Origin of the sequence: Pseudoalteromonas neustonica, from assembly GCF_001653135.1 — a bacterium.
Classification (GTDB): Bacteria; Pseudomonadota; Gammaproteobacteria; order Enterobacterales; family Alteromonadaceae; genus Pseudoalteromonas; species Pseudoalteromonas neustonica.
This window is the reverse complement of record NZ_BDDS01000009.1, coordinates 115,343-173,013: the sequence shown is the minus strand read 5'-3', so window position 1 is coordinate 173,013 and position 57,671 is coordinate 115,343. Positions and strand designations below refer to the sequence as shown.

At 40.3% G+C, this 57,671-nt stretch carries 51 protein-coding genes (2 of these 51 running past the window's edge); 24 read left to right on the top strand and 27 right to left on the bottom strand.

Going from position 1 to position 57,671, the window contains the following annotated elements:
* From A7967_RS22435 to A7967_RS23565, 3 genes are all read left to right on the top strand, one after another.
* Positions 1–133, top strand: partial view of an ATP-binding cassette domain-containing protein gene (locus tag A7967_RS22435; RefSeq protein ID WP_082379027.1) — the 3' portion only. 38 nt of this gene lie to the left of the window's left edge; the window shows 133 of its 171 coding nt (coding positions 39–171); the start codon falls outside the window, past its left edge; the stop codon is at positions 131–133.
* Positions 134–559: 426 nt separating this feature from the next.
* The gene (locus A7967_RS23385) at positions 560–832 is read left to right on the top strand and encodes a hypothetical protein (RefSeq protein ID WP_231659014.1); all 273 of its coding nucleotides are present in this window, start codon (positions 560–562) and stop codon (positions 830–832) included.
* 495 nt (positions 833–1,327) lie between these two features.
* Positions 1,328–1,456 carry a hypothetical protein gene (locus tag A7967_RS23565; RefSeq protein ID WP_268794919.1) on the top strand — a complete coding sequence of 43 codons (129 nt, stop codon included), beginning with the start codon at positions 1,328–1,330 and terminating at the stop codon, positions 1,454–1,456.
* 501 nt (positions 1,457–1,957) lie between these two features.
* Here A7967_RS23565 and A7967_RS14350 read toward each other — a convergent pair.
* The 7 genes from A7967_RS14350 to A7967_RS14320 form a co-directional block, all read right to left on the bottom strand.
* Positions 1,958–2,155: a hypothetical protein gene (locus tag A7967_RS14350; RefSeq protein ID WP_054204933.1), complete on the bottom strand. Its 198-nt coding sequence runs from the start codon at positions 2,153–2,155 to the stop codon at positions 1,958–1,960.
* A 63-nt stretch (positions 2,156–2,218) separates the two neighbouring features.
* On the bottom strand, positions 2,219–3,097 hold the full coding sequence (locus tag A7967_RS14345) for a TraB/GumN family protein (protein WP_054204932.1): 879 nt from the start codon (positions 3,095–3,097) through the stop codon (positions 2,219–2,221).
* 46 nt (positions 3,098–3,143) lie between these two features.
* Entirely contained in the window at positions 3,144–4,577 is a 1,434-nt protein-coding gene (locus tag A7967_RS14340) for a sensor histidine kinase (RefSeq protein ID WP_054204931.1), read from the bottom strand.
* Positions 4,558–5,232 carry a response regulator transcription factor gene (locus A7967_RS14335; RefSeq protein ID WP_054204930.1) on the bottom strand — a complete coding sequence of 225 codons (675 nt, stop codon included), beginning with the start codon at positions 5,230–5,232 and terminating at the stop codon, positions 4,558–4,560. The genes A7967_RS14340 and A7967_RS14335 overlap by 20 nt, the downstream gene beginning before the upstream one ends.
* Before the next feature lie 57 nt (positions 5,233–5,289).
* Positions 5,290–7,239: an LTA synthase family protein gene (locus tag A7967_RS14330; RefSeq protein ID WP_054204929.1), complete on the bottom strand. Its 1,950-nt coding sequence runs from the start codon at positions 7,237–7,239 to the stop codon at positions 5,290–5,292.
* Positions 7,230–7,601: a diacylglycerol kinase gene (locus A7967_RS14325; RefSeq protein ID WP_054204928.1), complete on the bottom strand. Its 372-nt coding sequence runs from the start codon at positions 7,599–7,601 to the stop codon at positions 7,230–7,232. Before A7967_RS14325 ends, A7967_RS14330 begins: the two co-directional genes overlap by 10 nt.
* Entirely contained in the window at positions 7,598–9,298 is a 1,701-nt protein-coding gene (locus tag A7967_RS14320) for a phosphoethanolamine transferase (protein WP_054204927.1), read from the bottom strand. Before A7967_RS14320 ends, A7967_RS14325 begins: the two co-directional genes overlap by 4 nt.
* A gap of 607 nt (positions 9,299–9,905) precedes the next feature.
* Between A7967_RS14320 and ilvG the strand changes: the two genes are divergently transcribed.
* The 7 genes from ilvG (at position 9,906) to can (ending at position 18,642) form a co-directional block, all read left to right on the top strand.
* Positions 9,906–11,555 carry an acetolactate synthase 2 catalytic subunit gene (gene ilvG, locus A7967_RS14315; protein ID WP_054204926.1) on the top strand — a complete coding sequence of 550 codons (1,650 nt, stop codon included), beginning with the start codon at positions 9,906–9,908 and terminating at the stop codon, positions 11,553–11,555.
* Positions 11,552–11,794: an acetolactate synthase 2 small subunit gene (ilvM, locus tag A7967_RS14310; RefSeq protein ID WP_054204925.1), complete on the top strand. Its 243-nt coding sequence runs from the start codon at positions 11,552–11,554 to the stop codon at positions 11,792–11,794. Before ilvG ends, ilvM begins: the two co-directional genes overlap by 4 nt.
* Before the next feature lie 112 nt (positions 11,795–11,906).
* Positions 11,907–13,763 carry a dihydroxy-acid dehydratase gene (gene ilvD, locus A7967_RS14305; RefSeq protein WP_054204924.1) on the top strand — a complete coding sequence of 619 codons (1,857 nt, stop codon included), beginning with the start codon at positions 11,907–11,909 and terminating at the stop codon, positions 13,761–13,763.
* A gap of 2 nt (positions 13,764–13,765) precedes the next feature.
* Complete coding sequence (ilvA, locus tag A7967_RS14300) at positions 13,766–15,316, top strand: threonine ammonia-lyase, biosynthetic (protein ID WP_054204923.1); 1,551 nt, start codon at positions 13,766–13,768, stop codon at positions 15,314–15,316.
* A gap of 393 nt (positions 15,317–15,709) precedes the next feature.
* On the top strand, positions 15,710–16,759 hold the full coding sequence (locus A7967_RS14295; protein ID WP_082355724.1) for an ABC transporter substrate-binding protein: 1,050 nt from the start codon (positions 15,710–15,712) through the stop codon (positions 16,757–16,759).
* Between the two features lie 33 nt (positions 16,760–16,792).
* Positions 16,793–17,977: a methyltransferase gene (locus A7967_RS14290; RefSeq protein WP_054204922.1), complete on the top strand. Its 1,185-nt coding sequence runs from the start codon at positions 16,793–16,795 to the stop codon at positions 17,975–17,977.
* 11 nt (positions 17,978–17,988) lie between these two features.
* Positions 17,989–18,642, top strand: coding sequence for a carbonate dehydratase (gene can, locus A7967_RS14285; RefSeq protein WP_054204921.1), 654 nt, complete (start codon positions 17,989–17,991; stop codon positions 18,640–18,642).
* Positions 18,643–18,699: 57 nt separating this feature from the next.
* Here the strand turns inward: can and A7967_RS14280 are convergent, their stop codons facing one another.
* From A7967_RS14280 to ubiK, 5 genes are all read right to left on the bottom strand, one after another.
* Positions 18,700–19,155 (bottom strand): carboxymuconolactone decarboxylase family protein, encoded by a 456-nt coding sequence (locus A7967_RS14280; protein ID WP_054204920.1) that lies wholly within the window; start codon positions 19,153–19,155, stop codon positions 18,700–18,702.
* Positions 19,156–19,245: 90 nt separating this feature from the next.
* Positions 19,246–20,049 (bottom strand): helix-turn-helix domain-containing protein, encoded by an 804-nt coding sequence (locus A7967_RS14275; protein ID WP_054204919.1) that lies wholly within the window; start codon positions 20,047–20,049, stop codon positions 19,246–19,248.
* A gap of 8 nt (positions 20,050–20,057) precedes the next feature.
* On the bottom strand, positions 20,058–20,846 hold the full coding sequence (map, locus tag A7967_RS14270; protein ID WP_054204918.1) for a type I methionyl aminopeptidase: 789 nt from the start codon (positions 20,844–20,846) through the stop codon (positions 20,058–20,060).
* Entirely contained in the window at positions 20,839–21,045 is a 207-nt protein-coding gene (locus A7967_RS14265; protein WP_054204917.1) for a ParD-like family protein, read from the bottom strand. The genes map and A7967_RS14265 overlap by 8 nt, the downstream gene beginning before the upstream one ends.
* 113 nt (positions 21,046–21,158) lie before the next feature.
* Complete coding sequence (ubiK, locus tag A7967_RS14260; RefSeq protein WP_054204916.1) at positions 21,159–21,434, bottom strand: ubiquinone biosynthesis accessory factor UbiK; 276 nt, start codon at positions 21,432–21,434, stop codon at positions 21,159–21,161.
* Positions 21,435–21,547: 113 nt separating this feature from the next.
* Between ubiK and rep the strand changes: the two genes are divergently transcribed.
* A complete protein-coding gene (gene rep / locus A7967_RS14255; protein WP_054204953.1) occupies positions 21,548–23,566 on the top strand; it encodes a DNA helicase Rep in 2,019 nt (672 codons plus the stop codon).
* Between the two features lie 29 nt (positions 23,567–23,595).
* Here the strand turns inward: rep and A7967_RS14250 are convergent, their stop codons facing one another.
* The 3 genes from A7967_RS14250 to elbB all read right to left on the bottom strand — a co-directional run bounded on the left by A7967_RS14250 (position 23,596) and on the right by elbB (position 27,966).
* Entirely contained in the window at positions 23,596–26,175 is a 2,580-nt protein-coding gene (locus A7967_RS14250; RefSeq protein ID WP_054204915.1) for a diguanylate cyclase domain-containing protein, read from the bottom strand.
* A gap of 197 nt (positions 26,176–26,372) precedes the next feature.
* Entirely contained in the window at positions 26,373–26,762 is a 390-nt protein-coding gene (locus tag A7967_RS14245; RefSeq protein WP_054204914.1) for a c-type cytochrome, read from the bottom strand.
* Between the two features lie 553 nt (positions 26,763–27,315).
* Entirely contained in the window at positions 27,316–27,966 is a 651-nt protein-coding gene (gene elbB, locus A7967_RS14240; RefSeq protein ID WP_054204913.1) for an isoprenoid biosynthesis glyoxalase ElbB, read from the bottom strand.
* Positions 27,967–28,772: 806 nt separating this feature from the next.
* On the opposite strand from elbB, the gene polA reads away from it, so the two are divergent.
* Entirely contained in the window at positions 28,773–31,508 is a 2,736-nt protein-coding gene (gene polA / locus A7967_RS14235; protein ID WP_054204912.1) for a DNA polymerase I, read from the top strand.
* Positions 31,509–31,567: 59 nt separating this feature from the next.
* Here polA and A7967_RS14230 read toward each other — a convergent pair whose 3' ends face one another.
* Together A7967_RS14230 and A7967_RS14225 are read right to left on the bottom strand one after the other, a co-directional pair.
* Entirely contained in the window at positions 31,568–32,374 is an 807-nt protein-coding gene (locus A7967_RS14230) for a lipase secretion chaperone (protein WP_082379026.1), read from the bottom strand.
* Between the two features lie 3 nt (positions 32,375–32,377).
* Positions 32,378–33,298: a lipase family alpha/beta hydrolase gene (locus tag A7967_RS14225; protein ID WP_054204910.1), complete on the bottom strand. Its 921-nt coding sequence runs from the start codon at positions 33,296–33,298 to the stop codon at positions 32,378–32,380.
* A gap of 444 nt (positions 33,299–33,742) precedes the next feature.
* Between A7967_RS14225 and A7967_RS14220 the strand changes: the two genes are divergently transcribed.
* Positions 33,743–34,327, top strand: a complete 585-nt coding sequence (locus tag A7967_RS14220; RefSeq protein ID WP_054204909.1) for a YceI family protein — start codon at positions 33,743–33,745, stop codon at positions 34,325–34,327.
* Entirely contained in the window at positions 34,324–34,848 is a 525-nt protein-coding gene (locus tag A7967_RS14215; RefSeq protein ID WP_054204908.1) for a DUF1285 domain-containing protein, read from the top strand. Before A7967_RS14220 ends, A7967_RS14215 begins: the two co-directional genes overlap by 4 nt.
* 19 nt (positions 34,849–34,867) lie before the next feature.
* On the opposite strand, the gene yihA is transcribed toward A7967_RS14215, so the two are convergent.
* Positions 34,868–35,533, bottom strand: a complete 666-nt coding sequence (yihA, locus tag A7967_RS14210) for a ribosome biogenesis GTP-binding protein YihA/YsxC (protein WP_054204907.1) — start codon at positions 35,531–35,533, stop codon at positions 34,868–34,870.
* Between the two features lie 280 nt (positions 35,534–35,813).
* Here yihA and A7967_RS14205 point away from each other — a divergent pair, with 280 nt between their 5' ends.
* The 3 genes from A7967_RS14205 to A7967_RS14195 all read left to right on the top strand — a co-directional run bounded on the left by A7967_RS14205 (position 35,814) and on the right by A7967_RS14195 (position 38,300).
* The gene (locus tag A7967_RS14205) at positions 35,814–36,446 is read left to right on the top strand and encodes a c-type cytochrome (protein ID WP_054204906.1); all 633 of its coding nucleotides are present in this window, start codon (positions 35,814–35,816) and stop codon (positions 36,444–36,446) included.
* A 754-nt stretch (positions 36,447–37,200) separates the two neighbouring features.
* Complete coding sequence (gene yihI, locus A7967_RS14200) at positions 37,201–37,788, top strand: Der GTPase-activating protein YihI (RefSeq protein ID WP_054204905.1); 588 nt, start codon at positions 37,201–37,203, stop codon at positions 37,786–37,788.
* Entirely contained in the window at positions 37,788–38,300 is a 513-nt protein-coding gene (locus A7967_RS14195) for a DUF2489 domain-containing protein (RefSeq protein WP_054204904.1), read from the top strand. The genes yihI and A7967_RS14195 overlap by 1 nt, the downstream gene beginning before the upstream one ends.
* 65 nt (positions 38,301–38,365) lie before the next feature.
* Here A7967_RS14195 and hemN read toward each other — a convergent pair whose 3' ends face one another.
* Together hemN and A7967_RS14185 are read right to left on the bottom strand one after the other, a co-directional pair.
* Entirely contained in the window at positions 38,366–39,739 is a 1,374-nt protein-coding gene (gene hemN / locus A7967_RS14190) for an oxygen-independent coproporphyrinogen III oxidase (RefSeq protein WP_064435815.1), read from the bottom strand.
* A gap of 114 nt (positions 39,740–39,853) precedes the next feature.
* Positions 39,854–41,881, bottom strand: a complete 2,028-nt coding sequence (locus tag A7967_RS14185; protein ID WP_054204902.1) for a methyl-accepting chemotaxis protein — start codon at positions 41,879–41,881, stop codon at positions 39,854–39,856.
* 129 nt (positions 41,882–42,010) lie between these two features.
* Here A7967_RS14185 and A7967_RS14180 point away from each other — a divergent pair, with 129 nt between their 5' ends.
* Positions 42,011–42,781 carry a Rossmann-fold NAD(P)-binding domain-containing protein gene (locus A7967_RS14180; protein ID WP_054204901.1) on the top strand — a complete coding sequence of 257 codons (771 nt, stop codon included), beginning with the start codon at positions 42,011–42,013 and terminating at the stop codon, positions 42,779–42,781.
* On the opposite strand, the gene hutH is transcribed toward A7967_RS14180, so the two are convergent.
* The 3 genes from hutH to hutC form a co-directional block, all read right to left on the bottom strand.
* Positions 42,778–44,310 (bottom strand): histidine ammonia-lyase, encoded by a 1,533-nt coding sequence (gene hutH / locus A7967_RS14175; RefSeq protein ID WP_054204900.1) that lies wholly within the window; start codon positions 44,308–44,310, stop codon positions 42,778–42,780. The two genes, A7967_RS14180 and hutH, sit on opposite strands and share 4 nt — an antisense overlap.
* Positions 44,311–44,312: 2 nt before the next feature.
* Positions 44,313–45,986 (bottom strand): urocanate hydratase, encoded by a 1,674-nt coding sequence (hutU, locus tag A7967_RS14170; protein WP_054204899.1) that lies wholly within the window; start codon positions 45,984–45,986, stop codon positions 44,313–44,315.
* Between the two features lie 81 nt (positions 45,987–46,067).
* Positions 46,068–46,775 (bottom strand): histidine utilization transcriptional repressor HutC, encoded by a 708-nt coding sequence (hutC, locus tag A7967_RS14165; RefSeq protein WP_054204898.1) that lies wholly within the window; start codon positions 46,773–46,775, stop codon positions 46,068–46,070.
* Positions 46,776–46,885: 110 nt separating this feature from the next.
* On the opposite strand from hutC, the gene hutI reads away from it, so the two are divergent.
* Positions 46,886–48,133: an imidazolonepropionase gene (hutI, locus tag A7967_RS14160; protein ID WP_054204897.1), complete on the top strand. Its 1,248-nt coding sequence runs from the start codon at positions 46,886–46,888 to the stop codon at positions 48,131–48,133.
* 130 nt (positions 48,134–48,263) lie between these two features.
* Positions 48,264–49,922 (top strand): GGDEF domain-containing phosphodiesterase, encoded by a 1,659-nt coding sequence (locus A7967_RS14155; protein ID WP_054204952.1) that lies wholly within the window; start codon positions 48,264–48,266, stop codon positions 49,920–49,922.
* Here the strand turns inward: A7967_RS14155 and A7967_RS14150 are convergent.
* Both A7967_RS14150 and rraA read right to left on the bottom strand, forming a co-directional pair.
* Positions 49,919–50,977 carry a formimidoylglutamase gene (locus tag A7967_RS14150; protein WP_054204896.1) on the bottom strand — a complete coding sequence of 353 codons (1,059 nt, stop codon included), beginning with the start codon at positions 50,975–50,977 and terminating at the stop codon, positions 49,919–49,921. The two genes, A7967_RS14155 and A7967_RS14150, sit on opposite strands and share 4 nt — an antisense overlap.
* A gap of 2 nt (positions 50,978–50,979) precedes the next feature.
* On the bottom strand, positions 50,980–51,477 hold the full coding sequence (gene rraA, locus A7967_RS14145; RefSeq protein ID WP_054204895.1) for a ribonuclease E activity regulator RraA: 498 nt from the start codon (positions 51,475–51,477) through the stop codon (positions 50,980–50,982).
* 215 nt (positions 51,478–51,692) lie between these two features.
* Between rraA and A7967_RS14140 the strand changes: the two genes are divergently transcribed.
* From A7967_RS14140 to A7967_RS14125, 4 genes are all read left to right on the top strand, one after another.
* Complete coding sequence (locus A7967_RS14140; protein ID WP_054204894.1) at positions 51,693–52,226, top strand: phosphatase PAP2 family protein; 534 nt, start codon at positions 51,693–51,695, stop codon at positions 52,224–52,226.
* Positions 52,223–53,251 carry an MJ1255/VC2487 family glycosyltransferase gene (locus tag A7967_RS14135; RefSeq protein ID WP_054204893.1) on the top strand — a complete coding sequence of 343 codons (1,029 nt, stop codon included), beginning with the start codon at positions 52,223–52,225 and terminating at the stop codon, positions 53,249–53,251. The genes A7967_RS14140 and A7967_RS14135 overlap by 4 nt, the downstream gene beginning before the upstream one ends.
* Positions 53,252–53,373: 122 nt before the next feature.
* A complete protein-coding gene (locus A7967_RS14130; protein ID WP_054204892.1) occupies positions 53,374–55,254 on the top strand; it encodes a methyl-accepting chemotaxis protein in 1,881 nt (626 codons plus the stop codon).
* Between the two features lie 554 nt (positions 55,255–55,808).
* Complete coding sequence (locus A7967_RS14125) at positions 55,809–56,258, top strand: hypothetical protein (protein ID WP_244507105.1); 450 nt, start codon at positions 55,809–55,811, stop codon at positions 56,256–56,258.
* Positions 56,259–56,549: 291 nt separating this feature from the next.
* On the opposite strand, the gene A7967_RS14120 is transcribed toward A7967_RS14125, so the two are convergent.
* Together A7967_RS14120 and hslU are read right to left on the bottom strand one after the other, a co-directional pair.
* Positions 56,550–56,924, bottom strand: coding sequence for a gamma-butyrobetaine hydroxylase family protein (locus A7967_RS14120; protein WP_054204890.1), 375 nt, complete (start codon positions 56,922–56,924; stop codon positions 56,550–56,552).
* 70 nt (positions 56,925–56,994) lie between these two features.
* Positions 56,995–57,671, bottom strand: partial view of an ATP-dependent protease ATPase subunit HslU gene (hslU, locus tag A7967_RS14115; RefSeq protein ID WP_054204889.1) — the 3' portion only. The gene runs 652 nt beyond the window's last position; the window shows 677 of its 1,329 coding nt (coding positions 653–1,329); its start codon lies off the right edge, out of view; it ends in the stop codon at positions 56,995–56,997.

Here is a 57,671-nt window from a genome sequence, read left to right as displayed (position 1 = left end):
AGGCGCTGAAGAGCGAGATGGTTACCTGCTTAAAGATATAAGCTGGCAAGTAAACAGTGGTGAACATTGGGTATTATTAGGTGGTAATGGCGCCGGAAAATCCGCAATTACAGCAACTCTATTATTTTACTAGCAAAGAAAAGGTTCTAGATGCTAGGCATTAGGAAAAGCCACTTACTTCTCAATCAATAAAAATAAACTGGCTTAAAGTATATGGATAGTAAACAGTTACATAATTTGTTATTAATGAGTAATGTATATAAGGGTACGCGCCTTTTGTCTAAAAGAGGAAGGTACTCTTTGATTGAATTGTTAGATATATCACATTGGGGCTACTATGGATGCAATGACTTGGGGGTTTGCTGGTACGCTTGTAGGGGTTACAGCAAGTATTGCTACTACCGCGATGACAAATTAGATTACATATAAAACTTCAAGAAACACCAAAATTCAAGATCGAGAAGAACGTGCAAGAGTATTCCAAAGAGAAACGTTACTTGAATTATAAATTGAAATTCGAAAATATATTCTCATCTGTTCTCGCTCATATCGATCAAAAATGAACATTCACGACTTAACTTGTGAATGGAAAGAGCATATTCCTGAAAATTTAGATGAACAATTATTTAAGTTGAATTCAAAAACATCAATTTTAATTCAGCGTGTATCAAACGACAAACTACGCAATAAATTAGATGAACTACAAACAGCAGCAACCAAGTGTAATAGGTCTAAAAATGAATGCGAGGCTGAAACACATTATGTTGCTTATTCAGATATTTATGAAAAGTTGCATGAACAATTAGGCTACGAATTGAGAGGTTTATACTAGTCAGAATGCCTAATAGATATAAGCCTTAACCAGTCGATAGGCGCTAGTAGTCTTTTTGGCCGCTTTATACAATGATGGTCAATTCTAAATCAATAAACAAATTCGTTCACTTCCTCTAAAGCGCAGCGCCTATTAATCTTTTTGAAAATAATTGCTTAAATTTTTTTGCATAAAGAGGAAAGAATGCTCATCCGGTAGGTCGTCATTTATGGCGACAGTTTTTAGTTATTGTATTTTACGCGCTAAAGCACGACCTACGCCAATCCCTGAGTTTTAGTTACCTAACATACTAACTTAGGTTTTACCTCTAAAGCGCAGCGCCTATTAATCTTTTTGAAAATAATTCGCTTAATTTTTTTGCGCAAAGAGGAAATAATGAGAAGTAAGTGAGGGTAATTTAGCGCTTATTATTGGTATGTTTAAATGTTTAAATGTTTAAATGTTTAAATGTTTAAATGTTTAAATGTTTAAATGTTTAAATGTTTAAATGTTTAAATGTGTAATCAAATCGGTATTGAAGTTAAAGCAGCCCGCTTGGCTATTAATAACCAAGCGGCTGGATTGTTTATCCGTGGTTGCTTACAGTCGAGTGACGGTAAAACCGTGATCTTTAAATTGCTTTAATAAACCGTGTTGCTCTGGTAAATGCAGTACTAATACTCAGAATACTTATTCAGAAGACATCCACCCTAAAGGTTGTATTTTTCATATTTTTACTGGTTTTTAATTAGTATGAAAAACAAATAGCTTCACAAGAAGTTACTGTGAAAGTCTAAACAGAAAGCAGCGAGCGAATCGCATAGAACTTGAACTACTCATTAAAAAATTAAAGATGCAATCATGCAGTGATTTTCATGCATGTAATTTAGGGTTTTCAATGATATTTACTCATTTAATGAACGATGAGCGAGTAGTGATAAAAAGAGATAATTTTTAGCCCAAATAATACTAAGATGACATCTATCTTAAATATCGTATTTATAATATAAACAAACTATGTTTGGGGCTTGACGAGAGGATCAGCTGTGTTACAGCTCTAAATATAATAATAGGCGCTGACATGGTAATTTATGTAAATCACCATGTAAAAGTTAAAAGGACAAATATTAAGTACCACTTATAGTGTTAGGCTTTTGCTATTAAGGGCTTTTTATATTTTTTATAAAGTTTGATCGTAAAATAAACGCTTACTTCCATAACAAGAATAATAGAGGCGAAAATTAATGTTCCACTTAGGTTGAAGCTGCCTTCTTGGTAATAGTAAACAGCGCTTAAAAGTAAGGCTAATACAAAGTATGAAATTGTGAATTTAAAACGTTTCATCGTTATCCTTAATAACCAGCTGGTTTTAATGGTGGTTTTAATGGTGGTTTTAATGGTGGTTGCTTACAGTCGAGTGACGGTAAAACCGTGATCTTTAAATTGCTTTAATAAACCGTGTTGCTCTGGTAAATGCAGTGCGCCGACTGCAATGAATAGCTTTTCTTTACCAATGCGAGGAGTGAGTTCCTTCACCCAGTTGTTGTTACGCTCAATGAGCATGACCTGTTCACTGATTTCGCCGTAGCTGCTGTCATCAAAGCTTTCATTGTAATACTTGGTTAACGTCGCCATATCGCCGTTTTTCCACGCATTTACTAGGGTAATAAAGTAAGTTTCAACATCAGCGAGTTGCTCAAATGTTTCTTCAATCATTTCATTGCTTAATAAAGACATATGATTAAACATTTCCATCTGATACTCAAGGGTTTCTAGCTCACCAATACTAATGCCATTGTTTTTGGAGTAAGCAAGTACTTGCTTGTCAATGCCATTTTGATCTGAGAATCCAGCATTTTGAAATTCAATTTGCATCATAGTGACCATAACGGCCCACGGTGCTAAGTTGTTAAACATTGCAATATCAATCGACTTTTTGGCGAAGTATTCTTTGAGCTTTTTGTAGTTATGTTCAGAGAGCTCTGACTGTAGTGTTTTACCATTTTTAAGCATCATAAAAGGCATTGAACGGCGCTGCATTTCGATTGGGCTAATAGCGCTGATATCAACTTCTACAATTACTTTTTCGCTGGCATCAATTGCTTTGATAACTTTTTTAGGAAGTCCTTTCATGGAGGTATCACCTACATGCACGGTGCCAAAAAGGTAAGAGTTAATGCCGTTTTTTTCTATTTTCCAAAGGCCAGGCTCACTATGGCTGGCAAAACTGGCACACAGTAAAAGAGATAAAATAAAGTAGCTGCTAATACGCTGTGTAAAATTCATAATTGTCCTTATTGTTTAGGTATGCGTTCATCTTAAACCAATATGTTTAATTGGGTAATATTAAAATTAGGGCTAAGCGGGAGTCTGGTTTATTTTCTGCTTTGATAGTAAATTTATTAAGTGTACAAATGCTTTTAACTATCGCTAATCCTAAGCCATGGCGTTGGTTATTTGTTCTTGAACTATCAAGTTGGTACAAGGGATCAAAAATAGCTTCCAGCTGCTGAGCCGTTAAAGGTGTTACCAAGGTATTACATAAGGTGATTGTTGTATTATCAGGTGATTGCTCAACGTGTAAGTTGATAGGATCAGTGGTTAAGCCATAGAATAAGGCATTATCGAGTAAATTTAATAAAATAGTATGCAAACAAAACCGATCAGCGACAACGCGAGCTGTCGGTACAACTGTAAGATTTAAACGCTGCTTAATGTTTGGGTGTTTAAAATTTAATTCATTACAGGTTTGTTGAATAAAATTAGCCAGAGTGATGATTTCTTTGGTTAGCTCTATCGAACTGCTTCCAGCGCGTTGTAATAACAATAAGTTATTTACAATGGCTTTCATTCGCACCGAAATCGCCAGTATATCACTGGTATAAGTGGCGCTAATTCGTTCATCGTTAGGATAACGCAGTGCGACTTCAGATAAGCTTATTAATTCAGCAATAGGTGTTTTTAACTCGTGGGCTATATCGCTTGTGAGGCGTTTTTCATTTTGATACAGCTGCTGGTTGGTGGTAATAAATTTATTGAGCTCGTTACGTATCGGCTCAATTTCCTCTACAGGAAAATCACTTTTTATTGTTTGTGATGCACCGGTAATATCCAATAACTTAATTTGTTCATTTAAGTTATTTAGCGGATAAAGCCCTCGACTTACAATGCGCGTGACTAAATAGCGCACCCCAAAAACAGCAATAATACAGGTGAGTACAAACACCACATCAATAATAATCAGTACTTTATTTAAAGCGGCGGTAGGCGCTGCAATCGTTAATGTCATTGTCATAAAGTGATTATTATCTTGGGGGAGATCGTCATCTTTTTGAGCAATAAAATGGCTGATCATGGCGCGACCGCTTTCACCATTAGGTAATACGTAATCAATAATTTTAAACTCGTTGATTGGAATGTCTAAATTAGGCAGTTCAACGGATGGGTATAACGCTAATGAATCTGATTTTTCAAAAGTACGTTGCTCATGCCATAGTTGATAAAACTCTGTGGCATTAGCTTGTTCGTATTCAGACATAAACTCACCTGCAAAATCAAACTCTAGTATGCCGTTATCGTCCTCAACCAATGTTTTTAAATAGTTCGATTTATTTGAAAGGGATTGATTAAATTGATCTTCAACCCAGCCATCAACGCTTAAATCCACGGTTAAAAAAATAGTGACTAAAATAACGGATATAACCGCACTGATATTATTTACGAGTTTACGTTTAATTGAATGAATTTTAATTTTCTGAGGCGACATAGCCAAATCCACGTTTATTTTTTATTGGTAGTTCGCCGCCTAATAGACGCACTTTTTTACGAACGGCTGAAATATGCGCCTCTAGCGCGTTTTTTGAGAGCATATCAAATTGCCCAACGACGGCTTCGCTGATCATTTCAAGCCCAAGGACTCTGTCTTTTGCGCTAAATAAACACTCGATAATTTTGTATTCATTACGAGTGATATTGACTGACTGCTGCTGATAATTAAACGTTTTTAAACTCAAGTCTAATACGCAGTCACCAACACGTAATGTATTTTGTTGGCTTTGTAGTTGCCCTCTACGTGACAACGCAAGCACTCGAGCATGCAGCTCTTCAAACGAGAATGGCTTAGTGAGGTAATCATCAGCGCCTTTCATTAAGCCATTTATTTTATCGTGCGCTTCACTGCGTGCTGAGAGAATTAATACCCGTGTTTGGCTGGGCGTACTCCTTAGCGCTTGTAATATGCTCATACCATCAACACTGGGTAGCATTAAATCGAGTATGATTAAGTCATAATCACTTGATAGCGCCATACTCAAACCTTCAGAGCCATCGCCGCTTTCATCCACGGTAAAGCCTAAATTGTTTAGCCCCACGAGAAGGCTGCGCCTTAGCGGCTCTGAATCTTCGATTATTAGTATTTTCATGCTGTTAGCTTTTATAAAACATAATCTTTAGCTTTTAACTGTAGCAAGCTGCTTAAATTAATGATACCAACCTTTTTGGTAGGCAAGGTTGCCTAAATTAGCGTGAGCTAACGCTTGTTTGACCATTATTGGATCATTGCTAGTCGGCACCAGTTTATTTTGTGTGTAAGTGTACGTTGTAGCTGGTTTTTGTGGTTGTAATATGACGACTTTATTGCCTTGCATATAAGCAAAGTTTTTATCGTACTGCATTATCGCGCGATGTTTATCTGAGTGCATTGTTTGCGATAGGTCATGACCTATCATTGGGTGTTCGCCACTGGCACCAATAAGTGATAACAGTGTCACTGGGATATCTAATTGACTTGCTAGCTGGTGGTCGCGTTTAGCGGTAATGCCATTACCAAAAATAACAGCAGGAATACGAAAGTGATCGATAGGCACAAGGCTTGCGCCAGAAACACGTGAGTCATGATCAGCAATAACAATAAAGATGGTATCTTCCCAGTAGCGTGATTTTTTTGCCTTTTCAATAAAAGTGCCTAATGCGTAATCTGCATATTTAGCGGCATTATTGCGAGTTTGCTTTTGGTTATCGTATAAAGTGATTTTACCATCAGGAAATTCATAAGGGCTGTGGTTTGAGCTTGAAAAAATTAAACTAAAAAATGGCTTATTCTGTTGCTGCAATTTATTTAATTCTATATCGGCTTGGTTAAATAGATCTTCATCTGAGGCACCCCACGAGCCATTAAAGTCAATATTAGCAAAGTCATCACTATCAATAATCTGCTTAAAACCATTACCTAAAAAGAAGCTTTGCATATTATCGAAATGACTTTCACCGCCGTAAATAAACTGTGTGTGGTAATCCCGCTTGGCAAGAAAATCAGCGATAGTGAAAAAGTCTCGTTGTGATTTATCTAATTTGACAACGGCACGTGAAGGGGTTGGCACAAAGCCGGTGATCACAGCTTCAATGCCTCTGACGGAACGAGTGCCAGTGGCGTACAAATTATCAAACCCCCAACCTTGTTGATAGAGCGCGTCAATATTTGGTGTCAGTGGTAAGCCACCTAATGTCCCCACGTAACGTGCACCTAAACTTTCTTGTAAAATGATCACCAAATTCTTTGCTTTGCCTTGGTTGCTAGCGCTATGAAAGGTTTTTGTTGGTGCTGTTGTATCGTTAAATAATGCAGATTCGTTTTGCATTGCTGCTCTGACTAAATTGAGTAACTCTGGTTCAGGTATTGTGCCGTAGTAATCTTGGCTGGATTTTTCATTGCCTAATTGTTTAATTGCAAAGGCGACGCTATACAGTGAGTTTAATGTCAGGTCATTTAATAAATGATCAGTGGAAAATGCGACCATCGCAGGGTTAAGTGGGCGGTGCCCTAACGAGTTTCGTGCACCTAATACAGTTAAGCACAATAAGCTTACAATTAGGAGTGTATGCGTTATAGCTGAGAGTTTACTTTGACTACGCCATTGACTTGAAAAAATTTTAGTGGCTAGCTTCACGCCTAAAACCAACACGAGTAAAGTGATAAATACTTCAATTTTATAACCTGAAAAAATCATTTTTGAGACTTCTTTAGGGTAAATGAGGTACTCAATAAATAAGCGGTTTGGACGTAAGTCGTATTCGTTAATAAAGGTTGGTGTGATCACTTCAAAAAAGATTAATAAAGCGGCCATGAATACTAAATAGTATTTAATGATAACGCGAATAACATGTTCTCTGGAGAATAAAGTACTGGCAATAATAAGTAATAATGCAGGCATTAAAATATAACTTAAGGTCGCGATATCAACCCGTAAACCACCTATAAAAATAGACATCCACGCGTGGGAGCTAAAAACTCTTTCGCCTTGCCATATGCTCAGACTAAAGCGAGCGAGTGTGAGGATACAGAGCGATAAAGCAAAAAACACCAGTAATACCCAGTATGGACCAAGACGATTTTTAAATGCTGTAAACGCGGTTTGATTAACTAAGCCCATAATAGTGCCCACCAAATTGCAGCGCAAATAAGCATGGCAATAAATACACTCGCAGAAGCGATGTCTTTGGCGAGTCCTGACAGCTCATGGTGCTCAGTCCCAATGCGATCGACTACCACTTCAACTGCGGTATTAACGAGCTCTGCAAACAACACAAATAAAAGGCTGGCAGCTAATAGTAACTTATCTGATAGCGGGATCGTTTGAAGCCATAAGTACAGTCCTAGCAGGCTAAATAGCATGAGCTCTTGGCGAAATGCGGCCTCGTGTTTACTCATCCATTTTAAGCCATTAAAAGTATGGCGTAAGGTAAATATAAGGCGCATTAGTCCGTGGCGTTTTATCACTGTTTTATTATTCATAAGATTACTTCGCTGTGATGTTTAAGTTGGGTGATTGGCTGGCAATGGGCAAGTACATCTAAATTTTGTTGGTAAGTGAGAGTGTTAATGCCGATTAAATTCACTAAGGTATGAAAAATATTGTCATGAGAAAGGCTTTGCGTTGGGTTTGCTTGCGCTATACATGTATTTGTAATGCCTTGATTTGTATGATCAGCCCAAATATAAAGAGGAACATGAGTTTGGCCGCTAGGGGCAAAGCGATATGGAAAACCATGCAGATACGCACCATTTTCACCTAGAGACTCACCATGATCAGAAATATATAAAAAGCTTTTTTCTATATTGTCAGGGAGCGCATTTAGTTGTGCGATGGCCAAGCTATTTACGTAATCGCTATAGGCAATGGTGTTGTCGTATGTATTCGTTAATTGTGTGCTAGAGCAGTTTTGAATATCACTGCGATCACAAGTGGGGGTAAATTGTTTAAATTGTTCAGGATAGCGCTGAAAATACGTAGGCCCATGTGAGCCCATCATATGCAATACAATAACGGTATTAGCGTGGCTAAGGTTTGCCAATTTGCGTCGTAAAGGTGCAATTAGCGCTTCATCGTAACAATGTGCTTGTTGACAAAAAGCAGCATTATTAGGGGTTTTAATTGCTTCATTGTTGATTGTAGTAACACGGTTGCATACCTCTTTACAGCCGCTGTTATTATCAATCCACAGTACATCTGCTCCCGCACTTTGAGCTAGGTCAAGTATATTTTGTTGGTTGTCAGTGTCGCGACGAGAAAATGCGGCGTGTGGCTGAGCTGAAAACATGCAAGGAACAGACACTGCGGTAGCTGTACCACACGAAGCCACATTATTAAAATAATGCACGCCCAACGGTTGCGTATATTGATTAGTATTACGAGGGTAGCCTTGGTAGCTAAAATTTTCAGCGCGGGCTGTCTCGCCTACCATAATCACGGTAACGCGTGTTTGGCTTGGTTTAACTAATAGTGGATTGGTATCAAGTTGTTTAAATGGCATATCTTTGTATAGCCATTGATCACGGATATATTTATAGCTACTCGTTAAATATTGAAATGGAATGAGCTCTTTTTTCAGAATCCGATTATTACGCCCAGTTGCAGCGTAATCAGCATAAAAATTAACGACCACAAGTGCGATGAGCACTAAGCAGCCGGCAACTAGCTTGCTACGACTGAGTAGCTCTTGATGTGGGCGATTGAAGTTAATTTTCACTTTATTCAAAACAAATAGCGGTATGGCGCAAAACAACATTAAAAAGCCAATGAGCTGGGTATTTAAGTAGCTCATTGCTTCTTTGCCGTCGGTTTCAAAAGTGTTTTGAATCATTGAATAATCAAACACCACGCCGTAATTAACAGAGCCATATAGCGCGGCGCTAGAAATCACTAACAGTATGTAGGCGGCGGGCTTTAGTAGCCAGCGAGTGGAAAGCAGTGAGAAAAACAGCACCAGCAAACACATTAACAAAAGTGGTACAGACAGCAGAAATAACCATGAAAATGAATTTAAAGCAGTAATTGCCGTAAATGCACCTTCTATAAAAGGTATGTTGATCACTAAACAGTAGTAACAAGCTAGCACTATAATAAATACGTTAGCGCTACAGTGAAAATAGACATGTTTATTATTGGTCGTAACTTTAAGCGAGGGTAATCTTTTAATTAAATCTAACATAGCAATACTCTGTAAACATAACCTCGCTATATTAATTAATTAGACTTAAGAAACGCTGAGGAGAAACTACTCTTTACCTGAAGACGTTGCTGCTGGTGTGGTATTTTTTCTGGTTTTTTGAATTAGACTGATTTAGTCGCTTAAAAAGAATAATTTATTGAAACAGTCACAAAAATTAATCAAACCGTTAATTGGTTATAACGGGGTATGAAATATCAATACTTTCGAATATGGGAAAAATAAATCTATTTATTGGTTTATGTTGGATTTTTATACCTTTTAAATGATGTCAATCTCTTCTTTTTGGATTGATTTTAAGGTTGACTTGAGCTGCTCATCGCGGTACTAATATAAAAAGACAGCGGGGGAATTGATACCCTTGCCTAATTCAACAAATTTTTGGTATTTATTACATGCTTACAAACGCACTAAACCTAGTCCTAATTAACGTCGTGGTGATTATTATTACCGCGGGGGCTACTTAGTGCTTTAAGAAAGTGAAGCATTGATAAAGCCCCCCGCCTTAACAGTCGGGGGGCTTTTTAGTTTCAGGGTTTAGAACAGGTTATTGAGCTTTAAAATGTCACTGAGGAATGAGGGTTATTTAATGACAGGCGCAGAGTTAACAATCGATTTATTAGCCAAACATGGCGTAAATGAAGTGTTTGGTTACCCAGGTGGAGCCATCATGCCAATTTACGATGCGTTGTACGGCGCGCCAGTGAAGCATTATTTGACTCGCCATGAGCAAGGGGCTGGTTTTGCTGCTGTCGGGTTTGCTCGCAGCACGGGTAAGTTAGGGGTTTGTTTTGCGACCTCCGGCCCTGGTGCTACTAACTTAATTACCGCCCTGGCTGATGCAATGATGGACTCGGTGCCGCTACTTGCTATCACAGGTCAAGTACCAACAGCCGCAATCGGTTCAGATGCATTCCAAGAGATAGACGTGCTGGGCATGTCACTGTCATGTACTAAACACAGTTATATGGTGGAACGCCCTGAAGATTTAGCTGAAATACTCCAAGAAGCAATGCATTTGGCACAAAGTGGCCGTCCAGGTCCGGTGTTAGTTGATATCCCTAAAGATATTCAAATGGCGCAAGTGCCATTCAAACCTTGGTTAGCAGCTGATGATTACCTTCCAGAACTAGATTTAAATCAAGTTGCTATAGCTAATCAGCTATTAAGCGAAGCAAAACGCCCCGTTGCCTATGTTGGCGGCGGTGTTCAAGCGGCGGGTGCGCAAAATGAGTTAATGCAATTTTTAAATAAAACGCAAATGCCAGCAGTATCAACCTTAAAAGCACTGGGTAGTGTATTGCCTGAGTACGAATATGAACTGGGCATGCTTGGGATGCATGGCGGGCAAGCGGCTAACTTTGCAGTACAAGAATGTGACGTGTTGGTATGCATAGGCGCACGCTTTGATGACCGTGTGACGGGTAATTTAGGTAAATTTGCAGCCAAAGCAAAAGTAATCCATTTAGATATCGATGCCGCTGAAGTGGGTAAGCGTAAACCCGCTAGAGCGTCATTAATTGCAGATTTAAAAACATCATTACCGCAACTTGAGTGTTTTGTGACTGAGCAAGCATGGCGTGATCACACTAAAGCAATGAGCATTGAGCATGCATGGCGTTATGACTACCCAGGCGATAAAGTATTCGCCCCGTATTTACTTAACCAACTTAGTAAGCGTATGCCAAAAACAGGTGTGGTGTGTTGCGATGTGGGTCAGCACCAAATGTGGGTGGCGCAGCATATGAAATTTAGTCATCCAAGTAACCATTTAAGCAGTGGTGGCGCGGGTACAATGGGCTTTGGTTTGCCCGCCGCCATAGGCGCGCAAGTAGCGCGTCCAGATGACTTTGTAATCACGGTATCTGGCGATGGTTCTATCATGATGAACATTCAAGAGCTTGCGACTATCCGCCGTAACAATTTACCTGTAAAAATACTCATACTTGATAACCAACGTTTGGGGATGGTTCGTCAATGGCAAGAGCTGTTTTTTGAAGGGCGCTACAGCGAAACCGATTTATCAGACAATCCGGATTTTGTGCAACTGGCTGCTGTATTTGGTATCCCAGGGCAAACAATTACCCACGCAAATCAAGTTGATGATGCTATTAGCGCGCTAATAAGCAGTAAAGGTCCTTATATTGTTCATGCCTGTATTGATGATAAAGAAAATGTATGGCCATTGGTTCCACCAGGTGCTGCAAATGATGAAATGATGACGGAGAGTGCAAAATGAAACACAGTTTAACCGTATCTTTAAAGAGTCAAAGTATCGCTGTTGAACGCTTTTTACGCGTTGTGCGTCATCGTGGCTTTGATTTAACCCATTTTCAACTCAATATGGATGATGGCCAATACCATGTCGCAATGACAGTCGACAGTGATAAACCTATTTATTTATTAACCACGCAGCTTAATAAGCTGGTGGATGTTAAAAATGTGACATTGGAAAATTTACAACAACAAGCAATGTAACTTGTTATAAAAAATCAACAGCGTTAATAGGCATGTGCTAATTAACAATAAAAATTTAAGAATGAGGAAGTCAGCGTCCTAAATACTGGTCGCTGCAAACACTGAGGTAACTATGGCTAAATTAAGAAGTGCAACAACTACGGAAGGACGAAAGCGCGCAGGTGCTCGTGCATTATGGCGTGCAACAGGAATGACTGACTCTGATTTCGGCAAACCGATTATCGCCGTTGTAAATTCGTTCACACAATTTGTGCCAGGTCATGTTCATCTTAACCAACTCAGTGAATTGATGGCTGAAACCATCACTCAAGCGGGTGGTGTGCCAAAAGAATTTAATACAATTGCAATTGATGATGGTATTGCGATGGGCCACGGCGGCATGCTGTACTCATTGCCTTCACGCGACTTAATTGCTGACTCAGTTGAATACATGGTTAATGGTCATTGTGCTGATGCGATGATCTGTATTTCAAACTGCGACAAAATCACTCCAGGGATGATGTTGGCAGCACTGCGTTTAAACATCCCCGTCATATTTGTCTCTGGCGGGCCAATGGAAGCAGGTAAAACTAAACTTGCGAATATTGATATTAAGCTAGATTTAGTTGATGCCATGGTCAAAGGTGCGGATCCAAGTGTAAGCGATGCAGACTCAGAGCAAGTGGAGCGCTCGGCTTGCCCTACGTGTGGTTCATGTTCAGGCATGTTTACGGCTAATTCAATGAACTGTTTACTCGAAGCAATAGGTTTAGCATTGCCTGGTAATGGTACAACGCTTGCTACTCATAAAGATCGTAAACGATTGTATGTTGAAGCGGGTGCACGCATTGTTGATTTATGCCGTGAGTATTATCAAAAAGATAACCACGATGTATTGCCTCGTGCGATTGCTAACAAAACGGCTTTTATGAATTCAATGGTTGTTGATATTGCCATGGGCGGCTCGTCAAATACCGTATTGCATTTACTTGCAGCGGCGCAAGAGGCTGGGGTTGATTTTGATATGTCGCACATTGATGAATTATCTCGTAAAACGCCATTTTTATGTAAAGTTGCGCCAGCAACTCCTGAGTACCACATTGAAGATGTGCACAGAGCGGGTGGCATGATGGCGATAGTACGTGAGCTTGGCAAAGCGGGCTTAGTAGACTTATCGGTTAATCATGTTGCTGGTATGACGATGGGTGAACTGGTTAAAAAATGGGATGCGACAGATCCTAATAATGAAGTTGCACAAAAGTTTTATCGTGCAGGCCCTGCGGGTATTCGTACTACTAAAGCAATGAGCCAAGAGTGCCGTTGGGATGAAGGGGATAATGACCGTGAACATGGTTGTATACGCAGTGTTGAACATGCATTTCGTCAAGACGGCGGCTTAGCAGTATTGTCGGGTAATTTGGCCGAAAATGGCTGTATTGTTAAAAGTGCGGGTGTGGTTGATGAAATGCTGCATTTTGAAGGCACCGCCGTGGTATATGAATCTCAAGATGATTCGGTTGACGGTATATTAAATGATGAAGTAAAAGCTGGTGACATCGTAGTAATTCGCTACGAAGGACCTAAAGGTGGCCCAGGTATGCAAGAAATGCTTTACCCAACCAGTTATTTAAAATCAAAAGGCCTCGCTGAAAAGTGTGCTTTGATCACTGATGGCCGTTTCTCTGGTGGTACATCTGGTTTATCTATTGGTCATGTTTCACCTGAAGCGGCTAGTGGCGGCGCGATAGCCTATGTTGAAAATGGTGATAAAATCATTATTGATATCGCAACCCGTGAGATCACATTAGCGATTAGTGATGAAGAGCTGCAAGCACGTAAAGAAAAGCAACTTGCGCGCGGTAAGCAAGCGTATAAACCACTGGATCGTGAGCGTTATGTATCATCTGCGTTAAAAGCGTATGCGCTGCTTGCCACTAGTGCCGATAAAGGTGCGGTGCGTGACTTAGCCAAACTGGAGGAGCTTAGCTAATTATGGTTTCTCAAGAGCTCGATTATTTTCGCGCTATAATCCAAGCGAATATGGAGCCACTGGCTAAGGTCACTGATGTAAGTGACATGGCTGAGCTTAGTACTCGCCTTGGTAATCAAGTGTGGTTAAAGCGCGAAGATCAGCAACCGGTTTATTCGTTTAAATTGCGCGGCGCGTATAACAAACTAGTAAAGTTACCAAAAGGCTCGGTAGTTATTACCGCTTCTGCGGGTAATCATGCTCAAGGTGTGGCGCTCAGTGCGTCACATTTGGGCCATCAAGCGACCATTGTAATGCCGCTTACTACACCTGAAATAAAAGTTAATGCAGTGCGCGCACTTGGCGGTGAAGTGATATTACATGGTCATCACTTTGATGCTGCAAAAGCACACGCACTGGAATTAACTGAACAACGAAATGGCGTGTTTGTCCCTCCATTTGATGATCCTGATGTTATTGTTGGACAAGGCACAGTAGCGCGAGAATTAATGCAGCAACTTAATGAATTAGATGCGGTGTTTATTCCTGTTGGCGGTGGCGGATTGCTCGCTGGTATGGCCGTTTATATTAAGTCATTACGTCCTGATATTAAGGTTATTGGCGTCGAAGCCGACGAAAGTGCGTGTTTGCAAGCGGCACTTAAAGCTGGCGAGCCCGTTGAGCTTGAGCGCGTTGGTAGCTTTGCAGACGGCGTAGCAGTAAAAATTATAGGTAAAGAAACCTTTCGTCTAGCGCAAAAATTTTGTGATGAGGTGGTAACAGTAACTGGCGATGAAATATGTGCAGCGATGCAGGACATTTTCGTATCAACCAGAGCTATTGCAGAGCCTTCAGGGGCATTAGCCACGGCAGGGCTAAAAAAGTGGTGCCAACAAACGGGGTATAAAGGCCTGCATTTAGCGGCTATATTGTCTGGCGCTAATTTGAACTTTGATCGCTTACGTTATGTTGCTGAACGCACGGCGCTTGGAGAAAAAAATGAAGCGCTATTAGCCGTTACTATCAATGAAGAAAAAGGCAGCTTTAAGCAGTTTTGCGCTTCATTGGGGGGGCGTGCCATTACAGAGTTTAATTACCGTTATGCAGGCCCGGGCGAAGCGCAAATATTTGTCGGTATTGCACTACGTCAAGGCCAGCAGGAGCTGGATGAACTCAAAGGTGATTTAGCAACTAATGGTTACCAATTTTGCGACTTATCAGATAATGAATTAGCAAAGTTACATGTGCGTTATATGGTCGGCGGTAAAGCACCGGAGCAAATGCATGAGCGTTTACTGCGCTTTGAGTTCCCTGAGTATCCCGGTGCATTGGCACGCTTTTTAGATACTTTGGGCTGTAATTGGAATATTACGTTATTTCATTATCGTAACCATGGTGGCTCTATGGGGAATGTATTGGCTGGTTTTGCAATTGAACCAAGTCAGTATGAGATATTTAACGAGCACTTAAACCGTCTTGGTTACAGTGTACAAGATGAAACACACAATCCATGTTTCACTCAGTTTTTGACTAGTCAGGCTTCAGTTAATGCAGCAAAAGCTGCCAATCACTAGCGCAACACGCCCTAGGGCGTGCTGCGCTTTCGTGATTAATTTTGCAGCAGTATGTTTGGTATTTAGGCAAGGTATAGCCTATGTAGTGTGGTTGTTCCCCATAAATAGGCGATAACGCAGTATAAATGCCAAACATGCGCTGCCCAAAGGGTTCTTCCTAGGGGCGATTGACTCTTTGTTGCTCGATTTTTACTTAGCCCGCTAGGTTACAAACCTCGCGCCGCGATTAAATCGCCCCTAGATTGAACAAATTTCAATCCACAAAGGTCAACACGCCCTAGCACTTTGCAATAAACAGTATTTAACGCGAGATACTGTTTATTGCACATATTTTTTGGTCTTATCAAGCCTGTTATCTATAGTTATATAATTAAAGTGCCTAGCTAGGTTTGCATGTTGCCATTTAAAAGGTTGTTAACACTAAGTGTGGCTGCTTTGTTGTTCAGTACAGCAAGCTTTGCCAGTAAAAATGTTACACTGCAATTGAAGTGGCTCCATCAATTTCAGTTTGCCGGCTATTATATGGCTGCTGAAAAAGGCTTTTATAAAGATGCTGGCTTGAATGTCACTATCTTACCCGCGGATCCAGATAACCCGGATACTTTTAGTAAAGTACTGGGTGGACAAGCCCACTTTGGGGTTGGCCATTCAGGAATATTACAGCATAGAATTGATGGCAAACCGCTGGTGGCTATGGCCGCGATATTACAATTTTCACCGTATTGTTGGATGGTAAAAAGAAGCTCCGAAATTTTTCATCCTAGGGATTTTGCTAATAAACGCATTAGCAGTATTAGTCGTAAAGAAAGTGCAGAACTACTGGTAATGCTAGAGCGCAGTGGTATTAACACTTCAAAACTCCCCGTTTATTCAGGAAGTGGTGGGAGCCAAGACTGGCTTGATGGATTACTTGATGCGATGCAGGTGTATGTAACTAACGAACCATTTTTGATGCGTCAGGCGGGGGTTGAACATAGATTAATTTGCCCACAAAAGTATGGCATTAATGTCTACAGCGATATTCTTTATACCACCGAAAATATGCTTTTATACCATCCACAAACAGTGGAAAATTTTCATCAGGCGAGCTTAAAAGGGTGGCGCTATGCGATGATGAATTTAGATGAGTCAATTGCCGTTATCCAACAACATTACGCTCCTAATAAAAGTCTTAGCGAATTAACGTATGAAGCTGAGGTCTTAAAGGATTATATTTTACCTCCTGGGACTCATCTCGGCGCTATGTCGATGGCTAAATGGCGATTGATCGCAGACTTATATAAGTTCGATCAGACTGTGTTTAATAGCGCAAAAGAAGGGTTTATCTACTCTTATGATAGACCTGAAGAAATACAAATGTCCTGGATGTTGATCGCTGCAATTATTTTAACTTTATTATCAATACCGCTTTATTTACGACTGATGCTGAGAAAAAGCGTATAATATACACATTCACATTTTACCGCTTATGATCATATGACCCTTGCTGAGCAGTTTACAGCCCTCGATAACCTATTAATAACACACCGTAATTTTTGGCAGTGTACAGCTTTTGATTTTGACGAATTACCATGGCCTGAGTTAGTCCCAGTTTTTGATTTATTAAGCGATGAACAGGTTGCTGAACTGGATACTGATCAGAATGCGCTCTACCAACTTTTTAGCCCCTATATACCCGGTTTGGATACTCTTACTTCTTTGTGTGAGTTAACGGCTGCAAACACAGATCGTGATGAATATCCTTTTTGGCTAAGTAATGGTATTAAAGGGCGTAAATTTACACAATTACAAGACTTTGTCAGTGCACTTGAGCGACCACGGCCTGCGTTACCTATTTTAGAATGGTGTGCGGGGAAAGGGCATTTAGGTCGAATGCTTGCATTTAACAAAGCCTCTAATGTGCACAGTATAGAACTCCAGCAATCATTATGTGAGCAAGGTGAAAAAAGTGCACAACAACAAGGACTGGCTATGCGATTTACTCAGGCCGATGTGTTAAAAGACAACGTTGCTAAGCATTTTTATCCAGCTCTGCATGCCGTTGCTTTGCATGCCTGCGGCGGATTGCATCAAACGTTTATGTATCAGGCCTGCCTTGCAAAAACGCAGCAGATCAGCTTTTCACCGTGTTGCTATCACTTATTTACAGAGGATACTTATCAAGGCATGAGCGTTGAGGCTAAAAAAAGCGAGCTGCGCCTATGCCATCGTGATTTGAAATTAGCGCTACAGGAAATGGTTACGGCACCATCGCGGGTGGCTAAAATACGTGAGACAGAAGTTGAATGGCGCTTAGGGTTTGATGCACTGCGTAAATCTCTCACAGGCTCACAATGCTATGTTAGTGTGCCTTCAGTACATAAAGCTATTTTCTCCGGTTCATTTAAAGCATTTTGTGCATGGGCGGCGGATAAAAAATCGTTAGAGTTACCTCAAGGCATTGATTACGAGTCATTTTTACTAAAGGGGAAAATGCGCAAAAAGGTGACTGATCGCATTGAACTGGTTCGACATGTATTTAGAAGAGCAATTGAGGTTTGGCTTGTGCTCGATCGTGCTTTATATTTGCAGCAACAGGGTTATCAAGTGAGCGTGACAACATTTTGCGAAAAGCAATTAACCCCACGTAATATCTTGATCCAAGCAAGTTTACCGTCATAAAAAGAGATGCAATGAGAAATTTAAAAAATTTATTTGAGAATAATAAACGCTGGGCCGAGCGTACTTGCAAAGACGATCCTGAGTTTTTTAAAATTCTATCAATGCAGCAAAACCCAGAATACTTATGGATAGGTTGCTCTGATTCACGTGTCCCTGCCAACGAGATTGTGGACTTAATGCCGGGTGAGTTATTTGTGCATCGTAATGTGGCAAATGTAGTAGTACATACAGATCATAATTGTTTATCTGTTATGCAGTACGCTGTTGAAGTACTCAAAGTAAAACATATTATGGTTGTTGGTCATTATGGCTGTGGTGGCGTACAAGCGGTGCTTAATGATGCAAAATTTGGCCTTATTGATAATTGGTTGCGTCATGTTGGTGATGTTAAAGAAAAATTCCTTAGCCAAATAAATAACATGCCCGAGCAAGAGCGTTTAAATTGTTTGATCGAGCTAAATGTTATTGAGCAAGTGCGTAATGTGTGCCGTACTAATATTGTGCAAGAAGCATGGTCTCGCGGGCAAGAGTTAACGATTCATGGTTGGGTGTATGGTTTAGCTAATGGTCATTTGCATGATTTAGGATCAGTTGTAACATGTGCGGATGAAGTAAATAGCCAATACCAAAATGCCTCAGTCGAAGTGTTTAAGCGTACATTATAATTTATACCCAAATATAGTTTTAGTATGTTTGGGTATGACCATCGTTTGATGTGCATTTTAAATATCAGGTTTAAACTCTAGGCTAACTGCTATTCTATTCCAGCTATTGATCTCCAAAATAACAGTTGTTAGTTCTAGCATGCCTTGTTCGCCAAAGGCGTTGATTATGCTTTGGTAGATTTCGTCGGTGATAGTTGCCTGACTAATAGTGGTTAACGCTTCACTCCATGCTAATGCGGTTTTCTCTGCATCAGTAAAGGCATCGACTTCTTGCCATTCACTTAAAATATCTAACCGAGCTTGAGTTTCATGGTTTTTTCTGGCTTCATTAATGTGCATATTTAGACAAAACGCACAGTGATTAATTTGCGAAACCCGTATTTTAACTAAGTGGATGATGGTTTGATTGAGCGCATTATTTTTTGAAAAATCAACGTTACCTAGTTCTATAAGGTGCTTGGGAATGCGTGGGATCAGTGTATATAGTGCTTGTTGGGATAGACGATTAGCCATGTTTTTCCTCAATAGTGAATTGTTATTGAGGTTATACATTAAGTAATTATGTGTTTGCTGCCTTGTAGTTTTGCGACATTGTGGGGTAGTTTAGGTGAGAATGCTTAATATTTTACGTTTGCGATATTGCTGTGGTGTTTCAAAGGTGAAATTGAGAAACGAATGAGTGAAATGTGCATGATCATAATAACCACACTGTAATGCAATATCAGTTACTGAGGCGTGACTATTACTTAGTAATGCTCGCGCAGTTTTGAGCCGATAAAATTGCTGCAATTGGCCGGGGCTCAAGCCTGCTTCTTTTTTTAAGCGCCGCTCTAACGTTCGCCGTGTTAATCCTAACTCTTTGCTTATATCGGTGGCAGAGTTCTTATGCTGGATTAGCTTTTGTATCACCTGCAGCGTGCTGCTTTTAGCAAGTTTATTGCTAATAGCTTGGTTGAGCAGCCATTGTTCGAGTAGGTATAATTGGCTGGTAAGTGGGCTGTTGTGCATTTTTTCAACGCATGCTATTAAACTGCTATACCAACGAGGGGTAAAGTCATAGCCTAGCAAGTAACTCTCTTCAGCTAAGTCATGCAATGCTATTCCGAGTAGGTGGTAAGCGCCTGTAGGAGCAAAGCGAATACTTAATAGACTATCGTGATTAGAAAAGGTTTTTGCAAGAGTATGGCGATTGAACGTGAAACTAACGATTGGCGTATCATGGCTAAAATCAATGGTTAAGCTTGCGCCTGCATCTGGGTAGAGTTTTTCGTCAAACAATTGCGCTGTTTGCGCGCCCGAAGCACCAATTTTCCAATAACACTGCACCCAATCAGCTAAGCGTTGATCGGGCGAGAATTTTTCAAAGCTCAGGTGAGACAGTTGATTATTTACCAATAAAGTGGGCATTGTTTAGCTTAGTCTACACAATCGTTGGTGAGCTCTTCTTCTCGCAAGGTTAGTACTTCATAGCCATCAGCAGTGACAACAATAGTATGTTCCCATTGTGCAGAGAGTTTCTTGTCTCGGGTGATCACAGTCCAGCCATCTGGTTTGGTTTTTACCTTTGCGGCACCTTGATTGATCATTGGCTCAATAGTGAAGGTCATCCCTTCTTTTAGTTCTACCCCGGTGTTGCGTTTTCCGTAATGCAAAACTTGCGGTTCTTCATGCATTTGCTCACCAATGCCATGGCCGCAGTATTCACGAACAACACTGTAACCATTAGTGTGGGCAAAGTTAGCAATGGCGTTGCCAATATCGCCTAACCTTATTCCAGGCTTAACAAGTTTGATCCCTTGCCACATTGCCTCATAGGTTTTCTCAACTAAGCGTTGCGCTAGCGGTGAGACTTCACCAAGCATATACATTTTACTGGAATCAGCGATATACCCATTTTTTTCAAGAGTAATATCTAGATTAACAATATCACCCGACTTTAATGCTCGTTTAGCGTCAGGAAAACCATGGCATACAACTTCATTTACAGAACTATTTAGTACATAAGGGTAATCGTATTGACCTTTACTGGCAGGGCGAGCGGCGAGTTCATCAACAATATAGCGCTCGACTAAATCATTTATTTCCATCGTTGTGATGCCGATTTTTACCTGCTCGTCTAAATAAGCAAAGACCCGAGCGAGCAAACGACCAGACTCTCGCATCAGTGCAATTTGTGCGGGCGTTTTAATAATTATCTCACTCATGTAAATTTTCTCCCACTGTTACATTGGCATGTGCGAGTTGTTGTTTGATAATTTCGGCGTAGGTCATGGTTGGATTAAGCTCGGCCAACATGCCAATTTTTATCCAGTATTCAGATTGAGAGTTAATTGAACGCACCATAGTGGTACTAGCTTTACGAATTTCTTCGTGGAGTTGATCGCTGATTTTTACAATGCCCATGCGTTTGCCAATATATAAAACGTATACACATCGTATATAGGCAAGGATGTAAATGCAAGAGCTAAAACAAATCAGGCAGCCGAAGCTGCCTGAAAAAATAATTTTGGGCGTTATTATACTTGCGAGTCAATGTTGTCATTGCTGCTAGTGAGTTGCTGCTCTAATAAGGCAACTTTGGCTTCAAGCTCGGTTAGCTTTTCACGGGTGCGAATAAGTACTTGGCTTTGCACATCAAATTCTTCGCGGCTGACAAAGTCCATCTCAGCAAGCTTATTTTGAATAGCTTGTTTGGTTTTTGCTTCAAACGTATCGGCAAGGTTTTTAACACCTTGTGGCATGTTGTTAGAAATTTGCTTGGCAATTTCTTCAAGTTTTGCTGGGTTGATCATGTCTGTCCCTTACTCTCGCGTAAATGATAATGACCAATATTACCTTATTGGCTAGGCGTATTGTAGTGATTACGTTAAAATTGGCTGTCTTTAATGCAATCTCTTTGGTCGATATGAAACTCAATCCTAAACAAGATGAAGCGGTAAAATATATTAGTGGTCCATGCCTAGTGCTGGCAGGGGCTGGCTCAGGGAAAACCCGTGTAATTACTAATAAAATCGCTTACTTAGTACAAAAATGTGAGTATCAAGCACGTAATATTGCAGCGGTAACCTTTACCAATAAAGCGGCAAAAGAGATGCGTGAGCGCGTTTTTCAAACCTTAGGTAAAAAAGAGTCTAAAGGCTTGTGGGTTTCTACGTTTCATACCCTAGGGCTTGAAATCATTAAAAAAGAGCTAACAACACTGGGATTTAAACCAGGTTTTTCGCTGTTTGATGATCAAGATACCAGCCAGCTGATTGCTGATTTAACCGAAGAAGAGCTCAAAAAAGACAAAGATTTACTCAACTTATTAAAAATGCAAATAGGTAGCTGGAAGAACGAATTAATTCTACCAGAGCAAGCCATTCGCGAAGCGCGAGATCCACAAAAAGCGTTATTTGCACAGTTGTATGCGCGTTATCAAATTCAGCTACGTGCTTACAACGCGCTGGATTTTGATGATTTGATTATGATCCCAACGTTGCTGCTTACCAATAATGCAACGTCGCGTGAGCGCTGGCAGCAACGGTTTCGTTACCTGTTAGTGGATGAATATCAAGATACTAACACCAGCCAATATCAATTAGTTAAGCTGTTAGTTGGTGAGCGTGCGCGTTTTACAGTGGTAGGTGATGATGATCAATCTATTTATTCTTGGCGTGGCGCTCGGCCACAAAACTTAGTACTCCTTAGCAAGGATTACCCAGGTTTAAGGTTAATCAAGTTAGAGCAAAATTATCGTAGTGTGAAGCGCGTTTTAAAAGCGGCTAATATTCTGATTGCCAATAATCCTCATGAATTTGAGAAAAAGCTGTTTAGTGATTTAGAAAATGGTGAGCCGTTAAAAGTAATTGGTTGTCGTGATGAAGAGCACGAATCAGAGCGCGTTGTTGCAGAAATTATCTCGCATAAATTTATGAAGCGCACCAGTTACAAAGATTACGCTATTTTATACCGTGGTAATCATCAGGCGCGTGGTTTTGAAAAATCACTCATGAGTAACCGCATACCGTATAAAATTAGTGGCGGTATGTCGTTTTTCTCACGTTCAGAAATTAAAGATATTATGGCGTACCTACGCTTATTGGTTAATCAAGATGACGATAACGCATTTTTACGTATCGTAAATACCCCGCGACGTGAAATTGGTACAGTGACGCTTGAAAAACTGGGCACTTTGGCCAATGAAAAGCATGCGAGCTTATTTGCTACTTGTTTTGATAATGACTTGGGTTACCGTTTAAAGGGACGAGGTTTGAACTCGCTGGCAGGATTTGCTCGTTGGGTTGTTGAGCTTTCAGATAATGCAGTACGTGGCGATACGTTAGAAGCAGTAAAAGATTTAGTGAGACAAATAAATTACGAAGCCTATTTGTACGAGTCATCTCCAAGTGCAAAAGCGGCTGAAATGCGTATGAAAAACGTCTCTGAATTATATCGTTGGATCACCGATATGTTAACCGGCGATGCTGATAATCAACCTTTAACGCTTGCTGAAGTTGTGAGTAAGTTAACTTTACGCGATATGCTAGAGCGTAATGAGGAAGAAGACGAAGCCGATGCCGTGCAGTTATCAACGTTACATGCATCAAAGGGTTTAGAGTATCCTTACGTGTTTATGGTCGGTATGGAGGAAGGGTTACTGCCGCACCAAGTAAGTATTGACGAGGATAATGTAGATGAAGAGCGCCGTTTGGCGTACGTAGGTATTACCCGTGCTCAACAGGAGTTGACCATGACCTATGCAAAAATTCGTCGTCAATTTGGCGAAACATCACAAACCGAGTTGAGTCGATTTATACAAGAACTACCGCAAGATGATTTAGAGTTTGAGAATCGAAAGGCACCAAATACCCAAGCTCAGCGGATGGAAAAAGGCCAAGCTCGTGTTGCAAATTTAAGAGCGATGCTTAAAAAACCAGAGTAGTGGTTTGGGTATGTTTATCCAGGGCTGGGCTAATTAAGTATCTGTTCGTTATTGAGTGGAGCATTTTTTATAAGGGGAATGTTTATCGCATGTTGTTTCCCAACAAAAAGTGATAATCCATGGGTATCGAGTAGGGCTCTAAAATTAAGAATTGAAGGGCCCTTTGCAATGACTTTTATTTGTTTTATTTTCGTAATTGCTAACACGCCTTGCAGCTGTAAATCGTAGCTTTCTTGCTGCAAAACACGTTTGCTAAAAGTAGAGCTAAGCAATAAATAATCAAACTGTAACTCGGTCAATAAATTTAGCTCGCAACGGTCTTTGGCAAAGTCATTTAAGCCAATTGAATATCCTTGTTCGCTTAAAGTTTTTAGGTTACTTACTTGTACCGCCGATGCATAACGAATTTCTTGTTCGTTAAATAACAGGCAAATATGGTTTTTAATATTCAAGTTTTTAAGTGATTGGCATAAGGCCCTAAATTCCGTTTTTTCTAGTAGTAGTCCTGAGCAGGGAAATAAAATCATCGCTAATTGTGCCGATTTAGCTTGCTCGCATGCATTACGCAGTAGTTGTAACTCAACCTCTAATTGTTGCGCTTTATCAGCTGCAAATTTCTTGAGTATGTCAAAACTGGTACTGCCAAGTACAGGATGCTCTCCAAATGCTTCAAGTAATGTTTCTGACTGATATTGTTCACTAAGGGTAACAATTTCAGAGCTGCGAAAATTCATCGGGAGTGAGTCTAAATGGTGGCTTGATTCAAACACATGATGACTTGAAGCTGCATTAACACTCAGCAGAGGATGATAAAATTCAAAACGGCTACGACCTGCATTTTTTGCGTAATACATCGCGGCATCGGCATCTCTAATAATTTCATCGGTATGTTTATAATTCTTTTTTGAATATGTAATGCCTATACTTGCACCACTTTGTACGCAAATTCCTTTCATACAAAATGGTTTTTTCATTATTTTAATCAATCTTTTAGCAATGTCTTCAGCTTGCTGGCGACAGGTTAAATGCGTTAATAAGATAACAAATTCATCGCCTCCTAATCGCGCTAATAAATCGTGTTCGCGTATACATTGGGAGAATGACTCACCAACACCGATTAAAAATTGATCTCCAGCCTGATGGCCGAGTTGATCATTTATGTCTTTAAATTTATCCAAATCAATAAACAGTACTGCAAACTCTTGCTCAGGGTAGCGCTGATAATGCTGTAATGTTTTTTCTAACTGGGTTAAAAACAAACTACGATTTGGTAGTCCTGTAAGAGGATCATGATGAGCGTCATGGTACAATTGTTGTTCTATTTTTTTGCGCTCTTCGATTTGCATATGCAAATGCATATTTGTTTGGCTGATTTCTTTTGTTTTTTCTGCAACGCGAAGTTCAAGATCTTGATGGCTTTCTTTTAATGCTTGGTTAGCTAAATGAGCCTGTAATACGGTCGCTATTTGATGCGAAACAAATGTAATTAGTTCAAAGTCATCTTGGCTAAAGTTATGTTTGTTACTATAGGCTTGGCAAACAATAAGACCAATAACACCTTGCGCTGTTTTCAGTGGAGCGCCGAGCCAGCTTGTGGCAGTCTGTGATTCAGGTACTTGGGTTGGTCGTTCAATTATACCAGAATCAATGAGAATGTTTGCTCGCTTATCATCAATTAACTGCGTTTGTTCAGTGCTGATCACTAATTCGCTGTAACCCTTAGCAAAGGGACGAGGTTGGGTATTGTGATTAAACTCATCAATGCAATAGGGGAAGCTCAGCCAACCAGACTCTCGGTCATGTAAGGCTATATATAAGTTATCAGCATAAGTAATTGATTTTATTATTTCATGTACTTGTTGGTACACTTCTTCTATGTGTTTACTCTGTGTTGCAAGCTCTGAGATTTTAAACAAAATATGCTGGCGTTCTAGGGTTTTTTTATGCTGCTCTACTTCTAAGTTAAGTGCTTCGTTACTTTGAGTGAGTGCGCGCGTTCTAATTTTTACTTCTGACTCGAGTAGTTCCCGTTTTTTAACCCGCTCGATTGCTGTTGATAGATATAGCGACATTACTTCAAGTAGCTCTATCTGTTGTTCGCTATAGCTTTGTTGCTTATCGTAACTCTGCGCAACTAATACACCAATTATGCTTTGCTCTCGGTAGACGGGCACACCAACCCAATGTTCCGCAGGCGTACCAAGCACGCGGAATAAACCTTTATCAGCAGCAGCCTGCATTTCATCACCTTGATAGTAGGTGGTTTTTCCGCATTTAAATACATAACCGGTAACCCCATAGCTAAAATTATGGTCTTGATGAAGAGGCACCGAAATACCATCTTTTTCATCTGCAAAATAAGACAGCTCAAGTGTATTGGTAAATTGATTTAGTAGAACAACATAAAAGCTTTTACTTGGTACGTAATCTTGCAAAATGTTATGTATGGCGGGGTAGAGCAGGCTTAATTCGGCAACAGTACTGGCTTGCTCTGATAATTGTATCAGGGCATTTTGCAAGTGATGTGATTGCTTGTACTTCTGTACTAGTGCATTTAAACGTGCATTCTTGTGCTCTAGTTTTTGTAGTAAAGCTGCTTTATCTTCCACTAACGTAGGACCGATTGTTATTATTGTATATTTATTATTCTTATATTTTCATTTTTTAGCTTAATCGTCAAGTGGATAATAGTATTAGAAAGGGATAATGAAAAATAATGATATAAGACTTTATTTTTATACTTCGGCAATAAAAAAGGCTGATAAAAATCAGCCTTTCATTATTTAGTCTAAGTAATTAAGTATTACTATTTAGTCATGAACGTAATAGCTGCTTGAATCTCATCATCAGAGCAGTCCATACACGTGCCTCTAGGAGGCATTGCATTAAAGCCATTAATAGCATGTTCTAAAAGTGTGTCAGCACCTTTAGCTAAGCGAGGCGTCCAATCGTCAGCAGATTTAGGTGCACCTAATGCACCTGTACCGTGACATGCAAAACATGATGCTTGGTAAACTTGCTCGCCAGTACGAGGGCCAGTAGGCACATCAGCAACTGCTGCTTTAGCGCCTTCAAAGTAAACGGCACCAATAGGTGCGATACGTTTTTTGATTGCATCTTCAGTCATAGAGTTATCATATGGCTGTGCGTATGCGGTAGTTGTTAGCAATAATAATGCAGCTGATAGTTTTTTCATTTTGCCTTGCTCACTTCGATTTGAACGTGATCAATCACGATAGATGACGGAATTTAGAACGATTATAACGCTTAGCCACCATTTATAAAACGCTACGATGGATTTTTATTATGAAAAAACAATATTTTTTGCGTTAGCGCAAGAAATGACACAATGGAACTTGTCGGTTTAAGGGACTTGGCTGGTATTTTAGGCACGTTAGGCATGATGAAGTTTATAGTGGAATAACTTAACCACGCTAAACGTCTAACGGGCTAAGTTATTCTAATTATTATACCTAAACCATCTCAAGATGCGAGCGTCGTTGGAATTTAAAGCGATTTAGGCAAGGCATTGGTTGCAAGTAATAGTCGTTCTATTGTTAAAATCAATCTTTTATAAAAGCAACGCAGTATAAATCTCTTTAAAAACAACCGACTGGGTGTTTTAAAGGTACTTACTCTCATCGTTGTTACTTCTTAAAAGGGACTGCCATTGTTGCAAAATAACGCCTTGATATTAAGCCCCTGTGAAACGCTGAATTCTGTATCTTGAGGTGGCTCGGGTATGGTTGCTAGCTCATGCGTAATACTGCGCCAACTAGCTTTTCAATTCCAGCATCTGCTTCTAGAATCGATTGCGCTAACATGTAAGCAGGGGTGCTCACGAGTTTGTACTGTTCATCAATTACGATGTCACTTACTGCGCAACCAACGTGCTGAGCACCTAATTTTTGCATGGCGTGTGCTGTATTAGCATCATTACCAATTGTTGCTTTTACGCCAGTATTATAAATCAATGGGATCATTGCAGGGGCGATGCACATATAGCCTGCTGGCTTATTAGCATTAGCAAAGGCTTGGCAAGCACGTAACATCTGAGGATTCACCTGTGCATCAGATCCTTTTATAGCAAAATCACATAGGTTTTTTGCTGCACCAAAACCACCAGGAATAATTAAGCCATCAAAGTCATTTGCAGTGAGCTCTGTGAGAGCTTTTATATCACCGCGAGCAATACGTGCGGCTTCCACTAACACATTACGGTTAGGTTGCATTTCTTCACCATTGAGGTGATTAATGGTGTGCAATTGATCAATATCAGGAGCAAAACATTGATAACTAGCGCCTGCTTTAGCTATATGTAATAAAGTTAATACAGCTTCGTTGATTTCTGCGCCGTCATAAACACCACAACCAGCTAAAATTACAGCTATCTTTTTCATGCCTTTACTCTCCTTTAGTTTTAGTCGTATCAGTTTAGCATGGTCAACTAACTTGAGCTTTGGAATCGAGCGGGCTCGATAACTGTTCCTGCGTTATTCTACTGGCTCACATCCAGTGAGAATAAGTAAAAACCGAGCAAAGCTTCCGCGTCCTGCTCACGCCCTTACCTACATCGGTGTAGGCAACAAAGAGTTAATCGCCCCTAGGAAGAACCCTTTGGGCAGCGCATGTTTGGCATTTATAATGCGTTATCGTCTATTTATGGGGAACAACCACACGCCCTAGTCCAAAGCGCAAGTTAACTAATCGTAGTCGTGATTTCTATAAGATCACTGATGATCTTAGAAAGTTAATTTAAAATAATTTTACTTTTAAAATTAACTTTTAGCGGAGTAAAAGCACGCTATATACTTTTTTTTAAGTTTGCTAATAGGAAAAAATTATAAAGGATCGCTATGATCTTTGATCCATTGTGGTAGAATGCTCGTCCGGTTATTTAGAAGCTTTAAAATAATCGAGAAACTAGATTGAATGAACAAAGACTTAAAAATTTTTTCCACATTCAGCTAATAAAATAATAAAAAAGAACATCGTATTATCTTTTTAAATAAAACAATAACTTACATTTTTTCTAAGTCGTTTTTACTACTTTGGAAGAATTTTCCGTGGTTGTTATCTACATAGTTATCCACAACTTACTCTTTTAATGATTACTTGCGTAACTAATTCACAGTCGTTTTCTGTACTGCCTTATGGCATGCTTGTAATTATTTAGTTTTTATCTCATTTAGGATCCAATTACACCATGGCTCAGATCCCCGAAAACCCACTTATTTTAGTTGATGGTTCATCGTATTTATTTCGTGCTTATCATTCTCCGCCGCACTTAACAAACTCTAAAGGCGAAGCCACTGGCGCTATTTATGGCGTAGTTAATATGATGAAAAGTCTGATCAAGCAGTATGATCCAAGTCATATGGTGGTGATTTTTGATGCCAAAGGTAAAACCTTCCGTAACGATATGTACAGTGACTATAAAGCCAATCGCCCGCCTATGCCGGATGATTTACGCACTCAGATAGCGCCACTACACGATATTATTAGAGCGATGGGCTTTCCGTTGATCAGCATTGAAGGTGTTGAAGCCGATGATGTGATTGGTACGTTTGCACGTATTGCTTCTGAGCAAAAACGTCACGTATTAGTGTCAACGGGTGATAAAGACATGGCTCAGCTTGTTAATGAGCATGTTACTTTGATCAATACGATGACTGATAGCATTTCAGATCCCGTCACTGTGGTTGAAAAGTTCGGTGTTGGCCCTGAATTGATCATTGATTATTTAGCTTTAATGGGTGATAAAGTTGATAACATCCCAGGTGTAGACGGGTGTGGACCAAAAACAGCGGTTAAGTGGTTACAAAAATATGGATCATTACAAGGTGTATTAGATCATGTGAGTGAGATCAAAGGTAAAATAGGTGAAAAGCTGGCAGCAGCAGTACCTCATTTACCATTGAGTTATGAACTTGCGACAATAAAGTGTGATGTTGAGGTTGAATCAGATCTAGATACGTTCAAGCTACAAGAACCTGATCGTGATGCGTTGATTGCTTTATATGGTGAATGTGAATTCCGCCGCTGGTTGGCTGAGTTACTCGACAATCCAAAAGATGCTGAGACTCATTTAGCCGTGCCAAGTGAAGTGAGTGAATTGCCGCAAGTGGTAGACGCTCACTATGAAACAATCCTTACTGAAACACAGCTTGATACGTTAGTTGAGCAATTAAATGCTGCTGAATTATTTGCTTTTGATACTGAAACAACCAGCTTAGATTACATGCAAGCGCAGTTAGTCGGCATGAGCTTTGCCATAAAGGCCGGTGAAGCGGTTTATTTACCCGTTGCCCACGATTACCCCGGCGCACCGCAGCAATTAAGTTTAGAGACTGTGATGGCGAAGATTGGGCCAATTTTAGCAGATGAAAATAAAGCCAAAGTAGGGCAAAACCTTAAATACGATAAAAGCGTATTAGCGAATGCTGGTTTTGAACTAAAAGGGATTAAGTTCGATACCATGCTTGAGTCATACGTGTTTAACAGTGTAGGCACACGCCACGATATGGACTCTTTAGCATTAAAATATTTAGGTCATAAGAATATCAGCTTTGAAGATATTGCAGGTAAAGGCAAAAAACAGCTAACGTTTAACCAAATTGAACTTGAAAAAGCCGCACCGTATGCAGCAGAAGATGCGGATATAACCCTACGATTGCACCAAGTACTTTGGCCTAAAATTGAAGCCGACGATAAGCTTAAATCAGTATTCGAAGAAATTGAATTACCATTAATTAGTGTTATTTCAGATATAGAACGCACCGGCGTAGCGATTGATAGCAAGATGTTAGCAGCGCATAGCCAGCGTTTAGGTGAGCGACTTATTGAGCTTGAAAAAGAAGCGCATGAAATAGCAGGCGAACCATTTAATTTAAGTTCACCTAAGCAGTTACAAGTATTATTGTTTGAAAAGCTTGAGCTGCCTGTTATTAAGAAAACGCCAAAAGGTGCCCCATCAACCGCTGAAGAAGTGCTGCAAGAATTAGCGCATGATTATCCGTTGCCTAAAGTTATTATTGAGCACCGTGGTTTATCTAAGCTTAAATCGACCTACACTGACAAACTACCGCTAATGGTCAATGCGCAGACTAACCGCGTGCATACCTCGTATCATCAAGCAGTGACAGCAACAGGGCGTTTAAGCTCGACGGATCCAAATTTACAGAATATTCCAATTCGCTCAGAAGAAGGGCGTCGTATTCGTGAAGCATTTATAGCCGCTGAGGGTTATAAAATTGTCGCTGCCGATTACAGTCAAATTGAATTACGTATAATGGCGCATTTATCGCAAGATAAAGGCTTATTGAATGCATTCGCACAAGGCTTAGATGTACACAGTGCAACTGCGGCTGAAGTGTTTGGTGTTGACTTAGATGATGTAACCACAGATATGCGCCGTAAAGCGAAAGCGGTAAACTTTGGTTTGATTTATGGTATGTCAGCCTTTGGTTTAGCACGTCAACTTGATGTGCCACGCCATGAAGCACAGCACTATATCGACAAATATTTTGAGCGTTTCCCGGGGGTATTAGAGTACATGGAATCAACGCGAGAAAAAGCCGCTGAAAATGGCTATGTTGAAACCATTTTTGGTCGTCGCTTACATTTACCTGAAATTAATGCTCGCAACGGTGCTCGTCGTAAAGGTGCTGAACGCGCAGCGATTAATGCGCCAATGCAAGGCACTGCGGCAGACATCATTAAAAAAGCTATGCTGACAGTTCACAAATGGGTGCATGAACAAGCACCCAATACAGTGAAATTATTGATGCAAGTACACGATGAATTAGTATTTGAAATCAAAACAGAATGTGCTGAAAAATACACGGTAGAAATTTGTAGATTAATGTCAGAAGCTGCGAAGCTAGATGTGCCATTAATTGTTGAAGCCGATGTTGGTGACAACTGGGAGCAAGCACATTAATAGGTAAACAAGCTCTGAGGAGTTTACAGAGTGAAAAAACGCGGCTAGAGCCGCGTTTTTTATGTACGAGGATAAATTGCCAAAAATCGTCGCTTTTGGTTAGGTGTTAAATGTTCATCAAGTAAAGCTGTAATTTTTTGTTTGGCTTGTTCTTTATCATATTGCTCATTTAATAAATTTATTTGAGAGATTAATTGCTTACTCAATGCTTGCCATTGTTCTCGCTGTTGCTGCAATGCGATTAAACGTGTTGCGCTCGCATCACCAAACTCGCTCGCCAGTTGGTTGTAATCGGAATTGATGAGTGCCTTTTCAAATTCATTATTCAATGCCTGTAACTGTTTGCTGGGTTTTAGTGCTTGAGTAAGGCGTTCAGGTAATGCACTTTCAAGATTCACTAGTAGCTGTTGTTTTAACTCATCGCTTATTGTTTCATCTTCGTTAATTTCAAGCTTAGCAATCGTATAGCGTTGCCATTGGTTGTCGTCATCGAATAGTAAAGCGATTTCATCGTCGCTAAAAAAGCGGCTTTGAAAAGCGATCATTGTTTTTAATTGCTCTGACAGTGGTAGCGCAATCAGCGTATATTGCAACTGAGCAAGTTCCTGCTTAAAGCTTAAGTAACGTGTAAATAAAGCCGCATGTTTTTTACATTGTACTATTTGCGTGCAGGCGTGTTGTGTTTGTTCAATATTAAAATGCTCGCGTTCTTGCTCAGCTAAAATAACGTGTTCAAATATGTCGTCAACCGCTGTGGGTATTGTTACAGCTGGCAAGGAGGCTCGTTTTTCAGCGGGGTAGAGAAAGTAACTAACAACAAGGACTGTGGTGATTACCACAAGTCCTATTCGATATGAGCGAGACATACTCTATAAGCCCATTCTTTTTAAACGGTTCGCATGTTGGCGGTAAACCGTTAATGGGTCAGTTTCAAAAATATGATGAAAGCCAATCATCTGATTTACTTCATCAAGGTGGTTCATTTTGTAGTTGTCCTTCAAAACATAACCAAGGTGGCTGCTACAACGAGATACTAACCCATCATCGTCCCCAGGGATAAGGAGTGATGTGATTGCTAATGCGGCATCTGACGGGTCAAAAATATTAGTAAGTGTACGCGTCCCACTCCATGAAAAATAGTAAACCCCATTACTTGCTTGCATAGGGCCTTGTTCGCATTGTGATGCAGGCAAACCCTCAGGGTATTTTAGATTAAACGCGAGTGCACCTTCAGTGGTTAAGCTCTCAAGTGCACCCACCGCATTTTGTGGCAAACCACTATTACCTGAAAGTAAGGCTATTAACCCGCCAAAAGCATTGAATGCTGTTTTGGCTACTCCCTCAAGCTTTGAGCCGGGGGTAAGACCTTGACGAACAACGTCTGCAACAGGGCTACCAAAGTTAACGCCTCCAACGCTGGTTGCTGAAGCTACAATGTCTGGGCGAATAGATGCTACATAACGAATACTCTGAGCCCCTTGACTATGGCCAATTAAATTAACTTTACTCGCCCCTGTTAATGCCATTATTTGCTCGACTTGCAGCAATAATTGTTCACCTCGTTGCTCAGAACTATTTACAGAGGAAACCGAAGTGACATAAACGCGTGCGCCATCTTTACTTAAATTTGTTGGTAGACGATAGAAGTAATCAATCCCTAATACATCATCAAAACCCATAATCCCATGTGCTAACACGAGGGGGTATTTAGTTTGGGTATAACCTGCACTTGCTGCAGAGCTAAAAATAAACAATAAGCTACAAATAGATAGAACGATTATTTTTTTCATCAAGAGTACTCTTTGTGTGTGTTTTATAATCACACTATTAAATTGCACTGGGCAGTAAAATGGTGTGGAGCTTTTATTCTATTATTGCTAATAGAGCAAATAATCACCGCTTTATCAATGTTAATTTTAAGTTAAATTAAAATATAATTTGTAGGATTAGTTATATGTTTATCAATTCTTTCAATTCGTCTGTGTATTTAGTTTATTTATGTGAACTAGTTTGGTAAAGTCCGCGCCGTCCTCATCCTGTAGGACATCCTGTTGATGATGCACTCGAAAGGGTGCAACGTATTGATAGCTTCTCCCCAGTTTGCTATGCCGGCCCCGCATTAATTTGCGGGGCCGTTTTTTTGTTATTTAGATGTTAATTATCAAGACGTTGATTGCACTTAATAATGCAAGTGATACTATTAAGACTCATTTTCATTATTAAAGAGTTGCGTCATGATTAAGTCATTTGCGATTATTGGTTTATCACTCACTAGTTTATTTTCAGCCAGCTTTGCGCATGCAGATTGGCAGCTTGATAACGAGCATAGTAAAGTTAGTTTTGTATCAATTAAAAGTAATTCAATTGCTGAGGCGCATCACTTTAAGGCATTAACGGGTGAGCTTTTGGAGCAAGGTCAATTTAAATTAGAAATAGACCTTAATTCAGTTGAAACGCTTATTCCTATTCGTAACGAGCGCATGAGTAAGTTGCTTTTTGAGGTTGCTAAATTTCCTGCTGCGACACTTAGCGCCGATTTATCAAGCGTAGTAAAAATACTAAAGCCAGGTTTGCACCTTCTTGAAGGAAAAAAAGCAGAGCTGAATTTTCATGGTCAAACAAAAACATTGAACATTGATGTATTAGTGACAGTATTAGAAAACGGCGATATGACGGTAAGTTCGTTTACACCTGTGATTATTAATGCCGCTGACTTTAGTGTGACTGAAGGCATTACACAGTTACAAAAGTTAGCTGGATTACCCTCTATAGCAACCGCAGTACCCGTCACGTTTACACTTACACTTAAAAAACAGTGATCTCACTCAAAGAGTTGGCTGCCCAATTTAGTCAGCCAAGCAAACCGTTTGATAGTTGGCAACCGGCTCATTGTGGGGAGTTGCCCATTGTTATTGATGCGCAAGGCAAATGGCATTATGCAGGTAGCGAGATAACACGCAATGCAATGGTTAAGCTATTTGCTAGCGTATTATGTAAAGAGCAAGGTCAGTTTTACTTAAAAACACCCGTTGAGAAAATCGCAATTACAGTTATTGATGCGCCTTTTAATATTATTGCATGGCACATGGAGCAGACAGCGCAAGGCACAGTACTGTGTTGTCGTGACAACATAGAAAGAACGTGGTTGGTCAGTGCTGATTTACCATTGGTAATGCAAAACTATCAAGGCAATGACATACCTTATTTACAATTACCAAATGGATGTAGTGCACGAATAGCGAGAAGTGTATTTTATCAGTGGGCTGAAGAAATAGCACAAGCTGATGAGCAAGGCTATTTCATTCAATCTGCAGGGCAGCGTTTTTATTTAAATGTGTAGTTGTTTAACTAAGCTGAGTTTAACTCGCATCTGATTCAGGTGTTTGTTCTGGTTCTTGTGGCGGGATAGCGATGATAGGCCCTAAGAACCATTCATCTAATTTTTTAGCAACTTCAGGTAAGCCTGTGCCTTTTAATGATGAAAAGGCATGCACAGTGATGTCACCATCAAGTGTGCTAAGCTCACGGCGAACTTGCAATACTTGTGCTTTACGTGCACCTTGTTTTAGCTTATCAGCCTTTGTTAAAAGCGCTAACACAGGAATTTCACTGCCAATAGCCCAGTTAATTAAATCACGGTCTAAATCTTTTAATGGGTGGCGAATATCCATTAAAATCACGATACCTTTTAAGCTTTGGCGTTTTTGCAGATACTCACCTAATGATTTCTGCCACTTCTTTTTCATTTCGATTGGTACTTTAGCAAAACCATAACCAGGTAAATCGATTAAACGCATATCATCAACATCAGCAAGCTCAAATGTATTGATCAGCTGTGTACGACCAGGCGTTTTACTGGTACGTGCTAGTTTTTGATCTGTTAGTGCATTTAGCGCACTCGATTTACCTGCGTTGGAGCGACCAGCAAATGCAACTTCAATTCCCGTATCAGCAGGTAATTTAGTGATGTCTGGAGCGCTGGTAACGAACGACGCAGTGTTATATTTGATACGAGATTTGAGCACAGGCTTTCCTAAGTACATAAATAAAGAAGAAGAGTAAACTAATTTTACTCAAGGCGCGTATTTTATACTATTACAGCCGTATTAAAAAGCGTCTTTAGGTCTTCAAAAGGGCTTAAAATTGAGTAAAACTATGCAACTAAAGCTTAATCTAGGTCAAAACCCTATAATTTATAAGTTTAATGTGAGTAGAAAACGTGCCAGAGAATTTATTATCGTGTAGAATATACATATCACAACATCCATATTGTAGATGATACAGGGTCGGAACAGAGAATTCACCATGAAAAAAATAGCACTATCTTTAACTATATTGCTTGGTGCGTTGTCAGCAAGCAACGCAACAGCATTTGATGGCGATGTAAACGCAGGTAAAGAAAAATCAGCAACGTGTGCGGCTTGTCACGGCCCAGACGGTAATGCACCGATTAATATCTACCCGAAAATTGCAGGCCAACACGCAGATTACATATACAAGCAACTTACCGAATTTAAACTTGGTATGACTTCGGGTGGCAAAAGCGGCCGAATGGATCCTGTTATGAGCGCAATGGCAATGCCATTAAGCGATCAAGACATGAAAGACTTATCAGCTTATTTTTCGTCATTAAACATGTCTGAAGGTGAAACACCTAAAGATGTAGTTGAAGTTGGCGCAATGCTTTTTAAAGCTGGAGATGCTGAACGTGGTATTCCATCGTGTGCATCATGTCATGGTCCACGCGGCAATGGTTCTTCATTAGCTAAGTTTCCAAAAATTTCTTTCCAACATCCAGAATATATCAAAGCACAGCTTGAGAAATTCCGTGATGGCTCACGTGAAAATGATTTAAATGGAATGATGAAAGATATTGCTCAAAAACTAACAGATAAAGATATCGAAGTACTTTCTAAGTACTTAGGTGGTCTACACTAAAGTAGTATGGAATAGCTTGGTTTTTAGTACTAAGCTCTATACTAATGATAAAAAGCAGCATTCGCTGCTTTTTTTGTGTCCAGAATTTGCCGATATAACCTACTCGCCTGTGAGACATTGACCATGCTGCGTTGTAAGCTAAGTCTTATTTTAATTTCACTTATTGAAGTAACCTATTGTAATTTAATGTTTTCGTCATGTTGCAATTTGAGCGGTGCAATAAATATTATATAAATTAGTTGTAACAAATTTATTAATGCGTAAATTAACCCCTGTCGCTGAAACAATAAAAACAATATGGATTTAACTATACGGAAAGTAGTACGGCGATAATACTGGGGTTAAAACATCGGTTGATGTTCTCAAAGGAAATACTAAAAAAGTGTCAATGAAGACCGATAATAATAAAAAGTCATGGAAGTTAAAAAATAATAATAAAATGGAATGCCACACGGAAGGTAAATATAATAAAAAAATGGAACAACAATAATAACAATAAAAATAAAGACTAAAAAGTCGAAGGGAGAAGTGTCCAGTTAAATGGCGCTCAGATTAGCAGGCGGTAGAGATGTTTTCTCTACCGCCTTTTTATTTGTCCTGTTACAATGGCAACCGTTTATACTTAAAAGTATAAAGTGCGCTAGTAGTCGAGTTACCCAACCTCAATCCGCACAAACCAAATTCTTCTGGCAAGGCCAGCATCGCAACGCTAAATGAGTGTTGCTCAAAACCTCTTAAGTGAGATGATCAAGATATGAGTAGAACGAAAAAATCACGTAAAAGCCCATCAAATGGCCCTGTTCGTTTAAGCCAAGATAAGCTTAAAGAAATGCGTGCACTGAAAGAACAACGTGTTAAAAAAACCAAAGGCGCTAAGTCAGGTTCACGTAATTCGATTGAAGCTTTAAAGCCTGATACAAAAAGTAATCAGCATAATAAAGATAAGCGTGTTGGTAGTAAAAAGCCAATATCTTTAGTTGCTGTTGCACCAGAGCCTGTCATTGAATTAAAGCGTAACTTAAAGCCACAAGTTGAGTTGAAAAAAGTTGTGCAGCCAGAGTTTACGCCAGAGCAAGAACTGGAAGCGCTAGAAAATGATGAGCGTTTGTTAAAACTAGTTGAGATACATGAAAGCGGTACTCTATTAACAGGTAAAGATGCAAAATACTTCAACAGTCGTATCGACCGTCATCAAGAGTTATGTGAATTGCTTGGTATAGAAGATGAAGACGGGGATGACTTTGATGATGAAGATTTCATCGAAGAAAGTAACAGTGACTTTGATAATTATTTATCTAATGATTTAGCCAATGAATGGCTAGATGATGAGGACGATAAATAATGAATGTGATGATCTTAGCTCTGTGTGTGGGCGCTGTGATCATCGCAGGGTTGGCATTTTATGCAGGGCAATTGCTGTATAAGGTGAGTGCGCAAAAGAAGCTCATAGCTAAAGAGCAGGCTAAGCAGCAAGCAAAGCTTGCTAAATCTCGTTTAGAGCGCAATGCTAAGCTTGCAGATAGTATTCATTTGATTGCTCGAGCAATGCATCAAGAGCAGTGTGAGTTCTCTGAAGGCTGTTTACGTATTTGGGTGTTGATGTCGCAATATAGCTTTGAACATGATGATGACCTTACTATGCGTTATCCTGGTATTTTTGCGATGTATGAAGTGGTTAAAGAAATGCCGACTCATGATGCGCGTAAAAAGTATTCAAAGAAAGAAATATTTAAGCTAGATAGTGCACGCTGGCGTGCTGAAGAAAGTAACGCTGATGCGATTAAAGCTGACTGTGAGAAAATCATTGAAGACTTCAAAGCTGCTCCGGGCAGCGAGAATGTCGTTTTTAACTAACTTGTTCACAATAGCTAAATTGAAAAAGCAGACCTAGGTCTGCTTTTTTGTTTTGACCATTTAGGCTAAATTACTCGTGAGAATCGCGTCGCGTTTATTTGTTTTTGCAAATGAGCATCAAAGCACATACAAATTATACGAATAAACAAATTACCACGAGCGGTGACAATAATACGTTTGCCGTCAATAGCTACCATACCGTCGGCAATTAGTGGCTCTAGAGCTTTGAGCGAGCTTTCAAAGTAGTGCTCAAAGTCGAGTTGATATAGATCAGCAATGCTTTGCATATTGAGTTCAAAGTGACAAATAAGTTGTTTGATGACAGTTGCGCGTATCACGTCATCGCTGTCCAGTTGCATTCCTTTAGTTATTGCACAGCCAAGTTGATGATCTAGGGCGTAGTAATAATGCTTCAACTCTTTTTGGTTCTGTAAAATGGCAGTGCCGATTTGTGAAATAGACGATACGCCTAACCCCAGTAAATCACAGTTTCCATGGGTGGTATAGCCTTGAAAGTTACGATGTAATTGTTGACTATTTTGCGCGACGGCTAATTCATTTGTGGTTTTAGCAAAGTGATCCATCCCGATAAATTGATAACCAGCATCGCTCATTTGCTCTAAGGTATTTTTAAACATGGTAAGTTTATCGTGCGCGTTAGGCAGATCGGCATCTTTAATTTTGCGCTGCGCGGCAAAGCGCTCGGGTAAATGTGCATAATTAAATACAGAGACACGATCAGGACTAAGGGCAATAAGCTGATCTATCGTTTCTTTAAAGCTCTGAGGCGTTTGCAAAGGTAAGCCATAAATCATATCAGCGTTAATTGATGTAAAGCCAAGCTTGCGGGCTTCACTAATCAAGCCTTTCACATCATCGGCACTTTGTGGGCGATTGACTGCAAGCTGTACTGCATCATTAAAATCTTGAATTCCAAACGACACGCGATTAAAACCAAGTGTGCGTAAGTGGCTGAGCATACCATCAGCTAGTGATCGTGGATCTATTTCAATACCACGCTCAGCATTGGCTGTAAATTTAAAGTGTTGGTTTAATAACGAGATTAAGCGACTCATTTGTTCGGCGGTTAAAAAAGTGGGTGTGCCACCCCCTAAATGTAGCTGTTCAACATGATATTGTTCAAATAACGGTGCTTGCGCAATGATTTCTTTTTCAAGGTAATCAAGATACAGATCAGCTTTTGATTGATGGCGGGTAATCACTTTGTTACAACCACAGTAATAGCAAAGCTGGCTACAAAACGGGATATGAATATATAAAGATAAGCTGCGATTATTGGATGAATTAATTGCACGGAGCAAATCTTGCTGTTGGTAGCCATCATCAAACGACAATGCTGTGGGGTAGGAGGTGTACCTTGGTCCAGACACATTGTATTTATTTATTAAGCTTTGATCCCACTTGGGTAAATTAATCATCACGCGCACCTTTACGATTGTTTTAACAATTATAAAAAAGCTGTGTAATGTCAGTATTGATCTGCAACAAAAAAGAGTGCTGTAAGCGCACTCTTTTTATGGTTTGTAGAGTCGTTAAAGTTTGAATTGGTTTACAGTATTGTTCAATGAGCTTGCAAGATCATTGAGATCGCGCGCTTCGTCTGCAAGTTCAAGTGCATGATCTGCAGTACTATTCACTAAATGGTTGATAGCAGCTAAGCTATTATTTATATCTTCAGCAACCACTGTTTGTTGCTCGGTTGAGGTGGCAATGTGATGACTTTGATCTTGTACCTTAGTCACTGAGTCTGCAATGTTCTGCAATGCATCTAACACCTCTTGTGTTTGTGCCACCGAACTTTGTGCGCGCTCTTGTCCTTGTTGCATCATAGTGGAAGCTTGCTGCGCAATTTGCTGTAAGCGTGAAATCATATTGCGAATGTCATCCGTTGATTCTTGTGTACGACTTGCAAGCGATCGAACTTCATCGGCAACAACAGCAAAGCCACGGCCTTGCTCACCAGCACGCGCGGCTTCAATGGCTGCATTGAGCGCCAACAGGTTCGTCTGATCTGCGATGGCATTTATCACGTCAACAACCGCACCAATATTGCTACTTTCTTGCTCAAGGCCCGCAACCACTTTTGATGCTTCGCCAATATGCTCAGCGAGTGCCGTCATCACACTTTGTGCATTTTGCGAGCGCGATGTTCCGTCTGCGGTGATATGTTGCACTTCTTCAGCTGCATTATTAGTGTGTTGAGCGTTACGCGAGATCTCCATTACTGTAGAAGCCATTTCAGTCACTGCGGCACTAACACTATCGACCTGTTGTTTTTCCTGCTGAATTTCATCATTGGTTTTTTGCGACACTGATTTTAATTGCGCCGCGGCGTTAGTTAGTTGTTCTGCTTGAGCCGCTGTGTCGAGCATCATGGCACGCAACTTATCGATAAATGTGTTCATGTGCAACGCAAGCTGGCCAACTTCATCTTGGCTATCGATGGTGATTTTTTGAGTTAAATCACCATCGCCTGAGGCAATGTCGCGCATAATATGAGTCAGTGTAATTATCGGTTTTGAGATCATGTGAGTAGCCCACAAGATCATTGCAATGATGATCAATAGAATAACCACAACAGATGTCGTCGTCGTCATGACCGCTTCGTTAACTGGCTCATCAATCATTGTTCTTGGCACTAAAATACCCACATACCAGTCTAAAGATGGCTGCTCTAATTGTAAGCGGTTATAAACAACAAAATACTCTTGGCCTTTTAAAATGACTGTAGCATCACCGCTAATAGTATTCTTCATTTGCAGATTAAGTTCAGTAAATCCTTGAGTGTCGCTGAATTGTTTTTCGAGGGCATCTAAGCCTTGTTTGCCATTGGGTCCCTCGTCAGTTACTGAAAGTTTATGATTAGTACGTTTAGATAAATGAACAACTTTTTGGTCTCCATCAAGCAAGAAGCCATAGCCTTGACCATTAAAACGAACGTCTTCAACCATTTTATTGATTTTGTTGAGCTGTAAGTCCACACCACCGAAACCAACTAATTCACCTTGTTGGTTATACACTGGTTGTTGCACAACGGCAGAAGCATTACCAGTTGTTAGATCAACTGAAATTGGGCCAACATATAAGCGATTTATTTTTAATGCATCCTGCCACCATCCTCTCTTATACGCGTAATATGGCTGACCATTGTAGTGAGTAGTCCGTTCGTGTTCTTTAAAGTATTCACCCGTTTTAGCTGAAGCAAAAAATGCTGATAAGATATTCTCATCATTGCTACTAATACGCACAAAATCTTGGTTTACTTCATCGTAGCCAGGCGCACCTGTTAGTGTTTGATCTCGTTTATCCCATGCATCAAACCAATTTACTAAATGGGGATTATTAACGAATGTATTGACCAGTTTTCCGTATTGGGCAAAATAACCTTGCATTGAGAGTTGCTCACTTTGCAGATAACTGTGAGCTTCCCGTTCAATACTTTGGCGTGATAATGAAGCGATATGATTAACAAAGTAAGATGAAGCAGCGATCAACAGCACAGTGATAGTGCCACCGATTAGCAATAATATTTTTTTTCGCAATGATAAATTTTTTAACATAAGTGCACACATTCTTATTATTTAGTAGAGTAAGCAAGCTTATCTAATCATATATTAGTCCTAATCTCCATATTGTGAGGTAAGACAAATGAATAACATTTTATTAAATTGTAAGGACGATGTTACAAAATGGGTACAATAAAAGAACGTTTAATTGTATTAGGTGCAGGTTGGCTTGGGCACCCTTTATGCTTGCAGCAACTAGCACAAGGCTGGGATGTGCAAGGAACCCATCGTGGTATTGAACATCAACATGCATTTCAGCGCCGATTGGTGTTTGAAAATAATCAGTTAAGTCATCAACTCGATTTACAAGATGCTTGGTGGGTGTGTGCTATACCCCCCCGTAGTCGTCAGGCTGATAGCCATTATTTAGAGACTTTAAAGTTAGCGATTGAACTTGCTGGTAATATGAATGCGAAAGGTTTTTTATTATGCTCATCAACGGCAGTGTATGGGCCAGATAACTTAATTTATGATGAGCAAAGCCCGATCGTAGTAACTAGCCCACGCCAGCAACCGTTACTTGAGGCTGAGCAGTGTGTTTTAAATGCGGGCGGAAAAGTACTTAGATTAGGTGGTTTGATCGGGCCAGATCGAGAGCCTGGTCGTTTTGTGGCTGGTAAAGAACTACAAAGCTCAAGTAGACAAAGCGTTAATATGGTGCAGCAGCAAGATGTGATTAATGCGATTATTAGCGTGTTGGATAAATGGCAAATTGCAGCGCCAATTTATAATGTAGTCAATCCTGCTCACCCTACAAAAGCAGATTATTATCAACAAAAATGCCAGCAATATGGTACTCAGACGCCTACCTTTATTAGTGACGAAAGTGCCGAACGCATCATTGATGGTTCGGCTATTGAATCACTTGGTTTTAACTACCAGTTTGATATTTAAAACGATGGTAATACGCCTTTAGGTAATAAATTACACAGCTCGCCTTGTTGTAATAACAAGTTAGCTGCTTCGATATCGGGGCCGAAATAACGGTCTTTGTCGTAGTAGCTAACTTTTGTGCGCAGAGTTGCTTTGGCTTGTTCAACTTTTTCAGATGCGAGTAATGGTTTTCTAAACTCTAAGCCTTGTGCTGATGCCAGCCATTCAATTGCCAGTACGCCTTGCGTGTTGTCGGCCATTTCACCTAGACGGCGCGCCGCAAAAGTTGCCATCGACACATGATCTTCTTGGTTTGCTGAAGTAGGTAAACTATCGACTGACGCTGGATGTGCCAGTGACTTGTTTTCTGATGCTAATGCTGCAGCTGTAACTTGCGCAATCATAAAGCCAGAGTTAACACCGCCGTTTTCAACTAAGAAAGGTGGCAATTTTGATAGGTTTGAATCAATTAATAACGCGATACGGCGCTCAGCGAGTGCACCTATTTCGGCAATCGCTAATGCTAAGTTATCAGCTGCCATTGCGACTGGTTCTGCGTGGAAGTTACCACCAGAGATAATATCGCCCACATCTGCAAATACCAGTGGATTATCAGTCACTCCATTTGATTCACACAATAATACTTCAGCGGCTTGGCGAATCTGCGTTAAACATGCGCCGAGTACTTGTGGTTGGCAGCGTAGGCAATATGGGTCTTGTACTTTTTCACAATCAACATGGGCCTCACTGATCTGTGATTGCTCACTTAACATCTCGCGGAAAATTGCAGCGGTATCTATTTGCCCACGTTGGCCACGTATATCATGGATGCGCGCATCAAATGGTGAACGACTGCCCATTGCGGCTTCAATGCTGATAGAGCCAATCGCACAGCTTTGCGCATATAAATCCTCAGCACGAAATAAACCTTGTAATGCAAATGCAGTTGAAGCTTGAGTGCCATTTAATAGTGCTAAACCTTCTTTTGCGGCTAAAGTCAGTGGCTCCAGGTTGGCAATTTTAAGGCCTTCAACAGCGCTAATTAGTTTACCTTGGTAGCGCATTTCGCCTTCACCAAGCAGTGGTAAGCACATGTGTGACAATGGCGCTAAATCACCTGATGCACCCACCGAACCTTTTTTTGGTACGCAAGGGTAAACTTGTGCTTCAAGCAATTGCATAAAAAACTCAATGACTTTTAAGCGAATGCCTGAAAAACCACGAGATAATGAATTAATTTTCAGTACCATCATTAATCTTACGGTACTGTCATCCATGTAGGCACCAATGCCGGCAGCATGCGAAAGCACAATTGAGCGCTGTAACAGCTCTAATTCATGTTCGGCAATTTTGGTATTAGCGAGTAAGCCAAAACCGGTATTGATACCATACACAGTACGATGTTGATCAATCACGTCTTGAACAGTTTGTGCGCTGGCAGCGATTTTAATTTCGCTATCTTGGGCAAGCGTCAATTTTACTGGCGATACATTAATTTGGCGTAGTGTCGCTAAATCAAGTTGGCCAGGTGTGAGAGTAAGTTCAAACATGATTATTCCTTATTTAACATTGGTAGATCGAGGCCTTGCTCGGTAGCACAGTTAATTGCAATATCGTAACCTGCATCAGCATGGCGCATTACGCCTGTTGCAGGGTCGTTCCATAATACACGGCCAATACGTGCAGCTGCTTCGTCAGTACCATCGGCAACAATAACCACACCAGAATGCTGGCTAAAGCCCATACCAACCCCGCCACCGTGATGCAAAGAAACCCACGTTGCACCGCCTGCAGTATTCAGCAATGCGTTAAGTAATGGCCAATCTGATACAGCATCTGAGCCGTCTTTCATTGCTTCGGTTTCACGGTTTGGACTGGCCACCGAGCCTGAGTCTAAATGGTCGCGACCAATTACAACCGGTGCTTTTAGTTCGCCATTTTTAACCATTTCATTAAACGCCAGAGCTAAACGCGCTCTGTCTTTTAGCCCAACCCAGCAAATACGCGCGGGTAAGCCTTGAAATTGAATACGCTCACGGGCCATATCAAGCCAATTGTGTAAGTGCTTATCGTCTGGGATAAGTTCTTTTACTTTTGCATCAGTTTTGTAAATATCCTCTGGATCACCAGAGAGTGCAACCCAGCGGAATGGGCCAATGCCTTCACAAAATAATGGGCGAATATAAGCGGGCACAAAACCTGGGAAATCAAAGGCATTTGTCACGCCTTCTTCAAACGCCATCTGGCGAATGTTATTACCATAATCAGTGGTTGCCGCGCCTGCTTGCTGTAATGCCAACATAGCAGTTACTTGCACCGCCATAGATTGCTTTGCAGCTTTAACCACGGCTTGTGGTTCTTGCTCACGCATTTTTGCAGCATGGTCCATGCTCCAACCTTGTGGTAAGTAACCATTGAGTGGGTCGTGAGCTGAGGTTTGATCGGTTACAACATCAGGGGTAATACCACGCTTAACTAATTCACTAAATACGTCAGCGGCGTTACCGAGTAAACCAACAGATAGTGCTTCACCTTTGGCGCAAGCAGCGTTGATAAGTTCAAGAGCATGATCTAAGTCAGTCGCTTTAACATCAACATAACGGGTTTTTATTCTAAAATCGATGCGAGTTTCGTCACATTCGATAACTAAAGCACTAAATCCTGCCATGGTTGCAGCAAGAGGTTGTGCACCACCCATGCCACCTAAACCACCGGTAAGTACCCACTTTCCAGCGGCATTACCATTAAAGTGTTGTTTTGCCATCGCTACAAAGGTTTCGTATGTACCTTGTACAATACCCTGTGAGCCTATGTAAATCCACGAGCCCGCAGTCATTTGACCGTACATCATCAAACCAAGTTTATCGAGTTCGTTAAAATGCTCCCAATTAGCCCAATGCGGCACTAAGTTTGAGTTTGCAATTAAAACCCGTGGTGCATTACTGTGAGTTTTGAATACCCCAACTGGTTTACCTGATTGCACGAGTAACGTTTCGTCGTCTTCGAGTCTGTCGAGGGTTTCGATTATTTTATCGAAACAAGGCCAATCGCGCGCTGCTCGGCCAATGCCACCGTATACCACTAACGAGTGCGGGTGCTCAGCAACCTCTGGATCTAAGTTGTTCATTAACATGCGCTTAGCGGCTTCTGTGAGCCAGCTTTTAGCGCTGATCTTATCGCCATGTGGCGCGCGGATAACGCGAGATTCATCAAGTCTGTTGTTCATGGAGTACTCCTGTTGTATATACAACTGATTTTGTTTTAAAAAATACGCAATTAAGCGCATCTTTTTGATTCGTGTATTATTTTATTTTTTAAATGTTAAATGGCCACCTAAGCGATATTTACTCCCTGGTGACACTAAACGTGCAAAGCTAACAATGCCTGATGATGACCACGTACGGCGTATAACCTGTAAGCAAGGTTCTTCATGATATAAGTTTAGCCATTGGCACATTTCGCTGTTGGGCATTATCGCTTCCACTGTGTGGCGAGCTTCTGTTAACGGCGCAACGCTCGATAAATATTCGTGCGGCGTTAATACGGTAAAATTTTGTTGTAGGTAACTTTTTGCCAAAGCAGGATTAACAAAGCGTTCTTCTACTTGCAGCGGCTGATCATTTTCGTTGTGCACCAATACACTGCGATACACTAGGCTATCTACTTCAACACCTAAAGCAATGGCAATAGGTGCAACGGCGCTGATAGATTCAAGTACTAACACAGTGCAACTGTAATTACCGCTGCGGGCTTTAACTTCATCTGCAATATTTTTAATTTCAAGCAATGATGATTGTGATTTAAAGCTGGCAACAAACGTACCTAAACCTTGGCTACGAGTGAGGATATCCGCTTCTGTAAGTTCACTCAATGCTCGGCGTGCTGTCATCCGACTGACACTAAATTGTTCAGCTAATTCGTTTTCTGAAGGCACGCGTTGGTTTTCTTGCCATGCGCCGGATCGAATATTATCAACAATAAACTGCTTTATTTGTGCGAATTTAGGTGTCGTCATTAGAGTTTTTACAATCTTTTTAAATTACCTATTAACTATAAGATGACATATTTATCTTGTATATACAAGATGGCTTGCTAGACTAATAAAAAAGAATTTTAGGAACCGATATGACCACATTAACCGCGACAGATAACAGCAATGACTGGGACTTACTGATCACTGATGCCAATATAGCCACTATGGATAGCAATATTGATGCACCGTATGGTGCAATTGAAAATGCGGCGCTGGCGGTTAAAGATGGTCATATCGCATGGCTTGGTAAGCAAAGTGACTTACCAACATTTGATGTGTTAGCTACACCGACAGTGTCTGCTAAAGGGCAGTGGCTAACACCCGGTTTAATAGATTGTCATACTCACTTAGTCTTTGCTGGCTCACGGGCTGAAGAGTTCGAACAGCGTTTGCAAGGTGTTAGTTACGAGCAAATTGCCGCGCAAGGTGGTGGTATTGCCAGCACTGTAAGGGCAACACGAGAGGCTGACCATGAAGCGTTATTTGTGCTGGCGAAAGATCGCCTCAATGCACTCTATGCTGAAGGTGTAACTACGATTGAAATCAAGTCGGGCTACGGACTTGACTGCGAAAATGAAGTAAAAATTCTCGAAGTAGCGCGCCTACTTGGTGAAAATCATCCCGTTGATGTAAAAACCACTTTTTTAGGGGCACATGCATTACCACCTGAGTATAAAGGTCGTAGTGATGAGTATATTGATTTGGTGTGTAACGAAATGTTAGATCAGATTGTTGCAGCTAATTTAGCTGATGCGGTTGATGTATTTTGTGAAAATGTTGGTTTTAGTAATGAGCAAACACGTCGCGTGTTTACAGCCGCAAAAAAACATAGTTTGCCTGTAAAATGCCATGCCGAGCAGTTATCTAACCAACATGGCACAGAGCTTGTTGCTGAATTTAAAGGTTTATCGGCAGATCATATAGAGCATTTAGATGAAGCGGGAGTAAAGGCTATGGCCGCAGCGGGTACTGTGGCTGTTTTATTACCCGGCGCATTTTATTTTTTACGTGAAACTAAGCAGCCGCCAATTGAGTTATTAAAGCAATACAATGTACCAATGGCTATTTCAACAGACTTTAACCCGGGCACCTCACCCTTGTGTTCTTTGCAATTAATGATGAATATGGGGTGTACATTATTTCGTTTAACGCCAGAGGAAACTTTAGCTGGAGTGACGTGCAATGGAGCTAAAGCACTTGGTTTAAAAGACCGTGGTGAATTAAAAATAGGGCTACGAGCTGACATTGCACATTGGCAAATTTCTCACCCAGCGCAATTAAGTTATCAATTAGGCGTAAATAAACTGTTAAATCTGTGGATATTGGGTAGACTTAATTAGTCTATTTTAATGTTGTACTTACTCAATGTCTTTAATTGCGCTATTAACAAATACTGGATTTGAATACGCAGCAAGGAGCGCTTTTTTAAACAATACACAGTTACCCGTTTTTTTAGCCGGTATGGTATTGATGGCGATGGTTTGCGCTTTGTGTGTAGTTAATAAATCGCAGTTGCGATTTAGCTATATACTCAACGGGGTTATTTCGCTAGCGATATTAAGTGCTGCATTTCCTTATTTAGAATTGTTGTTAGCATTGAGCATTTGCCTTCACTTATGGCAAGCATCTAAACAAAATAACTCAACGTTACTCACGCTAAGTTACTGCGCAGCAATAATATATATAATATTATTTGCTGCTAATTTGCTTTTAGGCATACCCTTATTTTTAGTCACATTGGCAAGTATTATACTGGCAGCATCTGGCTATTTTGATGAGCAAGATTTAGAACCGCACAGCACCGAAACACAAAGCTTAGAGCAAGAAGGCTTTGCTGCAGCATCCCCGTTAATGAGTCTTCCTAGTTGTAAGCAATTACGTAATAGTTATTATGCGTGGCGTGAGCCACAGCATTATCGCGGTGTATTAATAATTATTCGCTTAGAAGGGTTTAAAGAAGTAAATCAACATATAGGACGAGATTTTGGGGATTTATTATTAGCTCAATCGGCAAACCGTATTAAAGAGTTTTTGAATATGGATGAAGTTGTTAGTTTAGGTGGGGACCAAAAGTTAGCACATTTAGGTGGGTTAAATTTCGCATTTATATGTAATTTGGAGCAGCAAAAGCACCTGCATGAACAGCTAATTAGTCAAATATTAGGTGCGACTCTAAAGCCTTTCAATGTCGCAAATTGTACAATTGAAGTGAAGGCACGTGCGAGTTATGTAGATTGTGATGAACAGGAAGGTAGTTTTGATAATCTTATCTCATGTGGTTACTTAGCGCTTGATAGTGTAGAACCACAGCAGGTAGTTGCTTATCACCAACAAATGAAAATAGAGCAGCTAGAGCAGCAGGCGCGCTTAAAAGAGTTGACTAATATAGACTTTGCACGAGAGCTTGAGCTCTATTTTCAGCCAGTGATAAGAAATACAGATGAAAAAATTGAGTTCTTAGAGCTGTTACTACGCTGGCAACACCCAAAGCAAGGGATACTATCAGCACACCGTTTTATTGATGACATACGTATAGCAGGGCTTGCTTTCCCACTTGCTACATTTGTGATTGAACGTGCGGCAGAATTGGCAATGGCACTGCGTGTGGAGGGTATTAGGATACCCTTGAGCATAAACGTGTTTGGTTCGGAAATGCTTAATGAAGAGTTTATTGATTTTATTGATGATGTTTTTACTGAGCACCAGCTTCAGCCTGGGGATTTGATAATTGAATGCCCGTTAAATTTATTTATGAGTTTAGATGATCAAGGTAAAGCAATGGTTGCACGCCTTAATAGTATTGGAATTAAGGTATGCGTTGATGGTTTAGGTGATAGCCCGGTTTGGTTAGCTAAATTACCAAATTTAGCGGTGGAGTATGTAAAGGTTGCACCAGCATTGACTGCCGACTTTAGTCATCAAGGTCATATTCGCAGTTTAGTTGGCGGTATGGTCGAAATGCATAATAAACAGAATGCCAAAGTGATTTGCGAAGGGGTAGAAACGATTGAGCAGCTCAATTTTGTGAAAAGTTTAAATGCTTACGCTGCACAAGGCTATTACTTTAGTCATCCGCTAAGCAGTGTAGGGATGATTACATGGTTAAAGCAATGGCAGCTTGAGCATTAAACGCTTTTTACATTTTCCCGCGCTTGTAAATACGCATTAGCTAGTGCACAAATGATTTGTCCGGCATCGTTAATACCTGCTTGCAATCCACTAGGGTGCTGGTTTGGTGCTGCTTCACATAGATGTAAATAGTGACTATTTGTTTGACTAGCAGCTAAATGCACAAAATGTTCTGCGTCGCTAACACTAAAACCGCAATTGGTATACGCGCTGACGGGCATTAATGAAATGCTATCAAGGTCGACTTCAACACCAAGTGGTGCATCAGTTAAGTTTTGCAAAGCTTGTTGGCATGCATCGCTAAGTGTTTTTTCACGTCTTACTTGCAGTGACTGATAGCTATCATAGTTAAAGTTGGCAGCAGCTAAAGCATCAATAATTGCTTGATTGTTTTTTAGCTCGTGCATACCAATAATATGATAATTATTTAAGAGTTTTTCATGATAAGCATAACGAAAGCCATTACCACTATGACGACCTTCGCAATCGCGAAAATCAGCATGAGGATCAAAATTAATCGCATTAATAGGGTTATTTTTATGTTTACTTAATGCGCGAATAATACCCAGGCAATTATTATGACCACCGCCAATAACAATTGGCTCTAAACCTGCTGTAAATATTAAACTTAAAACTTGCTCAACACGCTGATCAAGTTGGGCACATAAGTCACGTAATTGCTCAAGTTGCCTTGGGTGTTGATTGCTTAAACTTGATGCAGCAAGGGTTAAATCGGCAACATCAACTTCGCCTAAAAGTAATACCTTATCACTGGCTAAAAATTGGTTGTCGGGTTGGTTTAAGAAACGTTTAACAAATGCTTGCCAGCCATCTTGCGCACCACCATTACCTACATTAGCGCGAGGGCCGATATCTTCACAAATGCCAATGAGCACATAACGAATACCAAATTGGGCGGCATCTTGCATCGCTTGTAATGGGTCAACATGGGTGTCGAGGAGGGCGATTGACTGCCATGCTTTTTTTTCATTTGCACGACTGTTGCACCAAGGTTTAACAGTCGCTTCATCGTAGATATTTAAGTAGGCTGTCACTTTTAGTCTTCTATGATTTCCAGTTCAAGTTCTTCACCAGATAAAATAATACCAGTGCTATCTGCATAAACATAATCATCATCGAAAAAAGACACGCCAGCGAAATTAACGCCAATGCCATCTTCGCCAGCGCCTTCGCTATCAGCAGCGACAGGGATAGATGCAATTGCTTGAATACCTAAATTAATCTCTTCAAGTTCGTCAACATGGCGCACTGCACCATAGACAACAATACCTTGCCAGTTATTTTCTGTGGCTAACTCTGCCAGCTCTATATCAATAAGTGCCCGACGTGTAGAACCACCACCGTCAATGAGCAATATGCGATCTTCGCCTTCTTGAGAGAGTATCTCACGGATCAGTTCATTATTTTCAAAACATTTAGCTGTTTTGATGCGACCACCAAAGCTATGACGGCCACCAAAATTGATGAACATAGGTTCGAGCACGTCGACCACGTCGGCAAAGTGATCGCATAAATCTGAAGTGCTGTAATCCATTTTATTATCCTCTAAAGATACGTTAGCTTGTACTTCAGTATACCTTGCTGAAACGCAATAACAACGACTTAATACCAGTAAATAGCGCTCTTTTTAAACAAATAATGCGCTAAAACAGTAAAAGCAATATTAGTGTCTTAAAACTTTCACCTAATTGTTATTTCTAGCACCTATGCTGAAATTGTGCACAGGTTTGCATGAAAAAGGAGCAAGCAATGAGTGAGTACAATATATTAAAGAAGGTTGCGCAGCTGGATGAAAATTTATTTCTTAAGCTGTTTAATGGTAATTCCCCTTTATGGCTAAAAAATTCCGCATTAGGGTTATCTAAAAGTGGCAACGGAGGCTTGTATCTTGTTATCGCTTTTGCTGTTAGCTGGCTAGGTAGCGAACAAGAGCTGTTGGCGGTTACTTTATTACTGGGCTTTTTAATCGAGCGTCCTATTTACTATATCGCTAAAAATGGGTTTGCACGCGTACGTCCTTGTGATTGCTTAGTGAAAGGCGCGTATATTGTGCCGGGTGACAAATTTAGTTTGCCATCAGGCCATAGTGCGGGGGCTTTTTTAGTGGCAATAATTCTTGCTCAATATTTTCCACAATTAAGCGTTGTGTGGTTTTTATGGGCGGTAGGCGTTGCTGCATCCCGAGTTGTGCTAGGTGTTCATTTTCCTGCCGATGTTGTACTGGGAGGGTTAATAGGTTCAAGTTGTGGTTTGGCAGCCATACTAGTGGTGGGTTATTTATGAGGGTATTGTACGGTATTCAGGGAACTGGAAACGGCCACATAACACGAGCTCGCGTGATGGCAAACGCATTTAGTAGTATGAATATTGACGTTGATTATGTTTTTTCAGGACGAGCTCAGGAAAATTATTTTGATATGGAGGCATTCACTAACTATCGCAGCTTTCGCGGGTTATCTTTCTCAACACAAAATGGCCAAATAAATAGTTATCGTACAATTAAAAATGCGCGAATGTGTAAATTGTTGTCTGATATAAAGCAGTTGGACTTATCTGGTTATGATTTTGTTTTTAATGATTTTGAACCTATCACTGCTTGGGCTGCAAAGCGCCAAGGCGTACCTGTTATTGGCATGAGTCATCAAGCTGCCTTTTTATCACCAAAGGTGCCAATGTTTAGACACGGGCTATTCCATCGTTCATTAATTAAGTGTTATGCCCCAGCAGATATTTACTTAGGGGTCCATTGGCAGCCATTTGCCGATAATATTATTCCACCTTTTATTGCTAATCATCCTCATGAAAATCCTGTAAGTGTCGATAATAAAGTGTTGGTGTATTTACCTTTTGAAAATCTGACTAGCGTGGTCGATTATCTAAAAGATTTTCCTGAAAAAGAATTTTACTGTTACCACCCCAATGCAAGCAATGAGTCTTGCTCTCACATTCATTTGAGAGGGTTATCACGCCAGGGGTTTTTAAACGATTTAGCTAACGCAAGTGGCGTAATTGCTAATGCTGGTTTTGAACTGTCAAGTGAAGCGCTTAAATTAGGTAAAAAATTATTGTTAAAGCCATTAGCTGGTCAATTTGAGCAAGATGCGAATGCACAAACGTTACTTGCTATGAAAGCGGCTCATGTAATGAGGTATTTAAATCCTTATGCATTAGATGATTGGATTAATAGTGAAAGCAAAAGGTTAATTAATTTCCCAAGCGATCCGCAACCGTTGATTGAGTGGTTAACGGCTCGGCAGTGGGGAAGTACACACCAACTTCATAGATCATTGTGGTCAGGAGTCAGTTGAGGACTTTTGGTGCTTAAATAAGGCAACTGACTTAAATTATCTATAAATTGTTAGATAATATGCGCGAAGAAAATATTATTTAACTATACTATATGGTGAGACTAATTTAAGGGCTGTTGTTAATGAGTTTACTTCAAAATTTGACGATTAAACGTCGCTTGCAATTCAATGCGGTAGTCGTTGGTTTAGCTATGATCGTAATGTTATTTGTTATCATTTATGAAGCACGCATTATGCTTAAGTTAAATGAAACAATTCAATACGCTGAAGAGCTAGATATCCACGAACTATCTATGAGAAAGTTTGAGAAGAACTTTTTATTCTATAAGCAAGAGGAGGACTTGGCGCTATTCGAAAATGAATACCAACAACTTGAAGCTAAGATATCAAAGCTTAAAGCCGTTACTGATGAGTTAGGTGTACCAAATAAAGAAGTCGATCAATTTAAAATATTAGCTGAGCGATATTACCAAGATTTTAATACAGTTGTAGTGTTACAAAGAGAAATTGGTTTACACCCAAAAGATGCCCTTTATGGTGAGTTGCGCGGTGCCGTGCATCAAGTAGAGACGCTATTGAAAGAGCGTGAAAACTACGAACTTCTTTCGCTAATGTTGCAGCTGCGCCGTTCAGAAAAAGACTTTATGCTACGCTTTGATATTAAGTATCTTGATAAGTTTAATGATATTACTGAGTTACTGAATAAAAAAATAGCTCAAGCAGGCTTTGATAGTGGTTACCAAAGTCAGCTAATAAACTTACTTGGTAGTTACCAAACTAAGTTTGATGCACTAGTTAAAGCGCAAGTTGCTTTAGGCCTTGATTTAAATTCAGGTGCATTAGGTAAAATGAAGTCAAGCGTAAAAGAAAGTGATGCGGTTGTCTCTAAAATTACCAGCGATATAAAGCTGCAAGTTGAAAAACAAGCCAGTGATGCGCAGATGTTTGCAATTATTATATTTATTTTTGCCAGTATAATCGTAATGGCGCTCGTTTACTTTACAAGCAAATCTATCATTATTCCCATTGAACGGGTTTATCATACAATTAATGAGATTCGTCGTAACAATGATTTAAGCCTTACTATTGAGCAGATAGGAAAGGATGAAGTAACCACGATGACAATTGACTTTAATAGTTTGATTAGCGACTTTAAAAAACTTATTTATGAAGTTAATACGGCGCTAAAAACGCTTAATGTAGCAACAGAGCATTTATCAGAAACAACTGCGGCAACAAGTTCAGGTATGCAAGAACAACTTCATGAAGCTGATATGGTGGCAACCGCTGCAACTGAAATGCAGGCAACCATTCAAGATATTTCACATAATACAGAAGCCGCAGCTAAAAAAGCTGAATCAACGAATGTGAGTGCTCAGCAAGGCCGCCGTGAAGTTGAATCAACAGTTAATCATATTAATCAATTATCTGAATCTTTAGGTAAAGCCTCTAGTGTTGTATCACAGCTTGAAAAAGATGGTGAGACTATAGGGTCTGTACTTGATGTAATTCGAGCGATAGCTGAGCAAACTAATCTATTGGCATTAAATGCCGCAATTGAGGCTGCTCGTGCGGGTGAGCAAGGGCGAGGCTTTGCTGTAGTTGCAGATGAAGTTCGTTCGTTGGCGCAACGTACTCAAAGCTCAACGCAAGAAATAGAAAGTATTATTTCAACGTTACAAGAGCGCACTCAAGAAGTGGTTAGCATCATGCAACAATGTCGTACACAAGGTGGAGAAAGCGCAGCACAAGCGACTAAAGCGGGTGAGTTACTGAGCTCGATTACTGAAGATGTACAAACGATTATGGATATGAGTACGCATATAGCAACGGCAATTGATGAGCAAAGCCAAGTCGCCTCAGAAGTAAATAAAAACGTGGTACGGATACGTGATATTGCTGAAGATGCATCGGCCCATTCAGTGACCAATGCACAAACAAGTGAAGAAGTATCTGAACAAGCACGTGTACTTCATAAAGCGATTGATAAGTTTAAGGTTTAGCCGTCAGCCGTCAGCCGTCAGCCGTCAGCCGTCAGTTATAAGTTATAAGTTATAAGTTATAAGCCATAAGTTTTAAGCAGCCTTGAGTTGCTTTGAGCTTATGGCTTTTTTGTTTGGGTAATTAAATGAGGAAAAAACAACAGATTTATTGAGCTGAATCCATTAGCCACAAAGCCTAATTATTCATCCTGTAGGTCGTCATTTATGGCGAAAATCAATTAACCATTGGAATTGACGCGCTAAAGCACGACCTACGCCAATCTCAGGCTCTAGTTACTTAACTTCCTTGTGAATAATTCAGTTAAAGATCTTTTGCACAAAGAGAAGGGAATGAGAAGTAAATGAGGGGAAACTTAGCGCTTAATTAGTATTGGCATGTTTAAATAATCGATAATCTAACACGAGTATTACTAAGCGATTGAATCAAAATAGCAACTCAGCTATGGTTATGCCATCAATAACAATAAATTAAAAACGAGTTAATCTACAGACTCGTTATTTATAGTATTAGGTAAATTTTGAGTCCTTATTTTGAAATTAAAATAGAGCCCAGCGTGGATTACTTTTTGTGGATGTTCCCCGTGTTATTTTTGTTTGCTATTTTGATCAGGTTTTCGGCTGTTTCAGACCTTGCAACGAGTTTAGTAAATATTTCTCGCAATTGGCTTTTAACAATTATCGGGTTCATTTTTTTCATCGGACTGTTTGTAACATACTCAGAGTTGAAACGAGACCGCGAGATTAAAAAGCAGATCGATGCGGGAGATTTTTCAGTTGTATCAGGCTGCATTCAAAACTATAGGTTAGACAAGGTTAAGAGGCAAACAGCTACATTCGAAGTTGAAGGGGTTGAGTTTTCATTTAATAGTTACACAAAAACACCTTTTTTCTATGAAAAAGAGTTACCTGGTAAAGTTGTAAAAAATGGTGGCTGCTTAAAAGTTAGCTACTTACCAACAATCAAAGAAAACAAAATCATAAAAATCGTAAAGCTAACAAAGTAATTAAAAAAGGGCAGATAACAGTTGGTTTTTGCTTCTTCTGCACTTATTTTAGTCAATTGATATTTTTTATTATATGGGCGTTAATCATTTGATACCGCAGTACAAGCTCGACTGTCAGATTTGATTGAAGCTTATTAATCTAAAACTTGTCCAGACTATTTTAGAGCTTATGAAAACCTAGAATCTAGCTACCTAGCGCCTTCTGATTATCTTCGTTGCACTCAACCAGAACCACATAGTTAACTTTAACGCCGAGCAGCTTAAAACTTACCACTTAAAACTTAGAGCTCATTAAGGCATAAACTTTATCGGTACGCTGTCTTTGCTAGCTTGATGCTCTGCGATGCGTTGTTGGTAGGTTTGCCATAATTCATCATGTTGGGCTTGTAAGTGGCTGAAGTATGCCCAGCTGAATAAGCCGCTGTTGTGGCCATCGTCAAAGTCTAAGCGCAGTGCGTAGTGGCCTACGGGTTCTATGTGTTTAATACCGACGGATTGCTTATTAAGTACGAGTTTCATCGGTTCGTTGCCGTGGCCTTGCACTTCTGCTGAAGGGGAGTGAACACGTAAAAACTCACAGCTAAAAGTACAATGGCTGTTATCGTCAAAATAAACATCAAGGTTTTTACTAACACTGTGATAATGAACTTTAGTGACTTGTTTCATGGCTAAACTCGCGTAAATAAAAAGCCTCCAACTGGAGGCTTTAAAGTATATCTTAAAATAAGAGAGGAAATTAAAGAATAAAGCGACTTAAGTCTTCATCTTCAACCAATGCGCCTAGGTGTTTTTCAACATATGCGGCATCAATAACAATGCTTGTACCGGCCTGCTCTGATGCGTCGTATGAAATTTCTTCCATTAACTTTTCCATCACAGTGTGTAGGCGGCGAGCGCCGATATTTTCGGTTTTCTCATTTACTTGCCATGCGGCTTTAGCTATGCGCTCTATTGCGTCGTCGCTAAACTCTACTGTAACTTGCTCAGTTTTAAGTAGCTCACGCTGTTGCTCAGTAAGCGATGCGTGTGGCTCTGTTAGAATGCGTTTAAAGTCATCAGCGGTGAGCGCTTCAAGTTCAACGCGAATAGGTAGGCGACCTTGCAGCTCTGGGATCATGTCAGATGGTTTAGACATTTGGAATGCGCCTGAGGCAATAAATAACATGTGATCTGTTTTAACCATGCCGTGCTTAGTGCTAACGGTTGAACCTTCAATTAGCGGCAGTAAGTCACGTTGCACGCCTTCACGGCTCACGTCAGGGCCTGAAGAGTCACCGCGCTTACAAATCTTGTCAATTTCATCGATGAAAACAATGCCGTTTTGCTCTGCGGCAAAAATAGCTTGTTCTTTTAGCTCTTCAGGGTTAACTAATTTTGCAGCTTCTTCTTCAATTAACAGTTTAAACGCTTCTT

What these genes read in the sequence shown, in the direction of transcription:
- A7967_RS23385 (WP_231659014.1), top strand. Translation starts at nt 560, where the DNA reads ATGAACATTCACGACTTAACTTGTGAATGGAAAGAGCATATTCCTGAA.
- A7967_RS23565 (WP_268794919.1), top strand. Translation starts at nt 1,328, where the DNA reads ATGTGTAATCAAATCGGTATTGAAGTTAAAGCAGCCCGCTTGGCTATT.
- A7967_RS14350 (WP_054204933.1), bottom strand. Translation starts at nt 2,155, where the DNA reads ATGAAACGTTTTAAATTCACAATTTCATACTTTGTATTAGCCTTACTT.
- A7967_RS14345 (WP_054204932.1), bottom strand. Translation starts at nt 3,097, where the DNA reads ATGAATTTTACACAGCGTATTAGCAGCTACTTTATTTTATCTCTTTTA.
- A7967_RS14340 (WP_054204931.1), bottom strand. Translation starts at nt 4,577, where the DNA reads ATGTCGCCTCAGAAAATTAAAATTCATTCAATTAAACGTAAACTCGTA.
- A7967_RS14335 (WP_054204930.1), bottom strand. Translation starts at nt 5,232, where the DNA reads ATGAAAATACTAATAATCGAAGATTCAGAGCCGCTAAGGCGCAGCCTT.
- A7967_RS14330 (WP_054204929.1), bottom strand. Translation starts at nt 7,239, where the DNA reads ATGGGCTTAGTTAATCAAACCGCGTTTACAGCATTTAAAAATCGTCTT.
- A7967_RS14325 (WP_054204928.1), bottom strand. Translation starts at nt 7,601, where the DNA reads ATGAATAATAAAACAGTGATAAAACGCCACGGACTAATGCGCCTTATA.
- A7967_RS14320 (WP_054204927.1), bottom strand. Translation starts at nt 9,298, where the DNA reads ATGTTAGATTTAATTAAAAGATTACCCTCGCTTAAAGTTACGACCAAT.
- ilvG (WP_054204926.1), top strand. Translation starts at nt 9,906, where the DNA reads ATGACAGGCGCAGAGTTAACAATCGATTTATTAGCCAAACATGGCGTA.
- ilvM (WP_054204925.1), top strand. Translation starts at nt 11,552, where the DNA reads ATGAAACACAGTTTAACCGTATCTTTAAAGAGTCAAAGTATCGCTGTT.
- ilvD (WP_054204924.1), top strand. Translation starts at nt 11,907, where the DNA reads ATGGCTAAATTAAGAAGTGCAACAACTACGGAAGGACGAAAGCGCGCA.
- ilvA (WP_054204923.1), top strand. Translation starts at nt 13,766, where the DNA reads ATGGTTTCTCAAGAGCTCGATTATTTTCGCGCTATAATCCAAGCGAAT.
- A7967_RS14295 (WP_082355724.1), top strand. Translation starts at nt 15,710, where the DNA reads ATGTTGCCATTTAAAAGGTTGTTAACACTAAGTGTGGCTGCTTTGTTG.
- A7967_RS14290 (WP_054204922.1), top strand. Translation starts at nt 16,793, where the DNA reads ATGACCCTTGCTGAGCAGTTTACAGCCCTCGATAACCTATTAATAACA.
- can (WP_054204921.1), top strand. Translation starts at nt 17,989, where the DNA reads ATGAGAAATTTAAAAAATTTATTTGAGAATAATAAACGCTGGGCCGAG.
- A7967_RS14280 (WP_054204920.1), bottom strand. Translation starts at nt 19,155, where the DNA reads ATGGCTAATCGTCTATCCCAACAAGCACTATATACACTGATCCCACGC.
- A7967_RS14275 (WP_054204919.1), bottom strand. Translation starts at nt 20,049, where the DNA reads ATGCCCACTTTATTGGTAAATAATCAACTGTCTCACCTGAGCTTTGAA.
- map (WP_054204918.1), bottom strand. Translation starts at nt 20,846, where the DNA reads ATGAGTGAGATAATTATTAAAACGCCCGCACAAATTGCACTGATGCGA.
- A7967_RS14265 (WP_054204917.1), bottom strand. Translation starts at nt 21,045, where the DNA reads ATGGGCATTGTAAAAATCAGCGATCAACTCCACGAAGAAATTCGTAAA.
- ubiK (WP_054204916.1), bottom strand. Translation starts at nt 21,434, where the DNA reads ATGATCAACCCAGCAAAACTTGAAGAAATTGCCAAGCAAATTTCTAAC.
- rep (WP_054204953.1), top strand. Translation starts at nt 21,548, where the DNA reads ATGAAACTCAATCCTAAACAAGATGAAGCGGTAAAATATATTAGTGGT.
- A7967_RS14245 (WP_054204914.1), bottom strand. Translation starts at nt 26,762, where the DNA reads ATGAAAAAACTATCAGCTGCATTATTATTGCTAACAACTACCGCATAC.
- elbB (WP_054204913.1), bottom strand. Translation starts at nt 27,966, where the DNA reads ATGAAAAAGATAGCTGTAATTTTAGCTGGTTGTGGTGTTTATGACGGC.
- polA (WP_054204912.1), top strand. Translation starts at nt 28,773, where the DNA reads ATGGCTCAGATCCCCGAAAACCCACTTATTTTAGTTGATGGTTCATCG.
- A7967_RS14230 (WP_082379026.1), bottom strand. Translation starts at nt 32,374, where the DNA reads ATGTCTCGCTCATATCGAATAGGACTTGTGGTAATCACCACAGTCCTT.
- A7967_RS14225 (WP_054204910.1), bottom strand. Translation starts at nt 33,298, where the DNA reads ATGAAAAAAATAATCGTTCTATCTATTTGTAGCTTATTGTTTATTTTT.
- A7967_RS14220 (WP_054204909.1), top strand. Translation starts at nt 33,743, where the DNA reads ATGATTAAGTCATTTGCGATTATTGGTTTATCACTCACTAGTTTATTT.
- A7967_RS14205 (WP_054204906.1), top strand. Translation starts at nt 35,814, where the DNA reads ATGAAAAAAATAGCACTATCTTTAACTATATTGCTTGGTGCGTTGTCA.
- yihI (WP_054204905.1), top strand. Translation starts at nt 37,201, where the DNA reads ATGAGTAGAACGAAAAAATCACGTAAAAGCCCATCAAATGGCCCTGTT.
- A7967_RS14195 (WP_054204904.1), top strand. Translation starts at nt 37,788, where the DNA reads ATGAATGTGATGATCTTAGCTCTGTGTGTGGGCGCTGTGATCATCGCA.
- hemN (WP_064435815.1), bottom strand. Translation starts at nt 39,739, where the DNA reads ATGATTAATTTACCCAAGTGGGATCAAAGCTTAATAAATAAATACAAT.
- A7967_RS14185 (WP_054204902.1), bottom strand. Translation starts at nt 41,881, where the DNA reads ATGTTAAAAAATTTATCATTGCGAAAAAAAATATTATTGCTAATCGGT.
- A7967_RS14180 (WP_054204901.1), top strand. Translation starts at nt 42,011, where the DNA reads ATGGGTACAATAAAAGAACGTTTAATTGTATTAGGTGCAGGTTGGCTT.
- hutH (WP_054204900.1), bottom strand. Translation starts at nt 44,310, where the DNA reads ATGTTTGAACTTACTCTCACACCTGGCCAACTTGATTTAGCGACACTA.
- hutU (WP_054204899.1), bottom strand. Translation starts at nt 45,986, where the DNA reads ATGAACAACAGACTTGATGAATCTCGCGTTATCCGCGCGCCACATGGC.
- hutC (WP_054204898.1), bottom strand. Translation starts at nt 46,775, where the DNA reads ATGACGACACCTAAATTCGCACAAATAAAGCAGTTTATTGTTGATAAT.
- hutI (WP_054204897.1), top strand. Translation starts at nt 46,886, where the DNA reads ATGACCACATTAACCGCGACAGATAACAGCAATGACTGGGACTTACTG.
- A7967_RS14155 (WP_054204952.1), top strand. Translation starts at nt 48,264, where the DNA reads ATGGCGATGGTTTGCGCTTTGTGTGTAGTTAATAAATCGCAGTTGCGA.
- rraA (WP_054204895.1), bottom strand. Translation starts at nt 51,477, where the DNA reads ATGGATTACAGCACTTCAGATTTATGCGATCACTTTGCCGACGTGGTC.
- A7967_RS14140 (WP_054204894.1), top strand. Translation starts at nt 51,693, where the DNA reads ATGAGTGAGTACAATATATTAAAGAAGGTTGCGCAGCTGGATGAAAAT.
- A7967_RS14135 (WP_054204893.1), top strand. Translation starts at nt 52,223, where the DNA reads ATGAGGGTATTGTACGGTATTCAGGGAACTGGAAACGGCCACATAACA.
- A7967_RS14130 (WP_054204892.1), top strand. Translation starts at nt 53,374, where the DNA reads ATGAGTTTACTTCAAAATTTGACGATTAAACGTCGCTTGCAATTCAAT.
- A7967_RS14120 (WP_054204890.1), bottom strand. Translation starts at nt 56,924, where the DNA reads ATGAAACAAGTCACTAAAGTTCATTATCACAGTGTTAGTAAAAACCTT.